Source organism: Streptomyces sp. NBC_00090 (genome assembly GCF_045160815.1).
In the GTDB taxonomy this organism is placed as follows: Bacteria; Actinomycetota; Actinomycetes; order Streptomycetales; family Streptomycetaceae; genus Streptomyces.
The window spans coordinates 511,531-569,201 of the sequence record NZ_CP108224.1; the positions used below are offsets into that span (position 1 = coordinate 511,531).

The 57,671-nt window shown below is 70.3% G+C and carries 39 protein-coding genes and 6 pseudogenes (2 of these 45 only partly in view); 18 read left to right on the forward strand and 27 right to left on the reverse strand.

Features of this window, described 5'->3' with window-relative positions:
• Nucleotides 1–252, reverse strand: the start of a protein-coding gene (locus OG361_RS02360) for a helix-turn-helix domain-containing protein (protein ID WP_405851591.1). It extends 1,380 nt beyond the left edge of the window; only the first 252 of its 1,632 coding nucleotides appear in the window; the start codon lies at nucleotides 250–252; its stop codon lies off the left edge, out of view.
• Between the two features lie 232 nt (nucleotides 253–484).
• Here OG361_RS02360 and OG361_RS02365 point away from each other — a divergent pair, with 232 nt between their 5' ends.
• Together OG361_RS02365 and OG361_RS02370 are read left to right on the forward strand one after the other, a co-directional pair.
• Nucleotides 485–1,318, forward strand: a complete 834-nt coding sequence (locus OG361_RS02365) for an FAD binding domain-containing protein (RefSeq protein ID WP_405851592.1) — start codon at nucleotides 485–487, stop codon at nucleotides 1,316–1,318.
• Nucleotides 1,315–4,098, forward strand: coding sequence for a molybdopterin-dependent oxidoreductase (locus OG361_RS02370; protein WP_405851593.1), 2,784 nt, complete (start codon nucleotides 1,315–1,317; stop codon nucleotides 4,096–4,098). Before OG361_RS02365 ends, OG361_RS02370 begins: the two co-directional genes overlap by 4 nt.
• On the opposite strand, the gene OG361_RS02375 is transcribed toward OG361_RS02370, so the two are convergent.
• The 6 genes from OG361_RS02375 to OG361_RS02400 form a co-directional block, all read right to left on the reverse strand.
• Nucleotides 4,092–8,246: a molybdopterin-dependent oxidoreductase gene (locus OG361_RS02375; protein ID WP_405862016.1), complete on the reverse strand. Its 4,155-nt coding sequence runs from the start codon at nucleotides 8,244–8,246 to the stop codon at nucleotides 4,092–4,094. The genes OG361_RS02370 and OG361_RS02375 overlap by 7 nt on opposite strands.
• Nucleotides 8,247–8,733: 487 nt before the next feature.
• Entirely contained in the window at nucleotides 8,734–9,243 is a 510-nt protein-coding gene (locus OG361_RS02380) for a DUF1269 domain-containing protein (RefSeq protein WP_405851594.1), read from the reverse strand.
• A gap of 47 nt (nucleotides 9,244–9,290) precedes the next feature.
• Entirely contained in the window at nucleotides 9,291–9,932 is a 642-nt protein-coding gene (locus OG361_RS02385) for a hypothetical protein (RefSeq protein ID WP_405851595.1), read from the reverse strand.
• A 170-nt stretch (nucleotides 9,933–10,102) separates the two neighbouring features.
• Nucleotides 10,103–11,197, reverse strand: a complete 1,095-nt coding sequence (locus tag OG361_RS02390; RefSeq protein ID WP_405851596.1) for a chemotaxis protein — start codon at nucleotides 11,195–11,197, stop codon at nucleotides 10,103–10,105.
• A 121-nt stretch (nucleotides 11,198–11,318) separates the two neighbouring features.
• Nucleotides 11,319–11,807, reverse strand: a complete 489-nt coding sequence (locus OG361_RS02395; protein WP_405851597.1) for a DUF1269 domain-containing protein — start codon at nucleotides 11,805–11,807, stop codon at nucleotides 11,319–11,321.
• 355 nt (nucleotides 11,808–12,162) lie between these two features.
• The gene (locus OG361_RS02400; protein WP_405851598.1) at nucleotides 12,163–12,690 is read right to left on the reverse strand and encodes an SUKH-4 family immunity protein; all 528 of its coding nucleotides are present in this window, start codon (nucleotides 12,688–12,690) and stop codon (nucleotides 12,163–12,165) included.
• 514 nt (nucleotides 12,691–13,204) lie between these two features.
• On the opposite strand from OG361_RS02400, the gene OG361_RS02405 reads away from it, so the two are divergent.
• Nucleotides 13,205–13,645: a VOC family protein gene (locus tag OG361_RS02405; RefSeq protein ID WP_405851599.1), complete on the forward strand. Its 441-nt coding sequence runs from the start codon at nucleotides 13,205–13,207 to the stop codon at nucleotides 13,643–13,645.
• Nucleotides 13,646–13,660: 15 nt separating this feature from the next.
• Here OG361_RS02405 and OG361_RS02410 read toward each other — a convergent pair.
• Both OG361_RS02410 and OG361_RS02415 read right to left on the reverse strand, forming a co-directional pair.
• Nucleotides 13,661–13,870, reverse strand: a pseudogene (locus OG361_RS02410) (hypothetical protein); the annotation flags it as partial.
• A 235-nt stretch (nucleotides 13,871–14,105) separates the two neighbouring features.
• Entirely contained in the window at nucleotides 14,106–15,455 is a 1,350-nt protein-coding gene (locus tag OG361_RS02415) for a DUF5685 family protein (RefSeq protein WP_405851600.1), read from the reverse strand.
• A 178-nt stretch (nucleotides 15,456–15,633) separates the two neighbouring features.
• Between OG361_RS02415 and OG361_RS02420 the strand changes: the two are divergent.
• From OG361_RS02420 to OG361_RS02435, 4 genes and pseudogenes are all read left to right on the forward strand, one after another.
• Nucleotides 15,634–15,783: pseudogene (locus OG361_RS02420) on the forward strand (IS5/IS1182 family transposase); the annotation flags it as partial.
• Between the two features lie 820 nt (nucleotides 15,784–16,603).
• On the forward strand, nucleotides 16,604–17,797 hold the full coding sequence (locus OG361_RS02425) for an MFS transporter (RefSeq protein ID WP_405862018.1): 1,194 nt from the start codon (nucleotides 16,604–16,606) through the stop codon (nucleotides 17,795–17,797).
• 17 nt (nucleotides 17,798–17,814) lie between these two features.
• Nucleotides 17,815–18,212 (forward strand): annotated as a pseudogene (locus OG361_RS02430) (3-hydroxyacyl-CoA dehydrogenase NAD-binding domain-containing protein); the annotation flags it as partial.
• A 104-nt stretch (nucleotides 18,213–18,316) separates the two neighbouring features.
• Complete coding sequence (locus tag OG361_RS02435; RefSeq protein ID WP_405851601.1) at nucleotides 18,317–19,132, forward strand: TIGR01458 family HAD-type hydrolase; 816 nt, start codon at nucleotides 18,317–18,319, stop codon at nucleotides 19,130–19,132.
• Between the two features lie 68 nt (nucleotides 19,133–19,200).
• Here OG361_RS02435 and OG361_RS02440 read toward each other — a convergent pair whose 3' ends face one another.
• Nucleotides 19,201–20,442, reverse strand: a complete 1,242-nt coding sequence (locus OG361_RS02440) for a PP2C family protein-serine/threonine phosphatase (RefSeq protein ID WP_405851603.1) — start codon at nucleotides 20,440–20,442, stop codon at nucleotides 19,201–19,203.
• A gap of 727 nt (nucleotides 20,443–21,169) precedes the next feature.
• On the opposite strand from OG361_RS02440, the pseudogene OG361_RS02445 reads away from it, so the two are divergent.
• The 3 genes and pseudogenes from OG361_RS02445 (at nucleotide 21,170) to OG361_RS02455 (ending at nucleotide 24,694) form a co-directional block, all read left to right on the forward strand.
• Nucleotides 21,170–21,787 (forward strand): annotated as a pseudogene (locus OG361_RS02445) (hypothetical protein).
• Between the two features lie 13 nt (nucleotides 21,788–21,800).
• A complete protein-coding gene (locus OG361_RS02450; protein WP_405851604.1) occupies nucleotides 21,801–23,189 on the forward strand; it encodes a cytochrome P450 in 1,389 nt (462 codons plus the stop codon).
• Nucleotides 23,190–23,194: 5 nt separating this feature from the next.
• Nucleotides 23,195–24,694, forward strand: coding sequence for a cytochrome P450 (locus OG361_RS02455; protein WP_405851605.1), 1,500 nt, complete (start codon nucleotides 23,195–23,197; stop codon nucleotides 24,692–24,694).
• A 249-nt stretch (nucleotides 24,695–24,943) separates the two neighbouring features.
• Here the strand turns inward: OG361_RS02455 and OG361_RS02460 are convergent, their stop codons facing one another.
• Nucleotides 24,944–25,972: an amidinotransferase gene (locus OG361_RS02460; protein WP_405851606.1), complete on the reverse strand. Its 1,029-nt coding sequence runs from the start codon at nucleotides 25,970–25,972 to the stop codon at nucleotides 24,944–24,946.
• A gap of 463 nt (nucleotides 25,973–26,435) precedes the next feature.
• Entirely contained in the window at nucleotides 26,436–28,421 is a 1,986-nt protein-coding gene (locus OG361_RS02465; protein WP_405851607.1) for a galactose oxidase-like domain-containing protein, read from the reverse strand.
• A 346-nt stretch (nucleotides 28,422–28,767) separates the two neighbouring features.
• On the opposite strand from OG361_RS02465, the gene OG361_RS02470 reads away from it, so the two are divergent.
• Nucleotides 28,768–31,035, forward strand: coding sequence for a Dyp-type peroxidase (locus OG361_RS02470; protein ID WP_405851608.1), 2,268 nt, complete (start codon nucleotides 28,768–28,770; stop codon nucleotides 31,033–31,035).
• Nucleotides 31,036–31,068: 33 nt separating this feature from the next.
• Here the strand turns inward: OG361_RS02470 and OG361_RS02475 are convergent, their stop codons facing one another.
• Nucleotides 31,069–31,434 (reverse strand): hypothetical protein, encoded by a 366-nt coding sequence (locus OG361_RS02475; protein WP_405862712.1) that lies wholly within the window; start codon nucleotides 31,432–31,434, stop codon nucleotides 31,069–31,071.
• Between OG361_RS02475 and OG361_RS02480 the strand changes: the two are divergent.
• The 4 genes and pseudogenes from OG361_RS02480 to OG361_RS02495 form a co-directional block, all read left to right on the forward strand.
• Nucleotides 31,415–31,564, forward strand: a pseudogene (locus OG361_RS02480) (regulator); the annotation flags it as partial. The gene OG361_RS02475 and the pseudogene OG361_RS02480 overlap by 20 nt on opposite strands.
• Before the next feature lie 27 nt (nucleotides 31,565–31,591).
• On the forward strand, nucleotides 31,592–32,185 hold the full coding sequence (locus tag OG361_RS02485; RefSeq protein ID WP_405851609.1) for a CBS domain-containing protein: 594 nt from the start codon (nucleotides 31,592–31,594) through the stop codon (nucleotides 32,183–32,185).
• 111 nt (nucleotides 32,186–32,296) lie between these two features.
• A complete protein-coding gene (locus tag OG361_RS02490) occupies nucleotides 32,297–33,043 on the forward strand; it encodes an ABC transporter ATP-binding protein (protein WP_405851610.1) in 747 nt (248 codons plus the stop codon).
• Between the two features lie 2 nt (nucleotides 33,044–33,045).
• Entirely contained in the window at nucleotides 33,046–35,982 is a 2,937-nt protein-coding gene (locus OG361_RS02495; protein WP_405851611.1) for an ABC transporter permease, read from the forward strand.
• 74 nt (nucleotides 35,983–36,056) lie between these two features.
• Here OG361_RS02495 and OG361_RS02500 read toward each other — a convergent pair whose 3' ends face one another.
• From OG361_RS02500 to OG361_RS02510, 3 genes are all read right to left on the reverse strand, one after another.
• Nucleotides 36,057–36,185, reverse strand: coding sequence for a hypothetical protein (locus OG361_RS02500; protein WP_405851612.1), 129 nt, complete (start codon nucleotides 36,183–36,185; stop codon nucleotides 36,057–36,059).
• Between the two features lie 97 nt (nucleotides 36,186–36,282).
• Nucleotides 36,283–37,338, reverse strand: coding sequence for a hypothetical protein (locus OG361_RS02505; protein ID WP_405851613.1), 1,056 nt, complete (start codon nucleotides 37,336–37,338; stop codon nucleotides 36,283–36,285).
• A 284-nt stretch (nucleotides 37,339–37,622) separates the two neighbouring features.
• On the reverse strand, nucleotides 37,623–37,952 hold the full coding sequence (locus OG361_RS02510) for a hypothetical protein (RefSeq protein WP_405851614.1): 330 nt from the start codon (nucleotides 37,950–37,952) through the stop codon (nucleotides 37,623–37,625).
• Between the two features lie 281 nt (nucleotides 37,953–38,233).
• Here OG361_RS02510 and OG361_RS02515 point away from each other — a divergent pair.
• A pseudogene (locus OG361_RS02515) lies at nucleotides 38,234–38,545 on the forward strand (pyridoxamine 5'-phosphate oxidase family protein); the annotation flags it as partial.
• 1,102 nt (nucleotides 38,546–39,647) lie between these two features.
• Here OG361_RS02515 and OG361_RS02520 read toward each other — a convergent pair.
• From OG361_RS02520 to OG361_RS02530, 3 genes are all read right to left on the reverse strand, one after another.
• Nucleotides 39,648–42,668: a TIM-barrel domain-containing protein gene (locus OG361_RS02520; RefSeq protein WP_405851615.1), complete on the reverse strand. Its 3,021-nt coding sequence runs from the start codon at nucleotides 42,666–42,668 to the stop codon at nucleotides 39,648–39,650.
• 1,380 nt (nucleotides 42,669–44,048) lie between these two features.
• The gene (locus OG361_RS02525; protein WP_405851616.1) at nucleotides 44,049–44,300 is read right to left on the reverse strand and encodes a hypothetical protein; all 252 of its coding nucleotides are present in this window, start codon (nucleotides 44,298–44,300) and stop codon (nucleotides 44,049–44,051) included.
• 279 nt (nucleotides 44,301–44,579) lie between these two features.
• Entirely contained in the window at nucleotides 44,580–46,811 is a 2,232-nt protein-coding gene (locus OG361_RS02530; protein ID WP_405851617.1) for an RICIN domain-containing protein, read from the reverse strand.
• Nucleotides 46,812–47,465: 654 nt separating this feature from the next.
• Between OG361_RS02530 and OG361_RS02535 the strand changes: the two genes are divergently transcribed.
• Entirely contained in the window at nucleotides 47,466–48,455 is a 990-nt protein-coding gene (locus tag OG361_RS02535; protein ID WP_405862020.1) for a LacI family DNA-binding transcriptional regulator, read from the forward strand.
• A 342-nt stretch (nucleotides 48,456–48,797) separates the two neighbouring features.
• Here OG361_RS02535 and OG361_RS02540 read toward each other — a convergent pair whose 3' ends face one another.
• The 8 genes from OG361_RS02540 to OG361_RS02575 form a co-directional block, all read right to left on the reverse strand.
• Nucleotides 48,798–49,634 carry a ketose-bisphosphate aldolase gene (locus OG361_RS02540; RefSeq protein ID WP_405851618.1) on the reverse strand — a complete coding sequence of 279 codons (837 nt, stop codon included), beginning with the start codon at nucleotides 49,632–49,634 and terminating at the stop codon, nucleotides 48,798–48,800.
• Nucleotides 49,615–49,884, reverse strand: coding sequence for a PfkB family carbohydrate kinase (locus tag OG361_RS02545; RefSeq protein WP_405851619.1), 270 nt, complete (start codon nucleotides 49,882–49,884; stop codon nucleotides 49,615–49,617). The genes OG361_RS02540 and OG361_RS02545 overlap by 20 nt, the downstream gene beginning before the upstream one ends.
• A complete protein-coding gene (locus OG361_RS02550) occupies nucleotides 49,881–50,858 on the reverse strand; it encodes an ROK family protein (RefSeq protein ID WP_405851620.1) in 978 nt (325 codons plus the stop codon). Before OG361_RS02550 ends, OG361_RS02545 begins: the two co-directional genes overlap by 4 nt.
• The gene (locus OG361_RS02555; RefSeq protein ID WP_405851621.1) at nucleotides 50,851–51,813 is read right to left on the reverse strand and encodes an SIS domain-containing protein; all 963 of its coding nucleotides are present in this window, start codon (nucleotides 51,811–51,813) and stop codon (nucleotides 50,851–50,853) included. The genes OG361_RS02550 and OG361_RS02555 overlap by 8 nt, the downstream gene beginning before the upstream one ends.
• A 132-nt stretch (nucleotides 51,814–51,945) precedes the next feature.
• Complete coding sequence (locus OG361_RS02560; protein ID WP_405851622.1) at nucleotides 51,946–53,787, reverse strand: glycoside hydrolase family 35 protein; 1,842 nt, start codon at nucleotides 53,785–53,787, stop codon at nucleotides 51,946–51,948.
• Complete coding sequence (locus tag OG361_RS02565) at nucleotides 53,784–54,662, reverse strand: carbohydrate ABC transporter permease (RefSeq protein WP_405851623.1); 879 nt, start codon at nucleotides 54,660–54,662, stop codon at nucleotides 53,784–53,786. The genes OG361_RS02560 and OG361_RS02565 overlap by 4 nt, the downstream gene beginning before the upstream one ends.
• Complete coding sequence (locus tag OG361_RS02570; protein WP_405851624.1) at nucleotides 54,659–55,627, reverse strand: carbohydrate ABC transporter permease; 969 nt, start codon at nucleotides 55,625–55,627, stop codon at nucleotides 54,659–54,661. Before OG361_RS02570 ends, OG361_RS02565 begins: the two co-directional genes overlap by 4 nt.
• Before the next feature lie 113 nt (nucleotides 55,628–55,740).
• Nucleotides 55,741–57,039, reverse strand: a complete 1,299-nt coding sequence (locus tag OG361_RS02575; RefSeq protein WP_405851625.1) for an ABC transporter substrate-binding protein — start codon at nucleotides 57,037–57,039, stop codon at nucleotides 55,741–55,743.
• A 231-nt stretch (nucleotides 57,040–57,270) separates the two neighbouring features.
• On the opposite strand from OG361_RS02575, the gene OG361_RS02580 reads away from it, so the two are divergent.
• Nucleotides 57,271–57,671 carry the 5' portion of a LacI family DNA-binding transcriptional regulator gene (locus tag OG361_RS02580; RefSeq protein ID WP_405851626.1) on the forward strand. The gene runs 634 nt beyond the window's last position, so only the first 401 of its 1,035 coding nucleotides appear in the window; it begins with the start codon at nucleotides 57,271–57,273; its stop codon lies off the right edge, out of view.

Consider the following 57,671-nt stretch of genomic DNA (forward strand, 5'->3'; position numbering starts at 1 on the left):
CTCGCCGGCGAGGAGCGCGGCGGCGCCGCCGGCGCGCAGCGCGGAGACGAAGCGCTCCGTCCTGGCCGGGCCGTCGTCCGGGGTCCACCACACGAGTCCGCTGAGGACGATCTCACCGGGCTGGAGGAAGCGCGTGGGGTCTTCCAGATCGGTGGCGGTCACTCCGCTGATCTCCTGGCCGAGCAGCGACTCGTCTCCCCAGACGAGGCCGAGGTCGAGGTCGTCGAGCTGGAGGAGATGGTGGACGTGCATGCGGTGGCTCCTTGCGCGGCTGCGGGAGGACCCGCACCTCACATTCACGAGGCGAATGCGAGTTGGCTCATCGTAGATGCCCAGGTCATCGCGGGAAATGCTCCTTGGTTGTTCATCCAGGACACAGGTCACCGGAGTGGTGGTTTTCCGTGGGGTGAACCAGTCGTTTTCGGCCTCACGCCGGGCTTCACTGGCGTGGAAGCAGCGGTCGAGGGACGCGGGGAGACGAGACATGGATCTGAACACGGTGACGGACGTGCGCGACGCGCGGCTTCGTGAACCCTGGCGGCCGGGTGACGCCTGGCTGGGCGGGGGAACGTACCTCTTCTCCGAGCCCCAGCCGCACCTGCGCCGCCTGGTGGATCTCAGCCGCATGGGGTGGGAGCCGCTGGGGCTGGGCGAGGACGGATCGCTGGAGATCGCGGCGACCTGCACCGTCGCCCGGCTGTCCCGCTTCGGGCGGGGCTTCGGGGCCGGCGCGGCGCCGCTGTTCGAGCAGTGCTGCCGGGCCTTCCTCGCCTCGTTCAAGATCTGGAACATGGCGACCGTGGGCGGGAACCTGTGCAACGCGCTGCCGGCCGGTCCGATGATCTCGCTGAGCGCCGCGCTCGACGGGGAGTGTCTGCTCCAGTCACAGGCGGGGGTGCTGCGCCGCGTGAAGGTCGTCGACTTCATCACGGGGGCGGGCCGCAAGGACCTCGGCGAGGGCGAACTGCTGCGGTCGGTCACCCTGCCCGCCCGGGCCCTCGGCTGCCGTACGGCCTTCCGCCAGGCGTCGTTGTACGGCCTCGGCCGCTCGGGAGCGCTGGTCGTCGGGACGCTCGATCCGGTGGACGGCTCGATGGCGGTGACGATCACCGCGGCGACCGTACGGCCGTTCCGGTTCTGGTTCCCGCTGCCTCCGGACCGGGACGAGCTGCGAAGGGCCGTCGAGGCGGCCGTCGGCGCGGACGACTGGTTCGACGACATCCACGGACTGCCCGCGTGGCGACGGCACATGGGCCTCCGCCTCGCCGAGGAGGTCCGCCACGAACTGACCACCCTCTCCCAGGACGGTGCCCGATGACCTTCCGCGTCCGGATCAACGACACGAGCTTCGACGCCGCACCGCGGGCCGGCCAGTGTCTGCGCACCTATCTGCGCGAGCGCGGCTGGTTCGGCGTGAAGAAGGGCTGCGACGCGGGCGACTGCGGTGCCTGCACCGTCCACGTGGACGGAGAACCCGTCCACAGCTGCGTCTATCCGGCGGTCCGCGCGGAGGGCAGGAGCGTGACGACCGTCGAGGGGCTCGCCTCCCCCGGCGGCGAACTCCATCCCGTCCAGCAGAGGTTCCTCGACGCCCAGGGGTTCCAGTGCGGCTTCTGCACCGCCGGGTTCCTGATGACGACCGCGGCGCTCGAAGCCGAGCGGGGCACGGCACACGACGACGGCAAGCTGGACGACCTGCCCCGCGCCTTCAAGGGGAACATCTGTCGCTGCACCGGATACCGCGCGATCGAGGACGCCGTGCGCGGCGTGCGGCACACCGAACGCCCCTGCGCGGGAAAGGCGGTGGGGAAGAACCTCGGCGCGCCGGCCGGCCCGCAGGTCGTGACGGGCACCGCCCGCTACACCTTCGACGTGGAGATCCCCGGTCTCCTCCACATGAAACTGCTGCGCTCCCCGCACCCGCACGCCCGGATCGTCGCCGTCGACACCTCCGCCGCCCTGCGCGTACCCGGTGTCCACGCCGTCCTCACCCACGAGGACGCCCCCGCCACGCTCTACTCCTCCGCCCGCCACGAGCACCCCACGGAGGACCCCGACGACACGCGTGTCCTGGACAGCGTCGTCCGGTACGTGGGGCAGCGCGTCGCCGCCGTCGTGGCCGACAGCGAAGAGGCGGCGGAGGAGGGCTGCCGGCGGGTGGAGGTGACGTACGAGCTCCTCCCCCACGTCACCGACCCGGAGGAGGCCATGCGGCCCGGGGCGCCCGTCGTCCACGCGGGCAAGGGCCCCGAGGTCAGGATCGCCTGCGTCGAGAACAACGTGGCCGGTGAGGTGCACGGCGAGATCGGCGACGTCGAGGCCGGGTTCGCCGAGGCGGACGTCGTGTACGAGGAGACCTTCCGCACCCAGCGCGTCCAGCACGCCAGCCTGGAGACCCACGGCTGCGTCGCGTCCTTCGAGCCCAAGGAGGACGGCACCGGGGAACGGCTCACGGTCCGCTCGTCCACGCAGACCCCGTTCCTGACGCGGCGCGCGCTCTGCGCCCTCTTCGGCCTGCCCGAGGACGAGGTGCGGGTCGTGGCGGGCCGGGTGGGCGGCGGTTTCGGCGGCAAGCAGGAGATGCTGACCGAGGACATCGTGACACTGGTGGCGCTGAAGCTGCGACGGCCGGTGAAGCTGGAGTACACCCGGGCGGAGCAGTTCCACGGAGCGACCACGCGCCACCCCTTCACCATCGGCATCAAGGTCGGTGCCCGCGCCGACGGCACGCTGACCGCCGTACGGATGCGGGTCGTGTCGAACACGGGCGCGTACGGCAATCACGGCCCGGCCGTCATGTTCCACAGCGTGGGCGAGTCCTTCGCCGTCTACCGCGCCCCGCACAAGAAGGTCGACGCGTACTCCGTCTACACGAACGTCGTCCCGGCGGGCGCCTTCCGGGGGTACGGACTCGGCCAGGTGACCTTCGCCGTCGAGTCGGTGATGGACGAACTGGCCCGCCGGCTCGGCATGGACCCGCTGGTCTTCCGGGAGAAGAACATCATCGGGCCCGGCGAGCACATGCTCAGCCCCATCGGCGAGGAGGAGGACCTGCACATCGCCTCCTACGGGCTGGACCAGTGCCTCGCGGTCGTGCGCCGGGCGATCGCCGAGGACGACAGCGCCGAGCGGGCACCGGAGGGCTGGCTGGTCGGGCAGGGGACGGGGATGGCGATGATCGCGACCGGTCCGCCCGGCGGGCACTACGCCGACGCCCGCGTCTCCCTCCTCGCCGACGGGACGTACGACATCGCGGTCGGGACGGCGGAGTTCGGCAACGGCACCACCACCGTCCACCAGCAGATCACCGCCGGCGCGCTCAACACCACCGAGGACCGCCTCACGGTCCGGCAGTCCGACACGGACGTCGTCCGCCACGACACGGGCGCCTTCGGCTCCGCGGGCACGGTCGTCGCGGGCAAGGCCGTCCTGCTCGCCGCCACCTCGCTCGCCGAACGGCTGCGTACCCTCGCCGCCCGGCACACCGGCGTCGCCCGGCACCTGTGCGTCCTCGGCGCGGAGTCCGTCGACTGCGCCGGCCGCGTCGTGACGCTGAAGGAGCTCCACGAGACGGCCCTGGCCCGGGGCGAGGCCGACGAGCTGGCCGCCGACGGCCACTGGGGCGGCTCGCCCCGCTCGGTCGCCTTCAACGCCCAGTGGTTCCGGGTCGCCGTCGACCCCGGAACCGGTGAGGTGCGCATCCTGCGCAGCGTCCACGCCGCCGACGCGGGCAGGGTCATGAACCCGATGCAGTGCCGCGGCCAGGTCGAGGGCGGAGTCGCCCAGGCGCTCGGCGCGACGCTCTTCGAGAACGTCCGGGTGGACGGGCGCGGCGAGGTCACCACGGCCGCCTTCCGCCGCTACCGTCTCCCCCAGTACGCCGACGTCCCACGCACCGAGGTCCACTTCACGGAGACCAGCGACGCGATCGGCCCCCTCGGCGCCAAGTCGATGAGCGAGAGCCCCTTCAACCCGGTCGCGCCCGCCTTCGCGAACGCCCTGCGGGACGCCACGGGCATCCGCTTCACCGAACTGCCCGTCACCCGCGACCGCGTCTGGCTCGCCCTCGACCGGCGGGCCCGCGCCGCCGGTCAGTAGACGTCGCGGACGTACCGCTTGTCGGCGGCGAGCTGTTTGACGTACAGCGTCGCCGCCGCCTCGTCGAGGCCGCCGTGCGTGACGGCGATGTCGCGCAGCGCCCGGTCGACGTCCTTCGCCATCCGCGCGGCGTCGCCGCAGACGTAGAAGTGCGCGCCGTCCAGGAGCCAGGACCACAGCTGGGGCCCGCGCTCGCGCATCCGGTCCTGGACGTAGACCTTGGCGCGCTGGTCGCGCGAGAAGGCGGTGTCGAGGCGGGTGAGGGTGCCGTCGGCGAGGAAGCCGGTCAGTTCGTCCTCGTAGAGGAAGTCCGTGGCACGGTGCTGTTCCCCGAAGAAGAGCCAGTTGGGGCCCCGGTGGCCGCGGGCCCTGCGCTCCTCCAGGAAGCCGATGAAGGGTGCCACTCCCGTCCCCGGGCCGACCATCACCATCGGCGTCCCGGCGTTCGCCGGGGGCCGGAAGTGGCGGGAGCGCTGGACGAAGACCGGCACGTCGGCGTCGGGCTCCGCGTCGGCGAGGAAGGGTGAGCAGACTCCCTTGCGGGGTCGGCCGTGGAGGTTCTCGTAGCGGACGACGGAGACCGTCAGGGACACCTGGTGGGGGTCGGTGAGGGGGCTGGAGGAGATCGAGTACAGGCGGGGCTGGAGGCGCTTGAGGACGGTCGCCCATTCCTGGGCGGTGGCGCGGACCGGGTGCTCGGTGAGGACGTCGACGGCCTGGCGGCCCCAGGACCAGCGGGCGAGCTCGCCCTTGTTGTCGGGGCGCAGCAGCTTCTTGAGGTCGCGGCCGGGGGTGCGTTCGTTGACGAAGCCGAGCAGTGCGGGGGTGAGTCCGGTGATGTCCAGGTGCCGGTGCAGGGCGTCGGCGAGACGCACCTCGCCGAGGCCGGCGATCTCGACGGCGGCGGACGGGTCGGCTCCGGTGACGGCCAGCCATTCGGTCACGAGGTCGGGACAGTTGACGGGGTGGACGCCGAGGGCGTCGCCGGCCTCGTAGACGAGCGGTGTCGCGCTGTCCCGGGTGTCGAAGGTGAACCTGCGGATCTCCTTGCCCGCCCCGGGAAGGCTGAGCAGCCGGTTTCCGATCAGCCGTCCGGTGGCGGGGGCGGGCTTCGGCGTACGGACCCGCGCGGCGGGCGGGGCGGGGGAGGCGGTCGGGGCGAGGGCCGTGGTCGGGTCGGGGGCCGGGCCGCGGGTCGAGGTGGAGGTCGCGCCCGTCTCCGGTCGTCCGGTGAGAGTGAGACGGTCGAGGACCTGATCCAGCCAGGCCTCGGCCGACGGCTCGAAGTCCGGTTCGCAGTCCGTGCGCGGAGCCAGGCGTACGGCCCCGAGCTCGTCGAGGCGCTGGTCCAGGCGGCGTCCGTGCCCGCAGAAGTCCCCGTACGAGGAGTCGCCGAGGGCGAGGACCGCGTACCGCCGGCCCTCCAGGCGCGGGGTGTCGGCGGCCGTCAGGGCGTCCCAGAACCCGGAGCCGTTGTCGGGGGCGTCCCCGTCGCCGAACGTGCTGCTGATCAGCAGCAGGTCCGCGCCGGGCGGCAGGGAGCCCGGGTCCGTGTCGTCCATGCCGACGAGCGCGGCGCGGTGTCCCGCCGCCACGAGCCGCTCGGCGGCGGACGCGGCGAACTCCTCGGCGTTGCCGGTCTGGGAGGCCCACAGCACGACGACCTCGCGGCCCGGGGTGGCGGCGGGCCCCACGGCCGCGGCGGCGGTCTCCGGGGCCCGGGAGTACATCCCGGCGAGGACCCCGTTCACCCACCGGGCGTGCTCCTCGCTGAACGGCGCGGCGGCCGGCAGCACGGGCACCCCGGGGGCGCCCGACGCCAGTCCGGCGAGGAATCCGACGAGGTACTGGCGTTCGTGCTCGGCGAGCACCGGTGGGGGTGCGTCCACCAGTCCGAAGGCAGCCGCGGCGCCCGCGCCCGGCCGGACGTCGGTCGGTACGAGAGCGGTCGGTACGAGGGCGGTGGGTGCGAGAGCGGTGGGTGCGAGAGCGGTGGGTGCGAAAGCGGTCGTCTCCTCCGCAGTGGCGGACCCGGGTACCGACCCGGGCGCCTGGACGAAGGCGACCGGCGTCGCGACCTTCGCCAGCGTCACCGCGCACACCTTGAACTCGGGCTGGAAGGAGAGGGGGTCCACGGCGTCGCTGGTCACGGCGTTGACGCTGAGGTACTCGCCGAACAGGTCGTTCCAGTGGAACGGCGCGAAACAGCAGCCCGGGCGCACCCGGTCGGTGACGACGGCGGGCAGCACGGCCCGGCCCCGCCGGGAGGCGACCTCCACCGAGTCGCCCTCGCCGATGCCCAGCCGCTCCGCGTCGTCGGGGTGAAGCTCCACGAAGGGGGCCGGGTTGAGCTTGTTGAGCTTGGGGACCCTGCCGGTCTTGGTGAGGGTGTGCCACTGGTGCTGGAGCCGGCCTGTGTTGAGGACGAACGGATAGTCGTCGTCGGGCATCTCGGCCGCGGGGATGTGCGGGCGGGCGAAGAAGACGGCACGGCCGCTCGCCGTCGGGAAGACGGGACCGCCGTCCTCCCCCACGTACCGGACGGGGTTGCGGTCGGGGCCGTCGACGGCCGCGGCGGGCCACTGGACGGGCGTGGAGCGCAGCCGCTCGTAGGTGACGCCCCGCAGGTCGTAACCGGTCCTCGGGTTCGCGGCCCGCTTGATCTCCTCGAAGACCTCCTCGGCGCTGTCGTACGAGAAGGCCTCCTCGTACCCCATCTCGCAGGCGATGCGCGCGATGATCCGCCAGTCGGCGAGCGCCTCCCCGGGCGGGTCCACGGCGGGCCGGGCGAGGGTGAGGTTGCGTTCACTGTTGATCAGTACGCCCTCGGTCTCGGTCCAGAGGGCGCCGGGGAGGACGACGTCGGCGTAGGCGTTGGTCTCGGTGTCGGCGAACACGTCCTGGGTGATGACGAGCTCGGCCTTCTCCAGGGCCTCGATGACGGTCCTGCGGTTGGCGACCGAGGCGACGGGGTTGGTACAGATGATCCAGCAGGCCTTGATCTCGCCGTCCGCCATGCGCCGGAACATCTCGACGGTGCCCTTGCCGGATCCGTCCGCGCGTACGGTGCCGGGTTCCAGCCCCCAGAGGTCCTCGACGAAGGTGCGGTCCTCGTCCACGAGCACGGAGCGCTGTCCGGGGAGCCCGGGACCCATGTAGCCCATCTCGCGGCCGCCCATGGCGTTGGGCTGGCCGGTGAGGGAGAAGGGGCCGCTGCCGGGGCGGCAGATCGCGCCGGTCGCCAGGTGGAGGTTGATCAGGGCGTTGGTGTTCCAGGTGCCGTGGGTGGACTGGTTGAGCCCCATGGTCCAGCAGCTCGTCCACTCCCCCGCCTCGCCGATCCACTCCGCCGCCCGCCGGATGTCCTCCTCCGGTATCCCGGTGATGCCGGCGACCGTCTCCGGCGGGTAGTCCGCGAGGAAGGCCGGCATCGCGTCCCAGCCCTCGGTGCGCTCCGCGATGAAGCGGGCGTCCGTGTGGCCGTTCTCCACGAGCAGGTGGAGCAGGCCGTTGAGGAGGGCCAGGTCGGTTCCCGGCGCGATCTGCAGGAAGAGGTCGGCCTTGTCGGCGGTGGCGCTGCGCCGCGGGTCGACGACGATCAGTTTCGCGCCCGCCTTCACGCGCTCCATGAGCCGGAGGAAGAGGATGGGGTGGCAGTCGGCCATGTTGGAGCCGATGACGAGGAAGACGTCCGCCCGATCGAGGTCGTCGTAGGAACCGGGCGGGCCGTCCGCGCCGAGGGAGAGCTTGTAGCCGGTGCCGGCGCTGGCCATGCACAGCCGCGAGTTGGACTCGATCTGGTTGGTGCGCACATAGCCCTTGGCCAGCTTGTTCGCGAGGTACTGGGCCTCCAGGCTCATCTGCCCGGACACGTAGAACGCGAGGGCGTCGGCCCCGTGCTCGTCGATGACGGCCCGCAGCCGCCGGGCCGTGCCGGTGATCGCCTCGTCCGTGCGGGTGGGTACGGGCTCGGCCCCGCGCTCGGGCCGCACCAGGGCGGTGGTCAGTCGGCCCGGCGCGGAGAGCATGTCGGCGGTCGTCGCGCCCTTGGTACAGAGCCGGCCGGAGTTCGCGGGGTGGGCCTTGTCCCCCGTGGCCTTGAGGACCTCGCGTCGGCCGTCGGGGCCGGACGCGATGTCGAGGAGCATGCCGCAGCCCACACCGCAGTAGGAGCAGACCGTCCGCACCTGGGCGATGGCGGGGGACGAGTCCTGTGGGGGCACCGGGTGGCCTCTCTGTCGATCGAGCGTGCCCCGACGGTACGAAACGCCCATTACACCGGTGTGACCTCGGCCGATCATGAGCGGTAACGCTCGTCACACACCCACGGGGCCGACGCTGTGAGAACGGGAGCGGCCGGGGGTCGGGGGCGGGTCCGGGAGCGAGGCCGGGGGCGGGGGCCGGTGGCGGAAGCCGGGGCCGGGGGCCAGGGGCGGAAGCCGGGGCCGGGGAGCGCGGCCGAGCACGTGATCTTCGCCGGCGTGCCGCTGTTTCACCGCCGGCGCTCGCCCGCCCGCTGATCCGCGACGCGGTCTCATTCCGAGCGTCGACGTGTAGACGTATATACGTCCGCGGACCGCAGCCCCCCTCGCTGGAGCAGGGAGGGGGGCTGCGGTCCGCGGACGCGTCAGTGGTTCACGCCGCCGTCTCGGCGGCGCCGGGACCGGCGAGCTGCTCCGCGAGCTCGCGCTCGCTCTCCTCCGGGAGGGAGGTCTTGAGCACCGTTCCCCCGAAGGGTTCCATCACCGTGGCGAACCGGTCCTCGGTGATCTTCGAGGCCATGACGACGACGGCCGCCGAGCCGGGCTCCAGCAGCTCCTGGACCTTCTTCCGGAACCTGCCGTCGACGCCCATCTGGTTCAGCTTGCCGATGAGACCCCCGAGGGCCGCGCCCACCACGCCGATGCCCGGGGTGAGGATGAGCATGCCGAAGACCATGCCCCAGAGAGCGCCGGCCGTGGCCGAGAGGGCGACCTCCTCGCTCCTCGCGGGGGTGTCCACATGGGTCTCGCCCTCCTCGTCCACCGAGACGACAGCCAGTCCGTTGAGGTCGAGGACGTGGTCGTCACGGAGCTGCTGGACCGCCTTGAAGGCCTTCTTCGCGACCGCGTGGTCGTCGTAGCCGATGACGATGAGTTCGGACATGCGATTCTCCTCCGGTGCGGCCCCCTTGACGCCGAGGACCGTGGACGTCAGTACCTCTGTGCCTTGGTGAGCCTCGGTGTCAGGACCGGCTCGGCGGGCTGCCGACTGATGACCAGGGGCTGTACGCGCTCACCCGGCGCGAGGTCCTCGGCGCCGACGAACTGGGTCTCGACGACCTTGCCCGACGGGTCGAGGAAGTCGACCTGGGCCGCGTAGGACGCCGTCTCGCTCGTCTCGTTGGTGATGGTCACGACGACGGTGAGCAGACCGTCCGTGTCGGCACGGGGCTTGCCGGTCATCCCGACCTCGTTCCGGGCGTTCCCTCCGCCCTCGACGTCCTCCAGCGCGTCCTCGGCCGCCCGGCGGGAGCGTTCGACCTCGGCTCCGATCGACGCCTTGCGCGACGCCTCCCGCGCGGAGGCCGAGGCGGCCGCGGACGACGCCTCCGCACGCGCGGACTCGATCACCGATTCCCCCGCCGAGGCGACGGAGGAGGGCAGCTCCCCCGAGAAGGCGGCGGTGTCGGGGGCCGTGGGTCGTTCGCTGAACGTCGGAGCGCCGGTGTCGTCCCCGTCTGAGCCGCAGGACACGAGAGTGGCGGCGCCGAGCGCGGTGACGACGACGGCGAGGGCGGCGCCCGCCGCCCGGGCGCGGACCGGTCGTCTCGGGCGGGATGATGCGGTGTTCACGCTGGGTTCCTCGTTCCTCCGGAGCGTGCGGTGCGGTACGTGCGGTGCGGTACGTGCGGTGCGGTGCATGCGCGGTGCGGTACGTGCGCGGTGCGGTACGTGCGCGGTGCGGTACGTGCGCGGTGCGGTACGTGCGCGGTGCGGTACGTGCGCGGTGCGTGCAGTCGTGGTCAGTAGCGCAGCACGGCGGCGATGCGGGCGGTTTCGACCAGGGCGTCGTCCCGTACGAACCTCACCTCGGCGCCCGTCTCCAGGGCCCGCTCGACGATCTCGTCCACGATGTCGTCCCGCGTGTCGGGGTCCGAGGCGGCGGCGGGTTCCAGGTGGTCGCCGCGGTCGCGTACGACGTCGCGGTAGTGGTCCTCGACGGCCAGGAGACGGATCCGGCCGTCCTTCGCGGCCCGCCACACCTCGTCGAGACCGGCCGCGAACTCGCGCCGCCCCTGCGCCGTGTCCAGCTCCGCGGCCACGGTGGTGGCCACGGCCTCCTCCCGCGCGCTCCGCACCGGTTCGACGGCCCGGTGCACCGCGTCGGCCGGGCCGTCCGCGAGCCCACCGCGCTGCACGGTCATCGTGCCGTGGTCCAGTCGGCCGGTCTCCTCCAGCGCCGAGAGGGCCGGCGCCTCACCGATCACGTACAGCGGACGCGGCTCGGAGGCGAGGACGGTGCGCAGCGCCTGGTGGGCCTCGCGGAGGAAGGTGCGGGTGTCCTCGTCCCGGAAGGTGCTCGGAAGGTCGCCGACGCGTTCCTTGCGTTCCGCGTCGCGGTCCTCGAGGCTCCGTGTCAGCGGGAAGCCGTCGCCCGTGAACTCGACGGCCCGCTCCGGCCCGCCGCTCCAGAGCGACACCCGGTCCGCCGCGACGGCCAGCGCCCAGTAGGGCTGTTCGGCGGCCTGGGCGGCGACGAGGTTGCGCGTGAGGAAGGTGTCGGCGAGGACCACCCGCTCCGGGACCGTCCGGCCCACGGTCCAGACGTGGTGCTCGCCCTGCGCCGCGTAGATGACCAGCCCGTCCTCCACATGGGCGAGGTCGATCTCGCCGACGGCCCGCTCCAGCTGGTCGAGCACGTCCGCACGGCGCTCCCGGGGCACGTCCGGGTCGCTCTGGAGTGCCTTCTCCGCACTGGCCAGGAGGTTGCGCAGCCGTACGGGGTCCTGGGCGTTGTCCGGCTCGCGACGGTGGGTGGGCATCACGAGCGACACGGCCGGATAGGGGCGGGGCCGGCGCAGCTTGGCGAGCACGTCGGTGCTCAGAACGGGGTGCATGAGGGGTGCCTTTCGTAGGGTGTTCCGAGAGCCGTACGAGAGCCGTACGGAGCGGCGCGACCGGCGGCGACGGCGGGCGGCGGGCGCGGGATGACGGTCGGCGACGGGTGGCGACGGGTGACTACTGGGCGCCGGTGAGCTGCTCGGCCAGTTCCTTCTCGTCCGCGTCGCTGAGCGAGGTCTTCAGGACGGTGCCGCCGTGCGGCCGCATCGCCGCGGTGAACTTGTCGTCCGTGATCTTCGAGGCCATGACCACGACGGCCGCCGAGCCCGGCTTCAACAGGTCCCGCACCTGCTCGCGGAACTGCTCGTCGACGCCGGACTTGCTGAGCCTGCCGACCAGGCCGCCCACGGCCGCGCCCGTCACGAGGCCGACTCCGGGCAGCAGGAACAGGATCCCGAAGATGGCGCCCCAGAGGGCTCCGGAGGCGGCGGAGACCCCGACGATCCGGCTGGTCGTATCGACATGGGTCCTGCCGTCGTCGTCGACGGAGACGACCGCGAGACCGTTCAGGTGGACGACGTAGTCGCGCTGCAGGTCCTGCACGGTGGCGAACGCCGCGTCCGCCACGCCCCGGTCGTCGTAGCCGATGACGATCAGTTCGGACATCCCTACCTCCAGAAGTTCCACCGCGCCTGTCCGGGGCGGACTCGACGCCGCACGGGACGCACCGATGCCCACCCGTCGACATCCTTGTCCGTAATGCACCTGTTCGCGAGTCGGTGGAGCGGCCGCGACGCATACGGGCGACGAGCGGCATGAGCTGATCCGGTGAGCCGTCACCGTTCGGGATCAGCGGGGTTCCGCGACATCCGACGCGGTCGCACACGGTGGATCCGAAGCCGCCGAAGGCCATCCCCCGGCTTCGTCCGCCAGCGGCTTTGCCGCGTTCCGGCGGCGTCTGGCCGAGACCGAGGGGTCCAGCATGTGGAGTGCCACGCCATCGCAGCTGACGGCCTGCCAGTCAGGTGGTCCAGTTGGATTCCAGAACATCGTCGGCGATGCGTGACCACTGCGAGTCCTCGTCACCGAACGGGATGGGGTCGAATCGGTTGATGTGATTCTTGAAACGCGATTCCAGGAAGTCGAGATCGTCCGCCCCTTCGCAGGAGGCTGCGAATTCTTCGAACGCCACGACGGTGTATACGAGGGATTCCACGTCACGGTTCAATTGCTCGTAGTCTTCGAGGGGGCTGCCTTCGGGGAAGGCGTACACTTTTCCATCCGTCGGATCCAGGGCGATGATCACGTTCTGGAACCAACCGATCTCAAGCCATGTGTCGCATTCCTTCGGGAGCCCTCCGTCTCCTTCGGAGAACCTTGCCGAGAGGTTGACGGGATCACCTTCGGTGCGGGACATGAACTGTTCACTGTGCGGCAGTCCGACTGCGCCGAGGAAGGCAGCTGTCTTCTCGTGGAGTGGAGGAAGGTGGCTGTAGCGGGGGAAGAGGTTGATGCCCGTGATGCCGAATCGGCTGATGAGCTCGGGCATGGTCACTGCAAATGCCATTGCTGCCTTACCTGGAGGGAAATGTTTGTCCAGCCACCTGTCGCAGCTCGGAGTCTTCCGGCATGACTCTCGCTCGGTGAAGACATCCGTAAGTCCGGATTGCTTGCCGTTATGCATGATCGGGTATCCGATCGAGCGCTCGGAATGGGCCCCTTTGGGGTTTTCGCTGTAGCCGATGAGAATACTTTCTCCGCAGCCGTCGGGGTCGATGTCGCGGCCTGCAGCGCAGTTGCTTCCGCTGTAGCCTTCGCGACTGTATCGGGCTAAAAAGCGGGGATGGCACGCTGCGACTGATCGTCTTCATGGGAGCGGCCACCTGCGCCGCACTCACCCTCGGTGGTGGCGCCTGGCTCGCGGGTCTTCTGTAGCGGCGCTGAGGCGCGATCCAGATTCTTCGGAGTTCGGCGGTCTGAGGATGTCGAGAACGTGCCACCGGCTCCGTCCCAGGGACATCGGCGGCCACCACCGGCCGCACGAGGAAGAAGGAGAAACCGGCATGGCGATTCAGCGGATGGACAACGTCGGCATCGTCGTCGAGGACATGGATGCCGCCATCGCGTTCTTCGTGGAACTCGGTATGGAGCTGGAGGGCAGGGCGGAGGTCGAGGGCCTCTTCGCCGACCAGTGCACGGGACTCGACGGCGTCCACTGTGACATCGCGATGGTCCGGACCCCGGACGGCCACAGCCGGCTCGAGCTGGCGAAGTACCGCAGCCCCGCGGTGATCAGCGCCGGGCCGCGCAACCGGCCGCACAACATTCTGGGCACGCACCGCGTCATGTTCGCCGTCGACGACATCGAGGACACTGTTGCCCGCCTACGCCCTCACGGCGCCGAACTCGTCGGCGAGATCGCCCGGTTCGAGGACAGCTATCTGCTCTGCTACCTCCGCGGCCCGGAGGGCATCATCGTCGGACTGGCCGAGCAACTGCGCTGAGAAGGAGAAACCGAACCGGGTCACCTCGGAGGTGACGAGGGACAGCCGGTCGACCATCCCGTTGAAGACACTGAAGATCTGACCCATCAGCCCGTCCGCCGCGTCGGGCAGCCGGGCCCCGAAGTCCCCGTACCACACGGCGGTGAGGCCGACCAGGAGCTGCCGCAGCTCGGACTCCCCCACCTCGGCCGGTCCCGACCGCGGCACGATCGAGAGGCCCTCGATCGTCGTCTCAGGCCCGCCTCATGGCCACCCCTTCGCCCTGAGCGCGACGCCCGCCGCCCGGGCCGGCCCGCTCCTTCCGCGCACCTGACCCGCACGACCTGGACGCGGCCCCAGCCGAAGGACGCGACGGGCACAGACGGTGCGGCCGGTGGCGTACGCCGTGGTCGACGCGCACCGTGAGCCCCCGCCCCGTTCGCTTACAGGGCCGGGGGCTCGTCGGCCTCGTTCCGGTCCTTCAGTCGCAGCAGCACCCGCACGGGTTGCAGCAACCGCCGCCACCACCACCGCAGCCGTCACCCGAACCACCACCGGAACCACGAGAGCCACCGGACCCGTGTCCACCGCCCCAACCGCCGGAAGAGCCGCCCGAGTTGCCGCCGCCCGAGCCGCTGAACCAGCCGTCGCCCCCGGACCCGTCCCGGCCTGACCCGTCCCGGCCGGAACCGTCCCGGCTCGAGCCGCCGTTGCGGCTGCCGTCGCCGAACCCGAAAGGCTCTCCATCACCCGGGTCGGCGCCCTCGTCGCAGGTGCAGCAGGTGGAGCACAACCCGCAATCGCCGCACAACCGGCGCCACTCGCCACACCGCCGGCACCGCCCCTCCGGCGGCCGGCCCGACGCCTGCGACGCTCCCTGTGGGGCCGCGCCCGCGAGCGCCCCGACCCCACAGGTCGTGCCCGCGCCGGTCTCCGTAGGTGCTGCCGTCGCCGTACGGCGCCCCAGCCAGGGCAGCATGCGCAGGCCCCGTGCCTGGTGGCGGTGCTGGTGGTGACCATGCCCAGGGTCGAAGACCCGGTCCACGGCACGCTCCAACTCGACGCCCAGGAGGGCCCGCACCAGCTTCCCGTCGACGAACACGACCTCGGACAGCGCGAGTCGGATCCCATGGACGGCGTCGTCGCAGAGCCGACGCACCTCGGCACGGTCCGCACCGGTCACGGCGATCGGGTTCCACGCGCCGGACGCCTCGTCCGCGTCCAGGTCCTCCACCGCGTCCAGCAGGTGGGCCAGCCGACCGAACAGACGGCCGGCCTCCGCCAGCGGTCCGGCGTTGCCCGAGCGGCCGGCGAGCACCGCGGTGTACGCGAAGGCGGCGGCGGTCGCCGTCTCCGTGGGCTCCGTGACCGTCAGCAGCGAGCCACCGAGGCCGGTCGACCGCTCGATCTCCGGCTGGCGTTCCACCGCCCGGAGCAGCAACGCGGTGTCGAAGCCGAGCCGTTCGCCGCCCGCGGCCCCCGCACGGTCCCAGCCGTGGGCGATCCGACGTGCCGCCACCGTGATCGGGCGCCTTCCCAGCAGGCCGTCGCCGTCGGCCACGTGGTCACGTATCTTTGCCGCGGCCAGCACGAGCGACACCGTTGCCGCCAGCCGCGCACCTTCGCCCTGCGCCACGTCCGCCGACCGCATCCCGCGCAGCGGGCACGGACCGGCGCCTCGCCGCCAGTCACCAGTACGCTCCGACTGCGCTTCGGTCAGCACCGAGACGATCAGGCCGTCGTAGTTGGTGGCCGTCCTCGCGAACTGCCCGTACTCCCTGCCCAACGCCAGGCACAGCCCGCACAGATGCGCCATCCACTCGGTACGCAAACCGTCGCCCAGGCGATGACGGCAGGGCCTGATGATTCCGAACACAGAAGTTGTCCCCCAGAGAAACAGCTGACCGAATACAGCCGGATGGACGGCGCACGAACGAGCGCCCCACAGGAGTCGCGTCCGCGCGATCGTCCACCGCATGTGACGCGACGCGCGGCGGACATCCTAGGCCTGGTGTGACCTGCCGGAGCGCTACGGACCGTGGAATACGGTGAACGAACGCTTCGCGGACGGCACCAGGGACCGGCTCCTGGCCCATGTCCAGCAGCATTCCGATGCGGTCGGGCAGGTGGACTGGACGGTCGTCTGCGTGGACTCGACCACGGTCCAATGGGTACGGCGAGGTCGCCCACAGCCGCGACGAGATCGCGCTCGCCAGTCACCGGGAGAGGCAGCCCGCGCGTCCACCGTGCCGTGGTGGAAGGTGCGACGTGCCCACGACGGAGCCGACGGCGGGAGCCCTCCTTGACGAACCAGCCCCTCGCCCGTCGGCGGCAGTCCATGCGTCGTCCGCTCTCCACCTGGCTGGAACATGTCGCGCGGTCGTACCCGGCCCTGGTGCAGAGAGTCACCCCGGACGAGTCCCCGAGGAGCGCTCCGCCACCAGTAGGACCGGCGCGGCGGGTGGGGGCTCCTCGCCGCCTCGCACCGCCGTGACGTGCGGCGACGTACACGCCGAGCGGTGACGGAGGCGCCTTCTCGGACGTGGTGCCGGGGGCCCGGACTCACGGCCCATGGCGAGCATGCCGTATCCCGCTCACGCGCCACCGCGATCCATTTTCCGCGACAGGCCTTGGCCAAGATCGCGTGTTGATTTCCGTCACCCCGTGTTGAATAATGTTTGCGCAAACATGCTCCGTGAAGAGTCGCTGCGTACGTCGAAAAGTCACACCAGCTCCCCTTGATCGATGCAACCTTTCCCGCCCGGAAAGTGGCTTACCTCCTGATCATTCGGAGAGGTCCGGGTGGGCTCGTTCCTGCGGCTTCGCCGCCCAGGCGCTCGCTCTCGGTGTGCTCGGCGAGTACCCGCACGCCGAGCTCCGCCAGGTGCAGAACCGTCCCGACATGATCATGACCTACACCCACGAAATCGTGCGCCGGCACCTGGAGTCCGCGTGACCGACAGTGCAACACAGACCGACCTGCCGACGAGCTCAGCCGACAGTGGCACTCGCGCCTTCACCCCGGCCGCCATCGTCGCCTCCTGCGTCGGCTTCGTCCTGATCGGCGCCCTGCAGGCCCTCTACGGGCCGGCCATCCCGGCCTTCCGTGACGAATACGCCCTCTCGCCGTCCGCCGCCGGGCTGGGCCTGAGCGCACACTTCGTCGGCGGCGTCGCAGGCGTCCTGGCGTTTGACCGCCTCTACGGCCGTATCGGCAACCGCCTACTCCTGGGCGGCTCTTACCTCCTCATGGGGCTTGGTGCGGCCGGCTTCGCCCTCGCCCCCAACTGGCCCGTCGCCCTCGTGGCAGCGCTGCTGGCGGGTCTCGGCTTCGGCGGCGTGGACTACGGACTGAACCAGCTCTTCGCCACCGGCTTCGGCCACCGGTCCGCGGCCATGCTCAACATCCTCAACGCCCACTTCGGCGTGGGCGCCATCCTCGGCCCCGCCGTGATCGCTGCCGTGGGCGCGGACGAGTACACCACCGTCTTCCTCGTCTTCGCCGTCCTCAACCTGCCGCTGCTGCTGTGCCTGAAGGGGGTCCGCGACACGCCACCGCCCCAGGAGATGCCCTCCGCGACGACGCCGCGCACTGCGGCCCGCACCCGCAGTCTGGTCACCCTCCTCACCGTGTTCGTCGCTCTGTACGTCCTGCACGTAGCGATCGAAGCAGGCGTGGGCGGCTGGGAGCCCACCCACTTGGAGACCGTCGGTTACAGCGCCGGATTCGCCGCCACCGCCACATCGGTGTACTGGCTGATGATGACGGTGGGGCGATTCCTGGTGGCCCCGTTGGCTCTGAAGGTCTCCGCTCAGGCGATCATCACCGTCTCCTGTGCCGGAATGACCCTCTGTCTGCTGCTCGCCACGTTCCCGGGCTTCGCTCCCTACGCCTACGCGGGTGTCGGGCTCTTCATCGCCCCGATCTTCCCCACCGCTCTGCCGTGGCTGAACCGGGCGGCGCCTCAGGCCGCGAGGGCCGGCGCGGTGGTGATCGCCGCGTCCATGGTGGGCGGCGTCGCCGCCGGCCCCGTCCTGGGCAAAGCCATCGAGTGGTCGGGCGTCCGCGCCGTTCCTCTGCTGCTCGGTTTCCTCTCGGCCCTCTGCCTCGCAGCCACCCTCTGGCTGATCCGCGCGACCCGCCCCGCTCCACCTACCGTGCACAGCGACTGACGGCGGAAACAGGAGAAGCGAGAGCGGCCGCCACGAACACCTCCTCCTCCCCGTGATGCGCCCGGGCATGGCCACCGGCCGCGCCGACCGGGTCGTCGGGCTGCACTTCTTCGACCCCGTACCCGTGCTGCCCCTCGTCGAGGTCGTCACCACCCTGCACACCTCCGCCGAGGTGGCCGCGGACGTGACGGACTTCGCCACCCGCACCCTCGGCAAGACCGTCATCCACTCCCACGACCGCACCGGCTTCGTCGTCAACGCCCTCCTCGTCCCCTACTTGCTCTCCGCGATCCGCATGACCGAGTCCGGCTTCGCCACCGCCACGGACGCCGACCGCGGCATGGAACCGGGCTGCGCCCACCCGATGCGGCCCCTCCGACTCACCGACCTGGTGAGGGTCCGGTGCCGTGCGTCTCAGGAGGGCGGAAAGCGTGGAGGCTTCCCGCCCTCCTTCGTGTGCTCCAGGGCGCCCGGGCGCGCCGCCCGCCTACCGTCGTGGCGGGGGCTACCGTCGGATCCATGGAGCGAATCCGTGCGGTCCTGATCGACATCGACGGCGTCCTCACCGTCTCCTGGAAGCCCCTGCCCGGAACGGTCGCGGCCATGGAACGGCTGCGCGCCGCCGGCCTCCGCCTCGCGCTGGTCACCAACAACACCTCCCGCACACGTGCCGCCATCGCCGCGCGCCTGGCCGGCCTGGGCTTCCCCGTCGGTGCCGGAGACATCCTGACCGCCCCGGCCGCGACGGCGGCCTACCTGCGCGAGCACTTCCCCGGCGCCCGCTGTCTCCTGCTCAACAGCGGCGACGTGCGGGACGACCTGCCGGGGGTCACGCTGGTCGACGAGGGGGACGCGGACGTGGTCGTCCTCGGCGGCGCGGGCCCCGAGTTCGGCTACGAGCCTCTCAACCGCGTCTTCCGGCAACTGCAGCGCGGTGCCCGGTTGGTGTCCATGCACCGCAACCTGTATTGGCGTACCAAGGACGGTCTCGACCTCGACACCGGGGCCTTCCTCGAAGGCCTTGAGAAGGCCTCCCGCACAGAGGCGGAGGTGACAGGCAAGCCGGCGCACGCGTTCTTCGCGAGCGCCCTCGCCCACCTGGGCGTCGACGCACCCGAAGCGCTGATGATCGGCGACGACATCGAGTCGGACGTGCTGGCAGCCCAACAGGCAGGCATCACCGGCGTCCTGGTGAGGACAGGCAAATACCTCCCCGAGACGCACCGCGCCGCCTCCGGGACCCCCGACCACGTCCTCGACTCCTTCGCCGACCTGCCCGCCCTTCTCCTCACCGGCTCCAGCTCCCGTTCCCGCCACGACTCGCCCGGAACGTAGCCCGCCGGCGAGCACGGCGACTCCGGGATGAACGCCTCAAGGTGCGGGCCGCGTCCCTCAGCCGCGGCTCAATCGAGGGTGGCGAGATGATTGGCGTCGCCGCCACGCCACTCGATCAGGAAGATGGTCGCGTCGTCGCTGGTGACGCCGCCCCGTTCCTGCTTCAGGGCGTGAGAGAGCGCGCGCACCACGGCTCGCACCGCGGTGTGGCCAAGGGCTGCCCGGTTGGTCAACTCGATGAGCTGCTCCTCACCGAACTCCTCCCCGCCGGGCTGGTGCTCTTCGATCAGGCCGTCGGTGAAACACAGCAGCCGGTCCCCGGGCTGCAGTAGCCGCTCGCTGACCACCGGTTCCTCACCGCCGAAGCCGACCGGCAATGTTGTCGGGCTCTCCAGCCGGTCCACCACGGAGCGGTCACGGATCAGCAGCGGTGCCGGGTGGCCGGCATTGACCCATTGCAGCCGGCCCGTGGCGATGTTCAGGCACATCATCTGGGCGGTGACGAAGTGGTCGTGGCCGAACTGCTCGTTGATGGCCCTGTCCATGAACGCATACACCTGGGACAGACCGGTGTTGGCCCGTCGTGCGTGGCGGTAGGCCCCGATGGCCACCGTCGCCATGGTCGCCGCGTCCAGGCCGTGGCCCATCGCGTCGATCATGGCCACATGGAGGATGTCGCCGTTGAGGGCGTAGTCGAAACTGTCGCCGGCCACGTTGTACGCGGGCTCCAGGATTCCGGCCACCTCGACCTGCGGAACAGTCATCGACAGCGGAGGCAGCAACGACCACTGGATCTCTGCGGCCACGCTCATCGGGGCGCGGCGTCGGGCCTGGAAGAACAGGTCGGTGTAGGCGTCCTTGGTCACGATCATGTCTGCGACCAGCCCGGCGAGTCTGCGCAGCAGCCGCCGGTCGTCGTCATCGACGCTGTCCAGGGTGACGGCCATCGCCCCGACCTGGTCACTGCCGTCCAGCAGCGGCAGATACATCCGCACGCTTCCGTCCTGCGGTACCTCCACCGTTCTGCGGTTCAGAAACGCCTCCCCGGCGGGGGACCCCTCAACCGGCTGGGGGTCATCGACCATCAGCCCCCGGCCTGGCAGCGGCACCAGCATCATCTGCTCGTAGTCCTGCAAGAGGATCGAGACGTCCCGGCCACCGACCCGGGCCACCTCTTCCGCGACGAGGGGGGCGATCAACTGCGGCGGCATCTCATGAGCCCGGTCAAGCAGCAAACCCAGCAACCGCTCGCCAAACCCCTCCGACCGGTCCACCCCGAACTTGCCCGGCTTTCGCCCGCCTTCGGTCATGGCTGCTTGCATCCCTTCATACCGCGGCACGGGATTCCAGTGGGCGGTTGTGCGGGGCCGGTACAAAGCGCAGCGCCCCGGACGGCGATCCACTCCCAACAACGTTCACTCGCCCCATACGCAAGGCTCGCGACACGGCAGTGATCAACCCGCACAGCCTGACACCGCCAACCGGCCCAACAGCCGATTACGCCATGGGCGGCATGTCACACCCGGTCAGAACAGCCGGCACGCATATGCGCCTGCTTCGGCGGGTCCTTGTCGGGCACGGACCTGGAGACAGAAACGCCCGCCCCCGGCGTCAGACTGTCCCTCACCTTGCCTCGCCACGAAGCACGGCCTACGGGTACGCGACCGCCGTCAGGCGGTGCCCGCGTCAGAGGCGGCCGTGTCCGTGGAGGAGACGGAGGGCGCGCGTCAGCGACCTGCCCGTGTTCTCGCACGATCGGGTGGACCCGCCCGCGTGTCGTTGCGCCGCGCCTCCCCGACTCAAGATCCTTCCTGTGCAGTGATCATCGAGGAAGGGCGTGGTCTTCACGACCCCGTGGCCGCTGCGGAGCAATCCGCATCTGGACCAGGCGCGCGAGCGCGCGATCGACTGGATGCGGGAATTCGGGCTGCTCCAGGGCGAACAGGCCGCACACTGATCGACACGGCGCAGGGGGTACCCGGAGCGGATCGCCATCCGGCGCCCACGGTACGGGCGTTCGCGGACCTGTGACCCCGGATGGTGCGGGGGATGTCCCCGGCGCTGCGCTCCCGCGTCTCGTACCACTGGAGCGCGTATTTCTCCTCGCAGCTCACCGAGGCGATCGACCGCACCGACGGCCGCGTCCATCACGATCTGGAGGCGTACTTCCCCCTGCGGGCCGCCACGACCTGCGCCTTCGGGCAGAACGACCTGGGTGAGCACTGAGGCGGCGTCGAGGTGGCGCCGGTGGTCTGGCACCACCCGGTGCTCGGTCGTATGCGGCAGCTCGGGGCCGACCTCGTGGCGTTACGCAACGACTCGATGTCCCTGCGGCACGAGGACGTCACCGGCGGGCACAACGCCATCCATCTGATCGAGCGTACGCAGGCCTGTACCCGGCAGGAGGCGCTGGTCCACGCGTCCCGCATCGCGCAGGACAAGGTCGACGAGCTGGTCTCCCTGGAAGCGACCGACCTGCCCCGGCTCGTCCGCGCCCTCTCCCCCGAGCAGCGCACCGCGGTTCTCGGGTACGCGGGCGTCATCCACGACTGGGTCCGCGGCGACTACGAGTGGGAGCGGATCTCCGGCCGCCACCAGCAGCACCGGATCCTGCCGGACTGGGCGACCGGCCTGCTGGTCGGCGCGGAGAGCTGAGGACATCATGACGGTGACCATCCCCTCTTCCGACCGGGCCTCGTCCGCGGTCCCGAAGGCCCCGGGCGCCCTGCCCCTGCTGGGCCACCTGCGTCAACTGCTCTCCGATCCGACCCGGTTCCTCACCTCCCTGCCCGCCCACGGCGACCTGGTGGAGATCCGGCTCGGCCCGCGCCGTACCTACGTCGTGTGCAGTCCCGAGTTGGTCTCCCAGGTGCTGCTCACCGGGCACCGCGACTTCGACAAGGGCGGACCGTTCTTCGAGAACATCGCCGTGTTCTTCGGTGACGGCCTCGCCACCTGCCCCAACGCCAAACACACGAGGCTCCGCCGGCTCACGCAGCCGGCCTTCCATCCGGGCAAGCTCGTGGACTACGCCGCACTGGCCGGCCGTGAGATCTCCGCCGTCACCGCGACCTGGCGAGAGGGACAGGTCCTCGACGTCTACCCGGTGATGCAGGAACTCGCGCTGCGTATCACCGTCTCGACCATGTTCGCCTCGTGGTTCACCGGACAGGACTCCGGAGCGGGCCAGGTCGAGGAGACCCTGCGCGAGGTGGACACCCTGGTGAGCGGTGCGTTCCTGCGCATGGCGGCCCCCGGCCTCGCAGGTCTTCCGCTTCCCACCAACCGCCGTTTCGAGCAGGCTCGTCGCTCGCTCTACGCGAGGATCGACGCCACCGTCGCCGCGTACCGGCGGGACGGGATCGACCACGGCGATCTCCTGTCGATGCTCCTCACCCGGGGCGAGGAAGGTGCCTCTCTGACGGATGCCGAGATCCGGGAACAGGTGATGACCATGTTCATCGCCGGCATCGGGACCACTGCCGCCATGCTGGCCTGGACCCTCCACCACCTGTCGCTGGACGAGGAACTGGACGCCTCCGTCGCGGACGAGGTCCGAGAGGTCTGCGGCGGGGCCACCACCCGCCACGAGCACCTGCCGCGACTGGAGACCTTGTCGGCGGTCGTCGCCGAGAGCTTCCGGATCACCCCCGCCGCCTGGCTGTTCAGCCGTACCACCGTGACCGCGACCGAGCTGGGCGGTCACAGCGTCCCGGCCGGCTCCGACATCCTGATCAGCCCGTACATCCTGCACCACCGACCCGACCTGTTCCCCGACCCCGGACGGTTCGACCCCGGCCGCTGGATCGGCGGGGAACAGAGCTGGGTGAAGGCCGAACGGGCCCTGACGATGATCCCGTTCGGCACCGGCTCCCGTAAGTGCATCGGACGGGACTTCTCCGTCAACAACATCACTCTGGCGCTGGCCACGCTGCTCGGCGACTGGCGGCTCACCCCGGCGAACACCTCCCCTGTGACGATCAGCGGCCGCAGCATCATCGAACCCCGGGGCCTGAAGCTGCGCCTTACGCGCCGCCACGAAGCCAGTGAGGCCTGAGAAGGATGACCACCCCTCGGGTCGAGGCACGAGACAGCATCCCCACGGCGCCTGGCGGTCTGCCGCTGATCGGGCACGCTCTGCCACTCCTCCGTGACCCTGTCGGACCGCTGCAGTCGATCCGTCCGCTCGGCGACATCGTGCGCATCCGCATGGGGCCACAGAGCGTGTACGTCCTCAACTCCCCTGACCTGGTACGGCAGGTGTTCGCCGCCGACGCGGAGTCGTACCGCAAGGGCAGCTTCTACGAGAAGTTCCGCCCCTACCAGGGCGAGAACCTCTTCACCACGGACGGCGCCGGCCACCAGCGCCAGCGGCGGCTCGTCCTCCCCGCCTTCCACCGAGAGCGGCTGAAGCGGTACACGGACGTCATGCGGGACGTCGCCGCCGCCCGCTGCTCCCGCTGGACCGAGGAGCGCACGATCGACGTGGGCGCCGAGATGTACGCGCTCAGCAGCGAGGTGGTGGCGCGGGTCCTGTTCGGCGGCGACATCAGCGGCGAGCAGATCGACAGGATCCAGACCTGGCTTCCCGTGTTCATCCGCGGCATGGGCCGCAAGGTCGTCTCCCCTGCCGGCTGGCTCGACCGGCTCCCCACCCCTGCCAACCGGCGCTTCGACGAGGCGCAGAGCGGTCTGCGCGCGCTGGTGGGCGAGCTGGTGGACGCCCACCAGCGGGACGGTGAGGACCGCGGCGACCTGCTGTCCATGCTCGTTGCCGTCCGGGATCCCGACGACGGCCGGACCATGAGCGCCACGCGGGTCCGGGACGAGGCCATGACCTTCCTGACCGCGGGCATCGAGACCGTCTCCACCACCCTCACCTGGCTGTACCACGAGGTCGCCACCCACCCGGAGGCCGAGAAGCGGCTGATCGACGAGCTCGGTACGGTGCTCGGCGACCGGCCGGTCACGTTCGACGACCTGCCGACGCTGACGTACACACAGGGCGTGGTCCGCGAAACCCTCCGGCTCCACAGCCCCGCTTGGATGCTCATGCGCCGGCCCGCCGCCCCGGTCAAGCTGGGCACGGCACAGCTGCCCGCCGGGACGGAACTCCTGTTCAGCCCCGCCACGCTGCACCGCGATCCCGGCATCTACCCGGGCCCGGCCGAGTTCCGCCCGGAACGCTGGCTCGACGGGAATGCCGGCGAGACGCCGTACCTGCCCTTCAGCACCGGGCCCTACAAATGCCTGGGCGACCACTTCGCCCTCACCGAACTCGCCACCACCGTCGCGACCATCGCGGTCCGGTGGCGCCTCGCACCCATCTCCTCCCGCGCACCCCGCGAGGTGGCCGGTGCGGCGCTCACCCCGCTCCAGGTCGAGCGGATCTACCGGGCCTTCGGTGTGAACGAGAAGCTGAGCGCCGAGACCTTCGCCCGCATCGACCGCAACGGCGACGGCTTCGTCAGCGTCGACGAGTTCGTCAAGGCGGCCCGTGACGTCTGGAGCAGCAACGACCCCGAGGCCGCAGGCACGGTCATGTTCGGCCCCCTCAACTGACCCACGCGTCACGCCGTCGGCGGCCTCGGCACCACCGTGCCGGGGCCGTCGGCCGTCTTCTCCCCTCCCATGGGCCGCGCGCTGTCCGGAGCCACCGGCAAGCAACGCCCTGAAACGCGAAATCAAGCGTGATCTTCAGGATGAGCCGGGTGGGTGCCCAGGCTGGTCGATCAACTGCACAACAGGGGTCGAGGAATGGTGACCGGCATCGCTGCCGCCGTCGCCGTAGACACCTTGGACGTCGCGCGACTACCCGCGGGCTTCAGCGCTGCGGCGGTCCCTGCGTAGGTCCAGGGTGGCGCAGTGGAAGGAGCCTCCCAGCGCCTGAACGTTGCGAAAGGGCAAGGCCAGCGGAGTCATGCCGTAGGAGACGAGCAGCTCCTGGAGCTTTTCGTCCCGGGCCTCGGTGAGGACGTGCTGGTGGTCGACCACCAGCAGGTTCATGCAGACCCAGGCGCTGGTCATGTAGAGCGGCGGGCTGTCACGCGGCGCGGGGAGAGGGGCAGGGACGAGCTCCCATCCCTCCATCGGAGAGCCGCCAAGCTGGGCGGGATCCAGCCGCTCCGGGTTGTACAGGGCCAGCCCCTCGCGCAGTGGGCACAGCGTCGCGTCGATGTGCATGGCGTGCGGGTCGTCCGGTTGGACCAGATGGACGCGGGTGTCGGGGCCGAGCCGGCTGCGCAGGTGCGCGATGCCCGAGCGGTTGGTGACGTGGCTGAGCTGGCCCAGGATGGTGCGAGGGCCCAGGCGGAGGAAATCGGCGGCGTCCCAGGCTGGTCGGTCCTCCCCGATCACCCAGTGGCCCGAGCGGGACGGGCCACTGGTGAGGGGGTCGACGGCCAGGTCCACCCCCGACGGCAGCCAGTGCGCTCCCGATCGGCGGAATTGTTGAAGGAGCGCCCCGTAGGCGAGCAGTTCGTGGCGGCGGCTGCGCCAAGCCATCGGCGCCTCGACGACACGGTTGCCCATGACGAGCAGAGAGTCGCGTGGCATGGCGGCGCAGTAGCCGCCCAGGCCCGACCAGGGAACGCGCCGCGGCCGGTGCACCACGCAGCCCAGGCTCTCCAGTGTTTCCGCAAGGGCCTGGAGCTCCTGCTCCGCGGCCTCCACGATCCGGGAGGGAAAGGGGTGGCCGGGCCGGAACTCCGCCCAGTGTTCGCGGGGCATGGTCGCCTCGATCATGCGGGGGTCCTCGGCGGGGAACATCGCGCCGTACGCCGTGCCGACCACCACCTCTCGTAACGGACTCCACTCGTCGCACGCGTCAACCACGATCATGTCGGCTCTCCCGGGCTGCCAGGGCACCGCTGCCCCCACATCGGTGCGGTCCGGGCACCCACCGATCGGCCGGTGAGGCGCCCCGGCCATCAATAGCCGCGACCAGCGGGCGAGGCGATCCCTTCGCTGGGAGTCCACTCGAATCGGGGATGACATGTTCGCCGAGCAGCCCACAGCCGTGTCGTCGATGCCGGCCCGCCGGCATCGGTCGCGGTCGTCGGTCCAGGCGTTCGCTGTCGTGGCCGTCGAGTGGAGTCCAACCCGTCCTCGGCACGGCGTGCCGCGGTCGGCGTCCTTGTCCCTCGGTTCCACGGCGTCGGCCTGGTACGCCAGACCAGACCTGGACCAAGCGCGGGGAGGCTTGCCGTCGTGCGACCCCGATACCGGTGCTGTGCGGTCCGTGGCGAGCCCCAGCCCGTGCCCGGTGACCTGGCCGGGGCTCGCCCTGTAGAGACGGCAGTTGTCAGTCGGCGGCCTTCACCTTGTTGGTGGTGACGCCCGTGGTGGTGGCGGCGGCCGCCGGGGGCTTCAGCTGGACCCAGCCGGCCTTGCTCGGTGCGCCCTCTTCGTTGAGGAGGAAGAGCATGTAGTGGCCGGGCGGGGCCGCGGCGGCGGTCGGTGGGGCCTGAAGCTCCAGGAAGTTGCCGCTGCGGCTCTTGATACGCAGTTCGAGGTGACGCTGGCTGGTGTTGATCGAGTGGGTTGCGGTCGTCGGGGCCAGCAGCACGGCGCGGGTGACCTCGCTGGGCGTACTGGTGCTGACCGTGATCTTCTCGTTGTAGCCGACGGTGGGGTTGAAGATCAGGCCGAGCGCGGGGCGGCTGCCCTGGTGGAGGTAGGCCGGCTCGTAGATCTCGATGCTGCCGTTGTTGTTGTCGGTGATGTCGGGGTCGTTGGCGAGCTGCTGCAGCTCGTCGCCCGTGATCATGACACGGCCGTCCGGGAGGACCACGCCGTTGGAGTGGTAGCCGCGCGGCAGCCGCTGGACGGGGCCGAGCTTCCAGTCACCGTTTTCGTCGCGTAGTTCGACCTGGCGGTACTTCAGGTCGGCGTTGGGGTTGTACGGTCCGTTGCCGTAGTCGCGGATGTCGAAGGCGCCGTTGACGGTGAGCAGGTTGCCGTTCGGCAGGAGCAGGGTGTCGTCCTGGGTACGGCCGAAGGCACGGGGTTTCTCGGTGTTCCACTTGCCGCCGGCCAGACGGTACGTGTTCGGGTCGTTGCGGTCGCCGCCGAGGACCAGGACCGAGTCGGGGCCTCTGAAACCGGCCGGCAGGGGGACCGCCGAGCCGTAGTTGCGCCTCCACTCGCCGCCGTCCGGGCCGGGCTTGTCCTTGTTGATGTCCGGGCGGTTCGGCAGGTCGGTCTTGGTGTCGGTGGCGGTGTCGAAGAGCCATTGCTGGTCCACGGAGCGGCCGAGCCCGTAGATCTTCCCGTCGCGCAGCGAGAACAGGTGCGGGTAGTCCCACTTGAACGGGGCTTCGGTCGCAAGCTTGTCCACCCCCCAGCCGATCGGCTTGACCGACTTGTCGAAGGGCACGGGGTGGGCCGCGGCGGGGAAGCGCTCGACGACCGGGGTGGGGGTGCCCCAGCCGAGCTCCGACTGGCCGGACATGATCACCTGACGTCCGTCGGCGCCGGTGACCACGCTCGGGTACCACCGGCCGACGGACATGTCCTCGTTCAGGTACCACTCCTCCGCCCAGGGGTCGAAGACCAGGGACAGCTTGGCGCCGGAGCCTCCGTTGCCGCCGAGGTTGCCGCCGAAGACGCCGAGCATGCCGTTGGGCAGGTAGGAGTGGCCGGCGCAGAAGAACGGGGCCGGGCGGGGCTCGTTCTTGCCGTCGGGCATGTTGACGACCGGTGGTTTCTTCTCGGTGAACGCGCTGGGGCCGGTCCCCTTGGCGGGGTCCCAGATCCAGGCGCGGCCGGCGTTCGGCTTGCCGATCGTGTCGGTGGGGGCCGGCTCCTTCTGCGGGTTGGTCTCGATCCGCTCGAAGGAGAACAGCAGGACCTTGCCGGTCGGCAGCAGCGCGATGTGGGCCGCGAAGTCCGGGGACTGGAAGTACTCCCGGAACCGGCCGAACTCGGCTGCGTCGAAAGCCGCGTTGGCCTTCTCCTGGGAGGCGGTCAGTGCCTTGAGCCGCTCGGTACGGGTGGTCTGCGGGTACTCGCCGACGTCGGCCAGTGCCTTCCGGGTACGGGCGTGCTCCTCGGCGTGCTCCCTGCCGAGTGTCGCCGCCTCGTCCGGGTCGACGGTGACCGGTGCGGTCGCCGCCCGGGAGGCGGGGCCGTGGGGATAGGCATCGCCCCCCTCGTCGTGACCGGTGTGGGCGAGTACGGGGCCTGCCGACGCCAGGGCCACGGACGCGGCCATCGCGGTGGCTGCGCAGACGGAGATCGCCGTGGCGAGGCGTCGGCGGACGGGCAGGGGCGGATTACTGCGGGACATGGGACTCCTTGCCGGAGAGGTGTAGGTGCACCAGCCGCGACCAGGGGACGTGTCGGGGGGCGGGCTGCGCCAGGACTGCCACCTGTTCACGCAAAGTGACAGACCTCAGCTTTCCGGCGGGTCGCTCGGCTGTCACCCCGAGACATGCAGGCGGGTGACCCCGAGCGCCGAAAGCGCCCCCGCGCACGTCGTGCGCCCCCCGACCAGCACGTTTGCGGACAACAAACGGGTGACGGACAGCTTCGTCGGCCGGTCGGGCACCGGAAGCCCACATGAGTGCCGCGTACTTTGCTGATTACTCCGCGCAACACAAAACGGCGTGGAGGTGTCGTTTTCTGGAGGGAACATGGTGGACGATCTCAAGCTGCGTGAGAGCGACGACATCCAGGGCGATGTGATCGCCGGCTTCAAGAAGGACCAGATGACCCTGCTGTTCCTCAAGTTCGAGGACCCGGCGCGGGCGCGTACCTGGGTCAAGGGCCTGGAACCGCAGATCGCCACGACGAGGCAGGTGGCGACCTTCAACGCCGCCTTCAGCAAGGCCAGGAAGGCGTCGGCCGGCGACGACCCGAAGTCGCTGAAGGCCACCTGGATCAACGTCGGTTTCACCTGCGCGGGCCTGCGGGAGCTGACAGGAAAGGACCCGCTGCCCTCCGTCAAGCCCGGCAGCGGCCTGGAGGCCTTCAAGCAGGGCTCGGACAAGCGGGCCCTCGGGGACACCGGCGACAGCTCGCCGGAGATGTGGCTCTTCGGCAACGGCAAGGGTCAGGTCGTCGACGCCGTGCTCACCATCGCCTCCGACACCGTCCAGGACCTCCAGGCGGCGGTCAGACAGCAGCGCGAGGCGTGCGCCGCGGCCAAGATCGTGATCGTGTTCCAGCAGGACGCCGCCACACTGCCCGGCAGCCGGAGGGGCAAGGAGCACTTCGGCTTCAAGGACGGCGTCAGCGAGCCCGGCGTGATCGGCTTCGACGAGCCGGACCCCGTCAAGCCCGAATACGTCAAGGGCCACCACGGCACCCGGCTGATCCCGCCCGGCGAGTTCGTCGTCGGCCACGACCGGATCGGCGGCGTGCCGCACGAGACGCCCGAATGGGCCGACAACGGCACCTTCCAGGTGGTACGCCGGCTGGGCCAGGACGTCCCGGGCTTCTGGTCCCAGGTCGCCGGGCAGCTGAAGGTGCTGAAGGAGGCCAAGGTGGTGCCGCCCGAGGGCACCTCGGAGTGGTTGGCGGCCCGCCTCGTCGGCCGGTGGCGCTCCGGCACCCCCGTCGCCACGTGCCCCAACGCCGACCGGCCCTCCAACGCGCTGGCCGGCGACGACAACGACTTCGGCTACCGCAACGACCCCGAGGGCTTCATCACCCCGCTCTTCTCGCACCTGCGCAAGACCAACCCCCGGGACGGCCTGCAGGAGAAGCCCGGCGATCCGCCGTTCGACGAGAATCCGGTGATGGACCGCCGCCGGATCATCCGCCGCGGCGCCCCGTACGGTGCGCCCTTCGACCCCGCCTCGGAGGGGCCCGGCGGGCCCGACGAGAAGCGCGGCCTGCTCTTCGTCTGCTACCAGTCGGACCTTGTGCAGCAGTTCGAGTTCATCCAGAAGGCGTGGATCGACAGCCCGAACTTTCCGCCCAACCGGACCAACAAGCCCGGCCCTGACGGAATGGTCGGCGCGGCCGGAACGCTCAGCTACGAGACTCCCGGCAAGACCACTCAGCTGAGCCTGAGCCAGTTCGTCGTGACCGAGGGGTCCGTCTACGCCTTCGTCCCCTCGCTGACGCTGCTGCGGCTGCTCGGTGACGGCCGGCTCACCGACAAGCCGCCCGTCGACGTCCGGCCGACCGACGCCTTCCTGCCCATCCCTGACATGCAGCGGATCAACGGCAAGAGCTGGTACTGGGCGTACGGGACGGGCGGCGACGGTGACCCGGTCTGCCGGACCATCTCCATCGCCGACGGGGACGAGCACGCGGACGTCCGCGAACGCCCCGACCGGCCGCTGAGCACCTGGCCGTGCTTTACGGGGGTGAAGAAGGCCGACGCGATCCTGCCCGTCCCGGACGAGCAGCGGATCAACGGCCGCAGCCGGTTCTGGCTGTTCCACACCGTCGAAGGCCGGCAGGTCTACCGGAAGATCTCGATCGCCGCCGGCGCCGAGTCCGGACTTCCTTCCGAGCAGACCGCCGCGATCGACCTCCCGGACCGCTCGCTCTCCGCCTGGGTCTCGTTCAACGGCATCGAGAGGGTGGACGCCTTCCTGCCGGTACCCGACCTGCAGCGGGTCGACGGCAAGAGCTGGTACTGGGTGTTCCACACCTTGATGGACCGTCAGGTCTACCGCCTCATCTCGGTCGCCGACGGCAGGATGCACCAGGACAACCTCGAACGCGGCGACCGCGGCCTCGACCTGTGGCGATCGCTGGCCGGGATCACGCGGGTCGACGAATTCCTCGCGGTGCCGGACATGCAGCGGATCAACGGCATGAGTCTGTTCTGGGTGTTCCACCAGGACAAGTACCGGATCATCGTGATCCGCGACGGCCACGGCCACGAGGACCAGGTCACGGTCGAGGACCGGCCGCTGACGATGTGGAGGTCCCTGACGGGCTGACCGGCCCTGTCTCTGGTTCGGCTCCGAAAGCAGTCAGTGGCCTCGCCACGGCCGCCCCCGGGGGCCCGCACAGCCGTAGCGGGCCGGAGGGGCGGGTGCGGTCGCGGCGGAAGCCGACTGGAGGTCGTGGAGCCGATGGGAGGCGCGCCGGTGCGGCAGACCCGGGGCGGGGCCGATCATCAGCCTCCGACGAGTTCGACGCCAGATGCGCTCGGTCGGCCCTGCCCTTCGACTCGCCCAGGTGTTGGCGGTTGTGCGCGCCCCCGTGGTCCGGGCTCGGTCGACCCGCCACTGGGCGTCGGCGCGGAACCTGGCCGTCACGACGCGCAGGTCACCCCGGGCGTCGGCCAGGCGGCGCACCAGCTCGTGGGCGGCCGGCGAGTCCGCGACCGTGCGCATGATGATGGACGCCGATCCTGCTCTCGGCTCCGCCCTCGGGCATTTCGTCGGGCAGACGCTCGCTCGTCGCCTCGTCGCCGCCCGAGTACGACTGCTCGATCTGTACGCCCCGCACGGCAGCGGCCTGTAGACCCTCGTCCACCTCCCGGTGAACGTCATGCCTGCCTCGCACTGCACCGTCAGCGACGTCATGCCCCACACCGCCATCGCGATCGGCCGTGACGCGCCCTACAAGGAAATCGTCGCGCTCTTGGACCGGTGGAAGGTGAGTGCCCTTCCTGTCCATGAGGGAGAGGGCCGTGTCGTCAAAGTCGTGTCGGAGGCGGATCTTCTGGCGAAGGAGGAGTTCCGGCTCGACGAGCCTCGCCCGGGCGAATTCGACGAGGCGGCCAAGGCCGGAACCCTGCGGGCCGGGGAGCTCATGTCGAGCCCGGCCGTGACCGTACACGCGGACGCCACGCTCGCCGAGGCGGCACGGATCATGGCCACCCGGAGGGTGAAGCGGCTGCCGGTGGTGAACGACATCGGGGCACGTCTGGTCCCGGCCGAGCGGGTCGGCTCGGTGACGGGAGTGGTCGGGGCGGCGGGCGGTCTCGGAGGCTTCTTCCCACCCCTCGTGATGGGAGCGGTCGACAGCATCGCGCACGACTACACGTGGGGATTCGTCCTCCTCGCCGTCACCGCGACCGGCGCGGGAACCCTGGCCGCCACCGCTGTCCAGAGACGCGCCCGGGCGGCAGCGGACGCCTGACCGCGGCTGCGAGACCGCTCATGCGGGCCTCCCGGTGACCCGGCGAATGGGCCGTTCGGCCCGTATCCGGGCCTGAGTGGCCGTAGCCGCCGGTTCCCTCCGGAGGTTGGTATGGAAGACATGAACGCCGACCGCGCACTCCTCGTCGCCACCGGGGTACGCAAGATCTACCGGACGGGCTCCGTCGAAGTCACCGCCCTGCTCGACCTGGACCTCCTCGTGCGCCACGGGGAGATGGTGGGGGTCATGGGACCGTCCGGCTCCGGAAAGACCACACTGCTGAACTGTCTGTCGGGGCTCGACGACATCGACGGCGGCCGGGTGGAGGTCGACGGCCACGACCTGTTCGCGATGTCGGACGCGGCGCGCACGGAGCACCGGGCGCACACCATGGGGTTCGTCTTCCAGGCGTTCAACCTCATCCCGGTCTTCTCCGCGGTGGAGAACGTCGAACTGCCCCTGCTTCTCGTGGGCACCCGGCCGCGCGAAGCCCGTCGCAGGGCGCTGGACATGCTCGACCGGGTGGACCTGGGCCACCGGGTCGAGCACCGGCCGAGCGAGCTGTCCGGGGGCGAGCAGCAGCGGGTGACCATCGCCCGCGCCCTGGCCGGACGCCCGGCCATCGTCTGGGCGGACGAACCGACGGGCAACCTCGACAGCGCGATGGCCGACCAGGTCATGGACCTGCTGTGCGAGCTCAACCAGGACGAGAGCCAGACCATCGTCCTGGTCACCCACGACAGCGCCATCGGCGCGCGCGTCCCCCGGCTCATCCGGATGCACGACGGACAGCTGGTCGACGACGTCCGCCGGCCCGTCACGGCCCGAGCCCCGATCCCCGACGCCCCCTTGGGCTGACCATGTACCCGAACCTCCTCATCCCGCTGCTCACCGCCTTGGCGCTCGCCCTCGCGGCCCTGGTGCTGGTCGCCGTGCGGCAGCCGGTGTCACGGCGGCTGGCCTTCCGGCAGGTCGCCCGCCGACGTACCGAGGCAGCGCTGGTGATCGGCGGGTCGATGCTCGGAACGGCCATCGTCATCGGGGCCCTGGTCGTCGGCGACACCCTGAACTTCTCCGTACGGCAGGAGGCGTACCGGACCCTGGGGCCGGTGGACGAGCGCGTCGTCGCGCCCCCCGGACCGACCGGGCGCGACGTGACCGAGCGGCTGGCCGCCCTGGCGGGCGACCCCGACGTCGACGGAGTACTGAACGCCCAGGCCACCCAGGCATCGGCGGTCAGCGGTACCGACGGCCGCACGGTCGCCGAGCCACGCGTCCTGGCCTGGCAGATGGACTTCGACAAGGCGGCGCGCTTCGGCGCGCCGGGTGGGGATTCCGGTCTCGGCGGACCGAATCCGAAGCCCGGCCAGGTCGTGGTCAACGAGCCGCTGGCCCGCTCCCTGAACGTGGGGGCCGGGGATCCGGTCACGCTGTATCTGTTCGGAGTTCCGGGGACGTACCGGGTCGAGCGTGTGGTGCCGGAAGAGGGGCTGGCCGGTGTGGGCCTCGGCGGCAGGCTGAACCGCGACGTGTTCCTGGCACCGGGGACCCTGGACTCCGCCGCCCGGGCCGCCGGAGCGGAGCCACGCTCGGTCACCTTCGTCTCCAACCGAGGCGGCGTCGAAAGCGGCGAAGCCCTGACCGATCGGGTGACAGCCGACATCCGGCAGGCGCTGGGTCCGCTCGCCGGCCAGACAGAGGTCGAGACGCCGAAGCACACGGTCCTGCGGGACGCCAAACAGGCCGGGGACTCCCTCGGAGCCCTGTTCCTCATGATCGGCAGTTTCAGCATCATCGCGGGCGCCCTGCTGCTGGTGAACATCTTCGTGATGCTCGGCGAGGAGCGGAAGTCCCAGATGGGCATGGTGCGGGCCGTGGGGATGAAGCGCTCGCGGCTTGTCGGGTCCTTCACGCTCGAAGGGGCGACCTACGCGTTGCTGTCCGCGCTGCCGGGCGTCGCCATCGGGGTCGCGGTCGGCTGGGGCGTCGCCGTCGTGGCGGCGCAGATCTTCCAAGGCTGGTCGGTCGGCGGGAGCAGCATCCGCATCACGTTCGCCATCACCCCCACGAGCGTCCTCAACGGGCTGGCCATGGGCCTGCTCATCGCCTTCGCCGCGATCCTCGCGACCAGCGTGCGCATCAGCCGGTTCAACATCATCGCCGCCATCCGCGACCTCCCGACGACGCCCGGACAGGGGCCACGCCGCCGTCTGCTCGCCGTCTCCAGCACCCTGGCCGTCCTGTGCGCGTTCGCGGCCGTCCCGGCCGTGGCACGCAGCCAGCCCGACGCGACGTACCTCATGCCGGCGCTCGCCCTCGCCTTCGCCACCCCGGCACTCCTGCGGGTCCTCCCCCGCCACACGGTCACCACCCTGGTCGCCGGAGCCGTCCTCGCCTGGACGCTCCTGGCACCCGTCATCCGCCCCCGGATCTTCGACACACCCTCGATGTCCGTATACGTCATCCAGGGCGCCCTGGCCGCCTTCTCCGCCGTGGTGCTCGTCAGCGACAACCAGAAGACCCTGCTACGCCCCGTACGGCGACTCCTCCAGCGCCCGACGGAGGGCGGCCTGGCGGCGCGGCTCGCGATCGCGTACCCGCTGGCCAAGCGATTCAGGACCGGCGCGACGCTGGTGATGTACACCCTGATCGTGTTCGTCCTCGTCCTCCTGACGGAGATCTCGGGCATCATCCGCGCCGGCGTCGACGGAGTCGTCGCCGATGCCACCGCCGGATACTCCCTGCGGCTGGACTACAACCCCCAGGTCGCCGGCGACCGGCTCCTTGCCGATCTCCGCGGCGGCCCGTCCGCCCCCGGGATCGCCGCCGTGACACCGCTGCTCAACGCCACAGGGCGGGCCACCGATCCAGGACACCGCACCCCTCAGCCCCTGGACACCGCCGTCGTCGGCGTGCCCGACGGAGCGATCACCGGCATCACCTTCCGTGAGCGCCTGCCCGGCCTGGAAAACGACCCCGCGGTATGGCAGGCCCTCGCCTCCGACCCCCGCTACGTCGTGCTCGACGGCTTCTTCGGCAGCACCGGCGGCCCGGCCGGCGACTACTACGACCCCGGAGACACCCTCACCCTGACCGACCCCCGCACGGGCCGCAGCGAACAGAAGGTCATCGCCGGCGTGCTCAGCAACGGATTGGTCTTCTACCCGGGCACCGGCGCCAGTTCGACCACCTACCCCGTGGTGTTGAGCGAGCAGGCGACGCGCGAGCTCTTCGGCGCCCAGGCCCAGAACGCCTCCGCGCTGGTGAGAACCGCCCCCGGCATCTCCCCCGACGCCCTGGCGACCCAACTGCAGGGCGAGCAACTCTCGTCCAGCCTGGTCGCCACACCCATCGAGTCGGACATCCGCCAACAGTTCGACTCCAGCACCGCCTTCTTCCGCCTCATGCAGGGCTTCCTCGCCCTGGGCCTCGGCGTGGGCATCACCGGCCTCGGCGTCGTCATGGTCCGATCCGTACGCGAACGCCGCCGCACCATCGGCATCCTGCGGGCCCTCGGCTTCCGGGCGCGGACCGTCCAACGGTCGTTCCTCTGGGAGAGCACCTTCATCGCGATGGAAGGAATCGTGCTCGGCTCCTTCCTGGGCGTGCTCACCACCTGGCTGATGTACGCCAACAGCGCCGCGTTCGAGGGCCTCGAGGGAGGTTTCCCGGTCGAATGGACCAGCATCGGCGGCCTGGCCGCAGCCACCTTCGCCGCGTCGCTCCTGGCCACGATCGGGCCGGCCCGACGCGCGGCCGCCATCCGCCCCGCGCTCGCGGTGCGCGTCACCGAATGACGAGCGGTTCCTGAACGGCGCCGGCGCCAGGCGCCGACACGGGTTTCCTCGGCCGCGCTGGGCTCCCCGTGCCGTCACAGGGTCGGAAAGGGGGCCTTCACGATGTGCTCGCCGCCCATGGCCAGGCGGAGCCGGAGCGTGGCGACGAGCCTCTGATCAGCGTCGCCGAGGCTGATCCCGCTCAGGGCGACTGCCTTGCGCACCCGGTAGCGCAAGGTGTTCGGACACGGACGGTCCGCGCGTATCGACGCCAGGAGTCCGCCGAGATTCTCGGCGAAGTCGGAAGTGTGATCCAGGCGCTCATTCTCGCTGCCGGTCCGGTTGCGGCGCAGGGCGAAACCAAAGGCGCATCCGGCGGTGCCTGGGATGGCTGCCAGAAACAGGACGAAGAACGGCAGCACCATGCCGTCGTTCAGGCCGCTCTCCGCATTCAGTCCATGCCGTACGAGCGCCGGGACCCGGGGATCGGAGATGGCGGTCTTTCCCAGGGCGGCGTCGGTGGGGGCGAGGATCGCGCCGACGAGTGCGAGCTCCCACATCGTCAGCCCCGGCAAAAAGGCCAGGCAAGCAGCCGGCCCGCCCCGATGCTCGGCAGCAGTCCGATGCCCAGCAGACGGCTCGGCAGAAAGCCCCCGGCCGCGAGGTCCCGCCCTGTTCGAGCGCGGTACGGTCGTCAAGCGGCAGCCCGTTGTAGCGGCCCGCGTAGTAGTACCACAGGCTCTTGAGCGTCTCGAGCCGTTCCGGCTCCTGTACCGCCACGTCCGTGGACTGCGCGCGGTCCTCCGTGAGGTTGTAGAGCTCCCGCCGGTCGTGGGAGAAGTTGCCCCAGCCGCTCAGCGGCGGGTGAGGCGGGTGAACGGTGCAGGCCAGCCACCCGTCGTGGTAGATCGAGCGCTGCCCCAGCATCGCGTGGAACTGGGTCTGCTTTCCCGGCACGGTGGGGTCGGTGAGCGAGGCCGCGAAGCTCTCACCCTCGATCGGGCTCTGCGGGTACCCCCTGAGCTCCGCGGGTGGCTCGATGTCCAGCAGCTCGTAGAGCGTGGGGACGACGTCGACCGCGTGGACGTACTGCTGACGGACTTCCCGTTGCGGCTGGATCTTGGCCGGCCAGGCGACCAGGCACATGTCGGCCACGCCGCCCTCGTAACCGGCCCAGCCCTTCCAGTACGGGAACGGGGTGTCGAACGCCCAGGCCCAGCCGGTCGGGTAGTGGTTGCAGGAGACCGGGCTGCCGAGCTCGTCAAGGTGCTCCAGGGACAGTTCGGTCGATGTGGGCAGGCCGTTGAAGAACCGCCACTCGTTGAACGTTCCGTCAGGCCCGCCCTCGCCGCTGCCGCCGTTGTCCGAGACGGCCACGAGACGTAGCCGGCGAAGACCTCGGCCATCCTGATGAACAGCCGCTTCTCGTCCGGGCTGAGCGTCTCCCAGGGCCGGACGAGATCCAGCCTCGGCCACGGCTGCCCGTCCGGTCGGATCGCCTCATAGCCCTCGTCGAACACACCCTTGTAGGCGTCGCCCATTCCTTGGAGACGTGGTGCGGCGCATGGGCCGCGTCCAGCGCCAGGTACATGAAGAACGGCTTGTCGGGCCCCGGCGGCGGAGACCTTGACTCACACACCGTGTCGAGCGCCCCTACACGTTCAGGAGTACCAGTCGGCCTCCGCCGGCCGCGCCCGCCGGGGCACCTCCCGGGCGGGCATGGGCCTGCGTTCGCCACCCGCGAGCAGAGTGCTTGCCGGAACGCCGCCGAGAGCGCCCGGGAGCGTCACCTCGACCTCGATGCCGCGAGGCGGGTCTGTGGGCAGGATCGTGGTCAGGACCGTCGTCTGTGCGTGGTGGCCATGGGCGCGGGTGGCGGCGACCTGCTTCCCGTCCACGAGGAGCTCCAGCTCCCGCGTCCCGCCCATCCGCAGGCCCACGGTGACCGAGCAGCCGGCGTGCTCGCAATGAAAGTGATACTCGCGGCTCATGCCTGCCTCCCTGAAGCGCCTGGCAACAAAGCCTCTTCCCTTCATCGTGGCACCGGATGGTGACTGCGTCAGCCCTGGATCTCACCCCCGCGGCCGTCACCGTGATCCTCACCCGCTGCGCCACCTCTCCCAACCGGCCGCACCACCGTCTCCGAGGATCGAGGGGGGGCTGTCGCCGCGCGCAAGCAGTACGCAACACACCCCGGCGACGCAATGGGCGGGCGCGGTCGACCACAGCCAGTGACGACGGCGGAGGGAAGATCCGCATCGTATGCGCGTGGAAGTTCGATGGACTTGCCGCGGGTCCCCGGGTGTCAGTGGGGATCTTCGCTCCGCTGGTCGGGCAGGCCGGCAGCCGAGGTGCTCAGCTCTTCGGGCAGGCTCGCGTGCTGTCTGAAGACGACCCGGACTTCGAGCACTGATGGCCGGCCTTCCGCCGGCAGTCCGACCACGTCGAACGGTCGCGCTCTCTCGACGAACCCCCGTCGGGGCCGCTCGTCGTCATCGAGGCCGAACGGATCGTCCATACCGAGCACTGGCTGCGGCGCGAGGGGTTCGCACCGCGGCAGTTCTGGACCAGGGCGGACCAGTAATCCGCACATGTCGCGGCCGGTGGCCGTCAGGCGCTGTGCTGCCGGACCGCGGGCCACCGGGATACCCCCGGGCGAATGCGCGATCTTGTGCTCGACTACGTGCCTTTGTACCTGGTGATCCCGTACGACCGAGGCTTCCCTTTATCTCGCCGTGACCTATCCGGTGGTCATTCGATCTTCGTTCGCGGGCCTCATGGAGGGAGAACCAAGGGGGGTGAACGGATTTCCCAACCGGGATCCGGGATATCGCCAGAGGAGGCCCTCCATGGACGCCATCGCCGCCACCGTCACAAGAGCCCTCACCCCTTTTGGGGATCTCGTGGCGGGCTCCGCGGTCGTCGCCTGTACGAAGCCGCGCTCCGCCCTGCACCTCGACCTTCCGGAACCGGGCGACACTTTCGCTCATCATCGCGAATGGCACGCCTGGCTCGATGCCAGGACTCGGCGAGGTCAGGAACGGCCGTTGAGCCTCGGTACCGGCCGCCGGGGACCGTCCATGCGTCACCCGGGACGCCATACTCGATCTCGATCTCGACCTCGCCGTACCCGATCTCGGCCTCATCGCACGCCTGAAGGTCGGGGAGCGGCTCGAAGCCGCCCCGACGACGGCCGGCCCGCGCGCGTACCTGGGCCCGGCACTCGAGGCGGGCGCAGCGGAGGTCACCCGGCAAAGGACCGTCGGCCGTGTAGATCGTCGCGTGGTGGCCCCAGGCTTCGGCTGACCGCGGGCAGGGACGCGATATCAACGTCCTGGCCAGGCGTTCTCGCCGTCACTGATTCCCACGAGTGGGACGACATCCCGCACGTCACGGGCCAGTTCGACTCCTCTATGTTCTCCCCGGACTACGCGGATCCCGCCGACAGAACCGTCGGTCCCTAAGCCGACCTGATCCGGGTCGAAGCCGGTAGGTGAGGGGAGCCGTTGACGACGGTCACCGCGCGCTTGCCGTCGGTCGGCGGCTTCACTACCACGTCGATTCCGGCGCTCGCGGGACCGTGCCCATGACGTCGCCGGCCTGCCGCGCGCTCCACGCCCGGATGGACCGGCGGCTCCCGGTCTCGATGGATCAGGAGCCGCCGGAACCTTGGTGACGGCAGTACCTCAGGTGGTGAAGGACCACCTCTGTGGCGTGCTGCTGTCACAGGTCGCCATGGTCAACCGGGTGCCGTTGGCGGTCGCCGATCCCACGGGGGCGAGGCACTTGCCCCCGCTCCGGATGGTGCTCTCGGCACCGAGGGACCACTGCTGTCCCGTGCTGCCGTTGCACGTCTGGACGGTGGCGTTCGCGGCTGCTGCGCTGTCGAGGCAGACACCGTTCAGACCGGTCAACCGGCCGTCGGACTGGAAGGTCCATTTCTGGTTGTCGCCGCCGTGGCAGCTGTACAGCGTGGGCTGGGTACCGGCCGTGGTGCTGCTGTACGGCAGGTCGACACAGCTCTGGGAGGCCGCGTTGACCAGTGTCGTGCCGCTCGGCAGCGGTGCCGCGATCCCGGTGGCGGAGAGCTCTCCGACGCTGCTCCACGGTCCGCGGCCACCGGCCTCGCTGAGGGCTTTCAGCTTCAGGTGGCGGCCGGTCTTCGGGGCCAGCTGCACGGTTGTGCTTCCGGCGATGTCCGCAAGAGAGCCGCTGGCCACGGGGCTGCCCCAGTCTGCGGTGTTCTCGGAGACGTACACCTCGTACCGGCCGATCCGGCCGTTGACTCCCCCGTCCTGCCGGGGCAGGTGGGTAAGGCTGCTCACGGTGTAGCGGCCGCCCAGGTCGATCCGGATCTCGTGCGGCAGGGCGGCCGGGGTGCCGGACGACCAGGCGGTGTGCCAGAGAGTGGCCGGGTTGCCGTCGATGGCGTTACGGGCGGGCTCGCCGGCCTCCTGGCTGTCGGCCGTGGCCGTCCAGTTCGCCTTGGAGATCTGCGGCGGGGCCGGGGCGGCGGAGGCGGTCGGGAGGGTGGTCCCGGTCGCCTTGACGGTGAACGCGCCGGACTTGTTCCCGGCCTTGATCCACAGGATGCCGCCGCGGTCGGCCGCGTCGAAGTACCAGCCGGTGGAGGCCGCGTCGTAGGCGCTCTTGGAACTGTGCTTGGTCAGCGTGGTGGTGCCGACGGTGACGCCGGTGGGCGCCGTGGCGACATGGACGCTGAAGTCGTAGCCGCGGGAGGCGGGCATGCCCGTGTAGCTGCCGTTGGCCGCGCCGACGGAGACGGTGACGTCGCCGGAACCGGAGGCCGGTGCGGTGACGTCGACCTTCTGCTTGGCGAAGGCGCCGTTCTGGAAGTCGCGCGTGATGCCGTCGTCCTCGTACAGGGTGAAGGAGGAGTTGCCGCGAGGGTGGATGTCGTAGGTGAGCGTCGAGACGGCCTTCTCACCGGTGTAGTTCATCTGCGGCCACATCGGGACGATGCCGCCGCCCTTGACGAACAGGGGCAGCCGGTCGAGAGGGGCGTCGTGCCCGTTGATCCAGCCCGGCCCCTGGTGCGTCTTGCCGGTCCAGTAGTCGGTCCAGGTGCCGGCCGGGAGGTAGATGCCGTCGCGGACTGTCGTGTCGGAGACAACCGGGGCGACGAGGAAGGAGTCTCCCGCCATGAACTGCCCGCTGGTCGCGTTACCGCGCGCCACCGGGTCGTTCGGATACTCCAGCACCATGGCCCGGGTGCTCGGCACACCGGTCTCGTGCGCGACACGGCTCATGCTGTACAGATACGGCATCAGACGCATCTTGAGCTTGAGGTACTTGCGGTTGATCGACTGGTACGGCTCCGCGAAGCGCCACGGCTGCTTGTCCTGATAGCCAGCCGTCGGGCCCGTGACACCCCAGCCGGACATCGTCATGAACGCCGGGGTGAACGCCTTCCACTGCAGGTCGCGGACGAAGGTCTTGGGGCTGCCGTCGTAGATGCCGTCGACGTCCCCGGCGGCGTAGTTGTGGCCGGAGAGGCCCGCGCCGGTGATGGCGGGGACGTGCCAGCGCATGTCGTCCCAGGTGCCGTGGGTGTCGCCGGTCCACACCACCGCGTTGCGCTGGGTGCCGGACCAGCCGGCGACCGTCCACACGAAGCGGCGGGCGTCGGAGTTGTTCTCGATGCCGTCGACGGCCTGCTGGACGCCGTCGAACGCGTACTTGTAGCCGTTGCCGATCCAGGCGACGTCGGTCTTGACGGCGCGGCTGCCGGAGACGCCGACCTCGTTCTTGATGTTCGCCAGTCCGCTGGCGGTCCACAGACCCGTCTTGAAGCCCTTGTCCTGCAGGCCCTGGACCGTCTCGGTGAGGTCGGTGTAGCCGCAGCCGTAGCCGTCGTTGGGCAGGAACCAGCCGGAAGGCATATCGGCGGCGCGGGCGTCCGCCGCGTAGCCGAGGATGTCCTTGGTGGTCTGGTGACGCAGCCGGTTGTGGTCGCCCTTGTAGTCGGGGTTGGAGGCGTTCCAGCAGTCGGCGTTGCCGAGCTCGAAGCCCCACTGCGGGGCCAGGAACGGCTTTCCGGTCACGTCGGTGTAGTCGTCGAGGACGCCCTTGAGGTCGGTGTCCACGAAGTACCAGGCGTCGAACCGGTTCTCGTTGTGCGTGAATGCGCCGGCTGTACCGAAGTCGTACGAGCCCGGGGCCCAGGTGTTGCGCATGACGCCGTAGCCGTTGGTGGACATGTAGAACGGCGCGGGGCTCGAGTTGCTGTCCTCGTCCCACCCGTTGCCACTGGTGATCGGGACCGTCTTGCCGCGCAGCGCCCACTCGCCGTGGCGCAGCCCGGTGCCGTAGAACTGCTCGTCGGTGCCCTGCGCCAGGTGCTGGGTGGTCTTGCCGCTCTCCCAGCTGGTGGGGGCGGTCTCCTGCCAGACCAGGGTGCTGTTGTCCGCCCGATAGACGGAGAACTTCAGAGGCGACTTGTCGACCCGGACGGACAGCTCCGGGGTCGTGATGCGGTAGTACGAGCCCGCGTCGGTGAAGCCGGTCGTGACGGCGCCGAAGTCGGTCTTGATCGCGAGGTCGCTGCCGGCCGGATCGTTGGTGAACTGCCCGTCGGGGGCGAGCCAGATCCGGAAGATGTCGGAGCGGGCGAAGGAGATGCGCGCCTTGGCGCCCGTGGACGTCGTCGCCGTGAAGGTGGAACCGGACTGACTGAACCCGGTCACCGCGCCCGCCGTGCCGGCCGCAGCGGTCCCTACGGGACCCGCGGTGGCGAGCCCGATACCGGCCACGAACGTGGCGAGTGCGGTGACTAAGGATCTCTTGCGCCCGGTGTACCTAACCGGGCTCGAGCCGTGTCTCATCGATGCTCCCTGAGACGGTCCGGGCTACGCGGAGACGCAGAACCGGATACCTGATGGGGATGGCGCGCAATGTACGCCACACGAAGCTCGAATGAATAGATTTGATTCAAAAGTCCAAGTTCCATGCACAATTGAACATCAACAGTGCTTGGCTGAGGCCGCGGGGTCCGGCTCGGTCAAGACAGACGTCGCTCCCGACTGGCGGACGGCCCGGGTGGTCCCCGCGAGAGTGAGGGTGGTCCCGTCGGCGACCTGGACCCGGCGACGTAGCCGACCAGCCAGGCCACGGTGCGGTCGACGACACACTCGCCTTCGCCTCCGGCACGACCTGTACGGGGACCCTCGCGCCCATGGGGAGCGGCACCGAGGCCGCCCCCGTCACCATCACGCGGTACGGCACCGGCGCGCTGCCCGAGATCAACGGCAACGGTGCGGCAAGCGCTGCCACCTTGACGAACCAGGACCGCTGGAAGGCCTCCACCTGGGACAGGTCCTCCGACCTGCTGACCGCCGCCACCCAGGCGGCGCTGGCCAGCGGCCACCACCAGGCCGCCGGCGGCCTCGTCGCCGAGGCCGAACACGCCCTTCAAGGCCTGGACGTGCCTGCCGCAGCCGCCGCACTCGACCTCGCCCGTGGACTACTCCTCCAACACGACGGCGACACCGCGGGCGCCGCCGCACGCTTCGACCGAGCCCCACCTCACCCTCAGCGCCATCGGCCGCCCCTACGACGCGGCCCGTGCCCTCGAACACCACGCCCGCGCCCTCGCCCCCACCGACCCCCACACCGCCGCCCGCCAACTCACCGAAGCCGCCGCCACCCACACCGCCCTCGGCGCCACCGCCGACTCCGCCGCTGCCAACAGGCCCTGCGCGAACTCGGCCTGGGCCGCCCCACCCCCCGCGGCGCCTGTGCCAGGGCCTCTCCGTCCCCCCGGGGCTTCCGACTCGAAATCCTCACCGCTCCGTTGCAGTGGTAGACGGTGGCGGTGACGAGGCTCGTTGGATTGGCTCTGACCGGAGTTCCGTCAATCCGCAGGTCAGCGGGGGGGGGAAGGTCCGGTTGGTCTGGTTGCTGGTGCGGTCTGGGGTGCGCCTGAAGTTCACTGGGCGCTGGTGACGAGACCGGCCACGGCGTCGGCGGATTCGGGGGTGAGCCGGTAGAACCCTGGAGGCTGACCGAACGCTCCAGGCGGCCGTCAGCCAGTACTTCAGACTGCGGCTCTGGCCTCGGCGGTTGTGTCACGTGAGTTCCGGTAGCAGCTCACCGGGTATCGGGCGGCCGTCGTGTTCTGCGAGCAGCCGCAGATCTGAGTACCGGTAAGGGTGGAGGAGGTCGTTCGAGAACTTCTGCGCTCTCACCGAGTCGTCGAAGAGGGTGCGGTAGTGCGTCATCGCGCCCCTCATTTGTTCGGTGGTGGCGGACTTGGAAGTGCTCAGCGCGTGGACCTCCAGGGCCGCCCGGTAGTGCTCCAGCGTGCGGCCGTGCCGCACGGAGTCCAGTGTCGCCGTCGTTCCCTCGCTTCCCGCGTCGGTCCCGTAGACGGGCCGGAGGACGTGGACGCCGTCCTTGCGCGATGCTTTCCAACGTTCCCCCTTCTCTCGCGTGGGGATGACTCCGGCGTCCGCGTCGCCTCAGACATCGAAGCCCCCCTTTGTCGCACCGCCTATGCCGCGGCATAGGACTGCCGGAACGACTCCAGCGCCATGGAGCCTGCCGGAGCCCCGTGTGGTACACGATGCTCCGGCAGGTCGGTCATGGCCGTGGTCTGGTCAGTTGATGGTCCACTGCTGGAGGACGCTGCCGGTGTGGGGCTGCTGGGTGAGGAGTGCTCCGTCGGTGGAGGAGGCGGTGGTCAGGAGCAGTCCGCTTGCCACGGAGGCGACGGCGTAGGTGCCGTTGGCCTGTCGGACGACGTTCCAGCGCTGGTTGGCGCCGTCGTTGCAGGTCCACTGGATGATCTGAGCGCCGGCGCTGGTGGAGCCGCTGTGGACGTCGGCGCAGAGGCCGGACTCGCTGTTCTTGATCTCGTAGGTGCCGTCGGGCTGCTGCGCGAAGGTCCAGCTCTGGTTGGCGCCGCCGGTCGGTGTCCAGGTGATGAGCTGGGTACCGGCGGTGGTGCTGTGGTCGGGGTTGTCGAGGGCCTTGCCGCCGGCGGTGAGGGTGTGGGTTCCGTCGAGCGTGGGGACCTGGGCGATCGGGGTGAGCGTCAGGGTCTGCTCGCCGCCCGTGCGGGTGTCGCCGACCGCGTTGCCGGTGGTGTTGGTCCAGCTGCGGGTGGGTGTGGTCTCGGCGAGGCGGCCGGAGTCGGAGGAGAGGCCGATGACGAGGCCGCTGTACCGATTGACGATCTTGTAGGTGCCGGTGGTGGCTCCGGTGGTGGAGGAGGTGCCGCGGATGACGAACCACTGCTGTCCGACGCTGGGTCCGCCGGTCGCACTGGTGACGGTGGGCTTCGTGCCCCAGGCGCGGGTGGCGGTGGTGGTAGCGCCGACGCCGAGGAGCTGGCCGGTGTCGGAGTTGGCGATGCGGTAGGAGCCGTCACCGTTGGAGGCGAAGGTCCACGACTCGAGGCCGGAGCCGGTGGGTGCGGCGAGCGAGGTGGTGGCCGAGCTGCCGGAGACCTGGGCGAGGACGCGGCCGCCGGCGCTTGCGATGCGGTAGGCCTTGGTGGTGTCGACCGGTGCGGCGGGCGCGGACGTGTCGATCGCCAGGTTGACGTACTCGCTGGCGGAGCCGTTGGAGCAGCCGAAGGAGCAGTACGAGCGGAAGTTCTTGCCGACGATCGTGGAGCTGGTCTTGTTGGCGCTGTCGAGGAACCAGCGGTACCAGGAGGCGTTCTTGTAGCTGCCGGTGTCGCCGAGCCGGAACCACTTCTGGGTGGCCAGGTTGTCGGTGGCGTAGATCTCCTGGGAGGCGTTGCCACTCTGGTCGACCGCCTGCGGCTGGCCGATGTACAGGCCGAGGTGGGCGTTGTAGGTGATGTCCATGACGAAGAGCGGGGACGTCGGAGGTGTCAGGCCGGCGGCGACCTGCTGGCTGACCGTGCCGCTGTTGGCGGGGTTGTACTCCTTCGACGTCGGCGTGTACCCCGTGGTGCTGCCGGAGCCGACCGGGACCATGTTGCTCTCACGGCCGCCGACGCCCGGCTGGGACCAGGCGCCGTCGTACCACTTCTGCCAGGAGCCGGGCGCCATCTTCCCCGAGATCGGGGCGCGGGCGACGTGCCCGTAGAACGCGGCCCAGCCACCGCCGTAGCCCTGGTTCACGATCCGGGAGCCGTAGAAGGCGTAGAAGTAGCCCGAGGCGGTGTCGACGAAGAGCCGCTGGTCACCGGTGCCGTAGTGGTAGGTCTGCTTGGGGAAGGCCGCGGTGTCGCCTCGCTTGGTGCTGTAGTGCGAGGTGATGACGTGGTCCTTGATGGTCCACGTGCGGCCCTGGTCCTTGGAGACGGCGTAGTCGATGCCGTCGAAATGGGAGCTGTCGCCGAGGGGCTCCGGGGTGAACTCGTTGTGCACGAGTCCGTACCAGTCACCGGTGTCCGGGTCGACCCAGACGCCGGCCAGGTCGCAGTAGTTGCGGTGCGCGTAAACGAGCGTGGAGGGTGACTGGGTGGACTCCAGGCCGGTCGGGCTGTTGTTGCAGCGCCAGGTGGTGTCGTTGTTGCGGTCGTTGGAGTTGGTCGGGTTCACCGCGTCGCTGATCGCGCTGGACTTGGTGGCGGTGTCGATGTTGGTGCCGGTGAAGAAGTCCCACTTCCGCGTGTCGTTCGCTCCGTAGAGGGCGTGCGCCTGCTGGAAGTAGAACGTGCCGTCCTTGTCGATGTACGTGCCGGCGGGCGTGTCGTTGGGGTGCGTCCACGAGCCCTTGGCGCCGACGGTGACGGTGTAGGAGGCGTCGGTCGTTTCTGCGGATGCCGTGGGCATCGTCAGCGTGCTGCCGCCTGCGATGACCAGCGCGGCTGCGACGAGCGCTCCGGCCAGTCTGGTGCGAGGAGCGGTCATGAGTACTCCTTGATCGGAGAAGCCGAGATGACGGCTCCTCGGGTGGTCCGGCGTCCTTCGGGACGGCGGGTGTGTTTCGGGACGGCTGTGGGGCGTCCCGAGTGCGGCTCCCTTTCGCCCGGGGGGACGGCGTACCGTGCGGGGCCGGTCCGGCCGGGGGAGCGTTTCAGGGAGGGGCACGCGTCGGTGCGGGTGCCTGCGGGGCGAGCGCGTTTCGGTTTGGCCAAGGGCCTGAACGGGGACGGCCGCCTGTGGGGGTGGGGTGCACGGCATGCGGTCCGGCTCGCGGAGTGCTGAGGCGGGCATGGCATGCGGGGGGGGACCCGGTCTCGGCCGGGTGGTGCGGGGAGGGTGAGGCTGTGGGCGTGGCGCGGAGACCAGGACCCGTGCGGTTCAGGTCTCCGCTCTGCGACGCGAGGAGGAGCGCCGTACCTTCGGCCTCCGGGTCTCGGTTGCCGTTGGTGGGTGGACCGTAAGGCTCATTTGACCGGTAAAACAAGAGCCTGTGGCCGAAAACTTCAGCTTTCTCGGAACCGGCGCCTCCGGTGCCACCGCGCGCCCACATCTCGGGACGCAGGTGTTGACCGTTCACCCTTCCCCGCAGTACGTTGCATCCGTTTTTGGATCGGTAAAATCGAGGTAGCCGTGGCGACGATGCAGGATGTGGCGGACCGGGCCGGCGTCACCAAACAGACGGTCTCCAACGTGCTCTCCGGTCGTGTCGCCGTTCGGCCTGCCACCGAGGCCCGGGTCCGCGAGGCCATCTCCGAGCTCGGTTATGTGCCCAATCTGGTCGCCCGATCGCTTGCCACCGGCAGCACGCGCACGGTGGGCCTTTTCGTTCCGACCGTGTCCACCGCCTTCTACGCGGAACTGGTCGAAGAGGCGGAGGACGTCCTCGGCGAGCGCGGTTACCGCCTGCTGCTCTGCACCACGCGCCGGGACGGAGAGCGCGCCAGGAGGCATCTCGCGGGGCTGACCAGCCGGTCCGTCGACGGCCTCCTCATCGCGGGCGACGAGGGGCTGACCGACCACCTGCCGTTGCTGTCGCGTACCCGCTTCCCCGTCGTCCTGTGTGCTTGGGAGACCCAGGCGCCCGCCCGCTTCCCGGTCGTCACCATCGACTACGAGCACGGCGGGTACCTGGCCGGACGTCACCTCCGGGAACTCGGCCACGAGAACGTGGCCGTTCTCGCCAGCCCGGCGCACATGATGCGCGTGAGCGGCTTCCGGCGCGCCTTCGCCGAAGACGGCCTGGACGTCCCGGACTCGGCCGTGCACCTGGCGGCGGAGCCATCGTTCGCAGGCGGGATCGCGGCGGCCCACAAGGCCATGAAGGCTCACCCGGCGGCGACCGCACTGTTCGCCACGCACGACGTGCTCGCCGTCGGAGCACTCGCAGCTGCCCGGGACAAGGGCCGTTCGATCCCGGCCGACCTGTCGGTGGTGGCTCATGACGACACGCCAGAAGGGCTGTTGGCCCGTCCTACCCTCACCAGTGTCGCCCTGCCCAAAAGGGAGATGACGCGCGAAGCCATCGGACTGCTCCTCGGAGCGGTCTCGGGTGCCCAGTCCGCCGAGCCCCACCGGCGTCTCCTGCTCCCGCGGCTCATCGCCCGCGACAGCACCGCTCCGCTCGCCTGACACCCCACTCCCCCGTCTTGCGGGATCACCCACCCCTGAGACCGCGCCATCCGAACCACAGCCCACCGCCCGCCGGCCGCGGCTTGGCGGCTCGTATCCACTCGTTTCGCTGAGCGCCTCCGCCAGAGGCCTGCCCTGCCACCGGCCCGGCCCGGCGGAGACAGGGGCAAGGACGAGACGCATGGGCGGACCCGGGGGCGTGGAATGCGATACATAGCTGGCCACAGGCGACTCCCAGCGAGGGGCGAGGGGGCAGGCGCGCCTGAGCAACGACGGTGTCCGGCCGGCCTCCCGTGGTGGGAGGCCGGGAACGCCGGTTGCAGGGGCCGCTCAGGACAGGTGTCAGGCGAGTGCCAGGACGTTCAGGAGACGTGCGACTTCCGCCGCGACGTCCTCTCGGGCCGGACCGATGTACCTGCGGGAGTCGCTGACCGCCGGCCGGCGGTCCAGTTCCCGCCTCACGGTGGCGGAGAAGATGCCGTTGAGGTGCGTGGAGATGTTGACCTTCGTCATTCCGGCCGTCACGGCCCGGGCGAGGTCCGTGTCCGAGACGCCCGACGAGCCGTGAAGGACAAGCGGTACGCCGGTGCTGCTGCGCAGGCGGGCGATCAGGTCGAAGTCCAGCACGGCGTCGCGCGTGGCCATGGCGTGGGAGCTGCCGACGGCGACCGCGAGGCAGTCCACCGCGGTCGCTGCGGCGAACGCGCGGGCTTCGTCCGGGTCGGTGCGGACCCCGGGTGCGTGGGCGCCGTACTTGCCGCCCACCTCGCCGAGTTCGGCCTCGACGAGTACGTCAGCACTGTGCCCGTACTCGGTGATGGCCCGGGTCACGGCGACGTTGCGCTCATAGGGCATCCGGGAGGCGTCGAACATCACGGACGTGAAACCGAGCCGGACGGCTTCGCGCACGAGGTCCTCGGACTCGGCGTGATCCAGGTGGACGGCCACCGGGACCGTCGCCTCCTCCGCCAAGGCCAGTGCGGCGCGGCCGATCGGGGCGAGAGATCCGTGGTAGCGGACGGTGTTCTCGCTGATCTGGAGGATGACGGGCAGGTTCGCCCGGTGTGCGCCGTCCACGATGGCCTCGGCGTGCTCGAGCTGGACGACGTTGAAGGCTCCGACACCACGGTTGTGGGCGTAGGCGGGAGCGATGATGTCGTCAGTGGGCGTCAGGGGCATGGGATGTCTCCACACTCACGTCGGTACGGAACTGCTCGTAGAGGTCGTGGGGGAAGTCGCCGGCGAGGGGCGCCGCGGCGGCCGCCGACAGGGCGACGGCGTCGCGCAGGATGTCCGGCCAGGGCAGGCCGGCCGCGAGTCCTGCCGCCAGGGCGGCGACGCACGCGTCGCCGGCGCCGGTCGGGTTGCCGCGGAGCCGGGTGGGAGGGACGGCGCGGTAGCGTCCGTCCCGAGTGACGGTCAGGATCACATTGCTCCTCCCCCCCTCCCGGTCGGCAGGTCGGCCGGCACGCCGGTGCCGGCGGCGTCCCAGGCGAGCAGTCCCGCGCCCAGGCAGCCGGCCTGCGTCCCCAGCGCCGCCTGAACCAGTACGGGTCGCCGCTGACAGCTCAGACGGCAGTCGATCGCGTCGCGGAGCGGGGCGAGGAGGAGTTCGCCGGCACGGGACAGTCCCCCGCCGATCACGATCACTTCCGGAGCCAGGAGCGTGGCGCAGACGGCGAACGCCTCCGCCAGGGCGTCGGTCGCACGCTCCCACACGCGGAACGCCACCGGATCCCCGTCCCTCACGAGAGCCGCGACGTGCTCGGCTCCCTCGACCTCCCGCCCCGACAGCGCTGTGTAAGCGGTGGCGATCGCGCGGGCCGAGGCGACCGTCTCCAGGCAGCGGCTGTTGCCGCACGCGCACCGTACGGCCGACGTGGTGACGGACAGGTGGCCGAGCTCTCCGGCATAGCCGCCGGCGCGCAGCGGACGGCCTTCCATCAGGACCGCGGCGGAGATGCCCGTTCCGATGGCCACGAACAGCGCGTCGTCGACGCCCCGGGCCGCGCCGAGACGGCTCTCCGCCGCGGCTCCGGCGCGTACATCGTGCCCGATGGTGACAGGGAGTCCTGTGGAGTGCTCCAGCACCGCGGCCAAGGGCACATCGCGCCAGCCGAGATTGACCGAGTGCACTGCCCGTTGCGCCGGCTCGTCGACGATGCCGGGGATCACCACACCGGCGGCGACGGGCTTCTGGTGGATCGCGGCCGCCTGGGACTGCAGGTCCTGCAGCGCCCGGGCGACCGCGTTCACCACCGCATCGGGTCCCTCGCACCGGGGCGTCGGCACACGCAGGGTCTTCAGCGGCCGAAGGGTGTGGTCCAGGACCGCGCCCTTCATCGACGTGCCGCCGACGTCCAGGGCGATCACACACGCGCGGCTGTCGGTGTGCTCAGCCATGCGCGTCGGCCAGTATCACCGAGCGGGTCAGGGCCCGCGGGCGGTCCGGGTCGAGCCCTCGCGTGCCGGCGAAGTGCACGGCCAGGCGCTGGGCCCGAATGAGGTCGGCCATCGGGTCCAGTGCGCCGGCGCTCCCTCCGGATTCGGCGAGGTAGGCACCGCCGGTGCGGGCGACGTCGTCGGCCAGGCCGTGCGGGGCCGGGCCGAAGACCCAGGTGCCGCGGCCGGGTGCGGTGATGCTGATGGGGCCGTGGCGGTATTCCATCGCCGGATATGCCTCGGTCCAGGCGCCGGCCGCCTCGCGCATCTTCAGGCCGGCCTCCAGCGCGAGGCCGTAGGTCCAGCCGTCGCCCAGGAAGGTGATCTGCTCGGCTGTGCGCATGGCACCGGGCAGGGGGGCGGCGATCGCCAGCTCCGCGTCTTCGGCGGCCTCGGCGATCGTGCGTACGCCCTCGGGGAGGGGGCCCTGGGTTTCCAGGTGGGCCCGGAGGAGAGCGAGGGCCGTGGTCGCGAATCTGGTCTGCACCACCGACTTCTCGTCGGCGTGGTCGAGCACGATGACGCTGTCGGCGACGTCGGCCACGGGAGTGGTGCCGTCGGCGGTGATGGCAGTGACGGAGGCCTGGCCCTGTATTCGGGTCAGGAGGTTCACGACCTCGGTGGTCGTACCGGAGCGGGTCAGCGCCACGATGCGGTCGTAGCGGCGGTTGACGGGGAACAAGGAGGCTGAGAAGGCGTCCGTCTCGCCGTGGCCGGCCTGCTCGCGCAGTTCGGCGTAGGCCAGGGCCATGAACCAGGAGGTTCCGCAGCCCACGACGGCGACGCGTTCACCGCGGCTGGGCAGCGCGGCGCTGTGGCCGGCGGCGGAGGCTGCCGCTTTGCGCCAGCAGTCGGGTTGGGTGGCGATCTCGTGGGCGGTGTGGGAGGGGTGCGCGGAGCTCTGAGTGGTGGACATCGGTGCTGGTTTCCTTTCGGGTGGGGAGCGGGCCGAGGGGGTGTGGCGCTCGGGGTGGGCGGTTCGCGGCGCTCGGACGCTCTGGCCCAGGGGCGTGTGTGCGGCCGTTCGGCTGCGGGGTCGGTGAGGTGATCAGGCGAAGGTCTCGATGTACTCTTCGCGCGGCCCGAGGTCGGGTGCGTCGAGGAGGTCGACACGCTGACCGAAGTGATCGAGCTCCAGGATGGTCAGGACGTTGTCCCCCGGACGCAGCAAGGGTCGGGGAACGTAGAGCGTCGTCTGGGGGCCGACGTCCCAGTAGCGGCCGAGCAGGGTGTCGTTGACCCAGACGAAGCCCTTGCCGAAGCCCGGCAGGCTCAGGAAGGTGTCGGCCGGCTCCTCGACCCGCAGTCGCGCGGTGGCGATGCCGCGGCCGTCGGCGGGTTCGGCTGCCGTGGCGGCGCGTGCGAGGTCGCCGGCGGTCCACTCGTCGAGCGGCAGGGGGCGCATGGACCATCCGTGGACGAGGCGCCGCTCGACGCGGATTCCGCCGAGGATGCCTTTGCCCTGGCCGAGCAGCGGACCGTAGTTGACGCGTCCCTGGTTCTCCACGAGCAGGTCGAGCTGTATCGCCGCGCCCGTTCCGGTGACGGTGAACGACGCGGTCGGCCGGTCCAGGACGGTGACGAGGGTGCCGTCGACGAAGACCTGGGCACGGTCGTGGAGAGCGGTGACCGTCACCTCGTGGGGACCGGGAGGGATGACCGGGTGCGCGGTGTAGAGCACGAGGCCGGAGGACTGCCCCAGCTCCTCGAAGCTCAGCGGGCTGGAGGTGTGCAGGGGGGTCGACACCGATCTCAGCGCGCCCAGCAGGCCGGCCCCGTGTCGCACGGAGACAGTGGTGGGCTTGAGCAGCGGGGGGTCGTCCGGCGGTGGGGGTAGGGGCCGGGTACGGTGCGGCGTGAGCATGTCGCGCAGTGCGTGGAACTTGGTGGTCAGCGCTCCGTGTTCGGCGATGGGGGCATCGGAGTCGTAGCTGGTGATGGTGGGCTGGAGGTTCGTGCCGTCGTGGTTGGCGCCGGCCCACAGTCCGAAGTTGGTGCCGCCGTGGGCCATGTAGAGGCTGACCGATCCGCCGTGGGCGAGGATGTCCTTGACGTCGTCGGCGGCGCTGTGCTCGGACCGCACGTTGTGCCGCTCGCCCCAGTGGTCGAACCAGCCGTTCCAGAATTCCGCGCACAGGAAAGGCTCGCCGGCGCGGCGCGCGCGCAGCAGCGCGGCTGCCTGGTCGGGGCGTGAGCCGAAGGTGGCCGCGGCGAGTGTGCCGGGAAGGGTGCCGCCGTCGAGCATCAGCGGGGTGGGGCCGTCCGCGGTGAACAGCAGCTCGGAGATGCCGCGTGCGACCAGGGCGTCGCGGAGCCAGCGCAAGTAGACGCGGTCGTCGCCGTAGCTGCCGTACTCGTTCTCGATCTGCACGGCTACGACGGATCCGCCGAGTGCCGCCTGGCGGGCGGCGATGAGCGGGATCAGTACGTCGAACCAGCGGCCCACCTCGTTGAGGAAGTCCCGGTGGCTGCTCCTGGGGCGCATGCCGGGCCGGCCGGTCAGCCACGCGGGCAGACCGCCGTTGTCCCATTCGGCGCAGATGTACGGGCCCGGGCGGACGATGACGTCCAGGCCGGCCTCCTCGGCGAGGCGGAGGAACCGCGGCAGGTCGCGCCAGCCGTCGAAGCGGATGTCGCCGCGTCGGCGTTCGTGGAAGTTCCACGGCACGTAGGTGTCGACGGTGTTGAGCCCGAGAGAGGCGACGCGCTGGAGGCGGTCTGCCCACTGCTCTGGGTGGACGCGGAAGTAGTGCAGGGAGCCGGCCAGGATCCGGTGCGGCTGCCCCAGACGCAGGAAGCGGCCGTCGGTCCAGGTCAGTGTGGGGCCCGTTGTCGTGGCTTCGCGCGGAGGGTCGGGCACCACGGTTCCGGTGAGGGCGGGAGAGGTCATTTGACGGCTCCGGCGGTCATGCCCGCGCGCCAGAACCGCTGGAGCGCGAGGAAGGCGATCAGGAGCGGGGCGATGGACACCAGCGATCCGATGACGACGAGCGGCGGGGGCACCGCGACGTGGCTGGCGTTCCAGGCGACGAGGCCGACCGTGACGGGCTGCAGCTGGTCGTCGCCCAGGACCATGGCGGGCAGGAGGTAGTTGTTCCAGATCTCGACGAACTGGAACAGGAAGATCGTGACCAGGGCGGGCAGCATCATCCGTACCGCGATCGTGCGGAAGATGCGGAACTCGCCCGCGCCGTCGAGGCGGCCGGCTTCGAGGACCTCGTCGGGCACGCTCTGTTCGGCGAACACCCTGGCGAGGTAGACGCCGAAGGGGCTGACGACGCTCGGCAGCAGGACCGCCAGAGGGTTGTCGATCAGGTGGACGCCCGAGAACATCAGGTACAGCGGCAGCGTGAACAGCACCTTGGGCACGAGGACGGCTGCCAGGACCAGGGAGAACAGCATCCCGCGGCCGGGAAAGTCGTACTTGGCCAGCGCGTAGCCGGTGAGGGCGGAGAGGATCGTGCCGACCAGCGCGCCGACGCCGCAGTACAGGACGCTGTTGAGCATCCAACGCCAGAAGATGCCGTCGTTCTGACTGCTGAGCCGGGCGACGTTCTCGAACAGGCCGAAGCCGTCGAACCACAGGCCGCTGCCGCTGAACTGCTCTCCGAAGGGTTTGGTCGCCGAGACCAGCAGCCACCACAGCGGGAAGAGGAAGTAGAACGCGGACAGCCCCAGCAGGGCGAGCACGGTGACGCGGCTGGTGGGGCTCGTCTCGCGCCGCGGTGTGATCCGGGCGGCGGGGGTGGGGATCACGGTGGTCATGCGTGGTCTCCTCGGCGGGTCAGCTTGAAGAAGATGAGCGACACCACACCCACGGCGACGGCGAGCAGGACCGACTGGGCCGCGGCGTAGGGGTAGTTGCCGGCCGCGACCGCGCTCTGTGCCGACATCAGAGGGGTGAACGCAGAGGAGATCGAACCGCCTGAGACCGGTTGCAGGACGGCCGGCTCGTTGTACAGCTGAGCCGACCCGATGATCGAGAACACCGTGGTCAGCACCAGCGCGCCCCGCACGGAGGGGATCTTGACGCTCCAGGCGATCCGCAGCGCGGAGGCCCCGTCCATCCGGGCGGCTTCCAGGACTTCGGCGGGGATGGACTGGAGGGCCGCGTAGATGATGATCATGTTGTAGCCGGCCCAACTCCAGGTGACGATGTTGGCCACGGACCACAGCACGATGTCGTCGTCGAAGAAGGGGATGGTGACGGCGAGCGGTTCGAGCAGCCGGTTGAGCGGGCTGGACGTCGATGAGTACATGAACGACCACACGAGTGCGGCACTGACACCGGGAATCGCGTAGGGGACGAAGCTCGTCAGGCGGAAGAAGCCCCGGCCTCGCGCGGACTCGGAGTCGATGAGTAGGGCCAGCGCGAGAGCGAGCGCCAGCATGAGAGGTACTTGTACGACGCCGAAGAGGGCGACGCGGCCGAGCGAGGCCGTGAACGAGCCGTCGTGCAGGGCCCGTGTGTAGTTGTCCAGGGGCGCGAAGACCTCTATGGGCGCGGTCAGGCCCAGGCCGGAGCGGCGGATGGTGAAGAGGCTGCTGTAGGCCGCGTACAGGATCGGAGCGATGTACATGGCGACGAACAGAACGACGAAGGGGGCGCAGAAGAGCAGCGGGCCGAGCCGTCGCGGGCGCGCGGGGGGCGTTTCACGCGTGTGGCGGGACAGGGCGCTGGCTGCCGGGTGCCGTGCGGGGGCGCGGTGCGCGGCGGGGGCATGGGTCACGAGCGTTCCTCACTGTGGCCGTCGCCGGAGCGGTGGCGGGAATCCTGGCGATGCTCGGGCGGGTAGGGGGCGACCGCCGGGCGGGGCGTGGGCACCCGCCCGGCGGGCCTGCTCTACGGGGCGACTGCCAGGCCCTGCTTGCGCATTTCGGCCACGGTGGCGGTCTGCGCGTCGCTCAGTGCCTGCGCGATGCTGCCCTTGCCGGTCCATGCCTTGCCGAGGCCGTCGTTGAGATCCGCGACCGTGGAGGTCATCAGCGGGCCCCAGGTCCACTCCGGGTCGACGTCAGGCGTGGCGGCGGCGAAGACCTCGTAGATCTGCTGCCCGCCGAAGTAGGGGTCGGCCTTCAGCTGCGGCAGATGGAGCAGATCGTTCGCGGCCGGGTAGAGCGACGCCTTCTCGATCAGCGTGCCGAACGCCTTCTTGTCGGTACCCAGCCAGTGGGCGAACTCCCATGCCGCCGCCGTGTTCTTGCAGCCCTTGAGGACTGCGGTGGCGGACCCGCCGGCGTTGCCGACCTTCTTGTCGCCCTTCTGCCACTGCGGCATGGGGGCGACGGCCCACTGCCCGGCCCCCTCCTTGGCACCGCCCTTGATGACGCCCGCCTGCCACACCGCTCCGACGACCGTGGCGATGCTGCCGTTGCCCAGACCGGTGTACCAGGCCTGGTCGTACATGGGGGCTCCGCTGATCAGGCCGTCGTCGGCGAGGCCCTGCCAGTAGTCGGCGACCTTCTTGTTCTCCGCGGAGGCCATGCTGACCTTCCAGGAGTCGTTGTCGACGCCGAACCAGTCGGCGCCGGCCTGCCAGGCGAGCCCGGCGTAGTCGTAGTCGAGGTAGGGCGAGGAGATGAACCGCTTGGGGTCGGAAGCATGGATCTTCTTGCCCGCCGCGCGGTATTCCGCCCAGGTGGCCGGGGGCTTGAGGCCGAGGGAGTCGAAGAGCTTCTTGTTGTAGAAGAGGGCCATCGGGCCGGTGTCCACCGGGGCTCCGTAGACGGCGCTGCCGAGGGTCACGGCGTTCCAGGCGGCGGACTGGTAGTCCCGCTTGGCGGAGGCGGCGTGGTTCGACACGTTCTCCAGTGCGCCCTGGGCGGCGAAGCTGGGCATCGTCTCGTATCCCACCTGTGCCAGGCAGGGGGCGTTCCCGGCCTTCACGGCGTTCAGCATCTTCTGATAGCCGCCCTTCGCGCCGGGCTGCACCGTCTGGTACGTGACCTCGATGTTCGGGTGGCTGGCGTTGAACGCCTTGACGGCGTCCTCGTAACCCGGGGCCCAGCCCCAGAATGTTATCGATGCCTTACCGCCGGATGCCGAGCCGGAGCCTGAGCCCGATCCGGAACAGCCGGTGGCCGCGAGGGCGAGAGTGAGAGCACCCGCCATTCCCACAAAACGGATGAAACTACGCTTCACAGCTCCTCCTGAGTGTCGCGTCAGGACAACTGGAACGTCCTGCACGGGGCCGCATGTCCGGCAAGACACCGTCGGCGCGATGCGTCCGCCGTGTGTCGATGGCCGAAACTATGACAGAGAATGTTATCGATGCCAATGGCTGTTACCAATTAGCGTCCTGCCGGTATAACTGCATGTGAGCGCCGTGTTCGGCGATACCATCGAGCGGGTTGATCACGAGGAAGGGGCCTCATGGGGAAGCGCGGTGACACCAACACCGGGGCGCGCCCGCCTGGCATGGCGGATGTCGCGCGCGCCGCCGGCGTGTCCGCGCAGACCGTCTCGCGCGCACTTGCCGGACATCCGAACGTGCAGGAGAAGACCCGCGCGAAGGTGCTGGCCGCGGTCGACCAGCTCGGCTACCGGCGGAACAACGCCGCCCGGATGCTCTCCTCGGGCCGCAGCCGGACCATCGGCATCGTGACCCTCCAGACGAACTTCTACTCCAGGGCCACCGTCACCTGCGGCGTCGAGAACGCCGCCCGTGAGGCGGGCTACGCCGTCAGCACCGCCACCACCACCTCGCTGGACACCTTCGCCATCGAGAACGCGCTCTCCCGGCTCGCCGACCAGGACGTGGAAGGCATCATCCT

Coding starts and splice junctions, on each gene's coding strand:
- OG361_RS02365 (WP_405851592.1), top strand. CDS start 485: ATGGATCTGAACACGGTGACGGACGTGCGCGACGCGCGGCTTCGTGAA.
- OG361_RS02370 (WP_405851593.1), top strand. CDS start 1,315: ATGACCTTCCGCGTCCGGATCAACGACACGAGCTTCGACGCCGCACCG.
- OG361_RS02375 (WP_405862016.1), bottom strand. CDS start 8,246: ATGCTCCTCGACATCGCGTCCGGCCCCGACGGCCGACGCGAGGTCCTC.
- OG361_RS02380 (WP_405851594.1), bottom strand. CDS start 9,243: ATGTCCGAACTCATCGTCATCGGCTACGACGACCACGCGGTCGCGAAG.
- OG361_RS02390 (WP_405851596.1), bottom strand. CDS start 11,197: ATGCACCCCGTTCTGAGCACCGACGTGCTCGCCAAGCTGCGCCGGCCC.
- OG361_RS02395 (WP_405851597.1), bottom strand. CDS start 11,807: ATGTCCGAACTGATCGTCATCGGCTACGACGACCGGGGCGTGGCGGAC.
- OG361_RS02400 (WP_405851598.1), bottom strand. CDS start 12,690: ATGCCCGAGCTCATCAGCCGATTCGGCATCACGGGCATCAACCTCTTC.
- OG361_RS02405 (WP_405851599.1), top strand. CDS start 13,205: ATGGCGATTCAGCGGATGGACAACGTCGGCATCGTCGTCGAGGACATG.
- OG361_RS02435 (WP_405851601.1), top strand. CDS start 18,317: ATGGAGCGAATCCGTGCGGTCCTGATCGACATCGACGGCGTCCTCACC.
- OG361_RS02440 (WP_405851603.1), bottom strand. CDS start 20,442: ATGACCGAAGGCGGGCGAAAGCCGGGCAAGTTCGGGGTGGACCGGTCG.
- OG361_RS02455 (WP_405851605.1), top strand. CDS start 23,195: ATGACCACCCCTCGGGTCGAGGCACGAGACAGCATCCCCACGGCGCCT.
- OG361_RS02460 (WP_405851606.1), bottom strand. CDS start 25,972: ATGATCGTGGTTGACGCGTGCGACGAGTGGAGTCCGTTACGAGAGGTG.
- OG361_RS02465 (WP_405851607.1), bottom strand. CDS start 28,421: ATGTCCCGCAGTAATCCGCCCCTGCCCGTCCGCCGACGCCTCGCCACG.
- OG361_RS02470 (WP_405851608.1), top strand. CDS start 28,768: ATGGTGGACGATCTCAAGCTGCGTGAGAGCGACGACATCCAGGGCGAT.
- OG361_RS02475 (WP_405862712.1), bottom strand. CDS start 31,434: ATGCGCACGGTCGCGGACTCGCCGGCCGCCCACGAGCTGGTGCGCCGC.
- OG361_RS02485 (WP_405851609.1), top strand. CDS start 31,592: ATGCCTGCCTCGCACTGCACCGTCAGCGACGTCATGCCCCACACCGCC.
- OG361_RS02490 (WP_405851610.1), top strand. CDS start 32,297: ATGGAAGACATGAACGCCGACCGCGCACTCCTCGTCGCCACCGGGGTA.
- OG361_RS02495 (WP_405851611.1), top strand. CDS start 33,046: ATGTACCCGAACCTCCTCATCCCGCTGCTCACCGCCTTGGCGCTCGCC.
- OG361_RS02510 (WP_405851614.1), bottom strand. CDS start 37,952: ATGAGCCGCGAGTATCACTTTCATTGCGAGCACGCCGGCTGCTCGGTC.
- OG361_RS02530 (WP_405851617.1), bottom strand. CDS start 46,811: ATGACCGCTCCTCGCACCAGACTGGCCGGAGCGCTCGTCGCAGCCGCG.
- OG361_RS02535 (WP_405862020.1), top strand. CDS start 47,466: ATGCAGGATGTGGCGGACCGGGCCGGCGTCACCAAACAGACGGTCTCC.
- OG361_RS02540 (WP_405851618.1), bottom strand. CDS start 49,634: ATGCCCCTGACGCCCACTGACGACATCATCGCTCCCGCCTACGCCCAC.
- OG361_RS02550 (WP_405851620.1), bottom strand. CDS start 50,858: ATGGCTGAGCACACCGACAGCCGCGCGTGTGTGATCGCCCTGGACGTC.
- OG361_RS02555 (WP_405851621.1), bottom strand. CDS start 51,813: ATGTCCACCACTCAGAGCTCCGCGCACCCCTCCCACACCGCCCACGAG.
- OG361_RS02560 (WP_405851622.1), bottom strand. CDS start 53,787: ATGACCTCTCCCGCCCTCACCGGAACCGTGGTGCCCGACCCTCCGCGC.
- OG361_RS02565 (WP_405851623.1), bottom strand. CDS start 54,662: ATGACCACCGTGATCCCCACCCCCGCCGCCCGGATCACACCGCGGCGC.